Origin of the sequence: Aetokthonos hydrillicola CCALA 1050, from assembly GCF_017591665.1 — a bacterium.
Taxonomy (GTDB): domain Bacteria; phylum Cyanobacteriota; class Cyanobacteriia; order Cyanobacteriales; family Nostocaceae; genus Aetokthonos; species Aetokthonos hydrillicola.
In genome coordinates this window covers 1-57,671 of sequence record NZ_JAAKGC010000010.1, presented here as the reverse complement: position 1 = coordinate 57,671, position 57,671 = coordinate 1, and the positions used below count along the sequence as shown (strand labels likewise).

Annotated in this window: 45 protein-coding genes and 1 pseudogene (1 of these 46 running past the window's edge); 23 read left to right on the top strand and 23 right to left on the bottom strand. The window is 40.4% G+C overall.

All coding sequences use genetic code 11. The features are described from left to right. The 10 genes and pseudogenes from G4P69_RS07435 to G4P69_RS07390 form a co-directional block, all read right to left on the bottom strand. On the bottom strand, positions 1 to 965 hold the 5' portion of the coding sequence (locus G4P69_RS07435; protein ID WP_243902413.1) for a CHAT domain-containing protein. 1,672 nt of this gene lie to the left of the window's left edge; only the first 965 of its 2,637 coding nucleotides appear in the window; its start codon is at positions 963 to 965; its stop codon lies beyond the left edge, outside the window. Between the two features lie 330 nt (positions 966 to 1,295). Continuing rightward, positions 1,296 to 1,724 carry a type II toxin-antitoxin system VapC family toxin gene (locus G4P69_RS07430; RefSeq protein WP_208342036.1) on the bottom strand — a complete coding sequence of 143 codons (429 nt, stop codon included), beginning with the start codon at positions 1,722 to 1,724 and terminating at the stop codon, positions 1,296 to 1,298. Continuing rightward, positions 1,721 to 2,032 carry a type II toxin-antitoxin system HicB family antitoxin gene (locus tag G4P69_RS07425; RefSeq protein ID WP_208342037.1) on the bottom strand — a complete coding sequence of 104 codons (312 nt, stop codon included), beginning with the start codon at positions 2,030 to 2,032 and terminating at the stop codon, positions 1,721 to 1,723. The genes G4P69_RS07430 and G4P69_RS07425 overlap by 4 nt, the downstream gene beginning before the upstream one ends. 117 nt (positions 2,033 to 2,149) lie before the next feature. After that, positions 2,150 to 6,544: a beta strand repeat-containing protein gene (locus G4P69_RS07420; RefSeq protein ID WP_208342038.1), complete on the bottom strand. Its 4,395-nt coding sequence runs from the start codon at positions 6,542 to 6,544 to the stop codon at positions 2,150 to 2,152. Positions 6,545 to 7,320: 776 nt separating this feature from the next. Further along, positions 7,321 to 11,865: a beta strand repeat-containing protein gene (locus G4P69_RS07415; RefSeq protein WP_208348935.1), complete on the bottom strand. Its 4,545-nt coding sequence runs from the start codon at positions 11,863 to 11,865 to the stop codon at positions 7,321 to 7,323. A 715-nt stretch (positions 11,866 to 12,580) separates the two neighbouring features. Then, positions 12,581 to 12,877: pseudogene (locus G4P69_RS07410) on the bottom strand (DUF4351 domain-containing protein); the annotation flags it as partial. 30 nt (positions 12,878 to 12,907) lie between these two features. Continuing rightward, positions 12,908 to 13,267: a DUF5615 family PIN-like protein gene (locus G4P69_RS07405; protein ID WP_208342040.1), complete on the bottom strand. Its 360-nt coding sequence runs from the start codon at positions 13,265 to 13,267 to the stop codon at positions 12,908 to 12,910. After that, on the bottom strand, positions 13,245 to 13,781 hold the full coding sequence (locus G4P69_RS39050; protein WP_243902414.1) for a hypothetical protein: 537 nt from the start codon (positions 13,779 to 13,781) through the stop codon (positions 13,245 to 13,247). The genes G4P69_RS07405 and G4P69_RS39050 overlap by 23 nt, the downstream gene beginning before the upstream one ends. A 366-nt stretch (positions 13,782 to 14,147) precedes the next feature. After that, positions 14,148 to 14,984 carry a DUF4351 domain-containing protein gene (locus tag G4P69_RS07395; protein ID WP_208342043.1) on the bottom strand — a complete coding sequence of 279 codons (837 nt, stop codon included), beginning with the start codon at positions 14,982 to 14,984 and terminating at the stop codon, positions 14,148 to 14,150. Positions 14,985 to 15,704: 720 nt separating this feature from the next. Then, the gene (locus G4P69_RS07390; protein ID WP_208342045.1) at positions 15,705 to 15,920 is read right to left on the bottom strand and encodes a hypothetical protein; all 216 of its coding nucleotides are present in this window, start codon (positions 15,918 to 15,920) and stop codon (positions 15,705 to 15,707) included. A gap of 189 nt (positions 15,921 to 16,109) precedes the next feature. On the opposite strand from G4P69_RS07390, the gene G4P69_RS07385 reads away from it, so the two are divergent. After that, positions 16,110 to 16,364 carry a ribbon-helix-helix domain-containing protein gene (locus tag G4P69_RS07385; protein WP_243902415.1) on the top strand — a complete coding sequence of 85 codons (255 nt, stop codon included), beginning with the start codon at positions 16,110 to 16,112 and terminating at the stop codon, positions 16,362 to 16,364. Continuing rightward, positions 16,361 to 16,504 carry a hypothetical protein gene (locus G4P69_RS07380; RefSeq protein WP_243902416.1) on the top strand — a complete coding sequence of 48 codons (144 nt, stop codon included), beginning with the start codon at positions 16,361 to 16,363 and terminating at the stop codon, positions 16,502 to 16,504. The genes G4P69_RS07385 and G4P69_RS07380 overlap by 4 nt, the downstream gene beginning before the upstream one ends. 23 nt (positions 16,505 to 16,527) lie before the next feature. Here the strand turns inward: G4P69_RS07380 and G4P69_RS07375 are convergent, their stop codons facing one another. Next, positions 16,528 to 21,147 carry a beta strand repeat-containing protein gene (locus G4P69_RS07375; RefSeq protein ID WP_208342048.1) on the bottom strand — a complete coding sequence of 1,540 codons (4,620 nt, stop codon included), beginning with the start codon at positions 21,145 to 21,147 and terminating at the stop codon, positions 16,528 to 16,530. A 483-nt stretch (positions 21,148 to 21,630) separates the two neighbouring features. Between G4P69_RS07375 and G4P69_RS07370 the strand changes: the two genes are divergently transcribed. The 4 genes from G4P69_RS07370 to G4P69_RS39040 all read left to right on the top strand — a co-directional run bounded on the left by G4P69_RS07370 (position 21,631) and on the right by G4P69_RS39040 (position 22,953). Then, on the top strand, positions 21,631 to 21,873 hold the full coding sequence (locus G4P69_RS07370; RefSeq protein WP_208342049.1) for a hypothetical protein: 243 nt from the start codon (positions 21,631 to 21,633) through the stop codon (positions 21,871 to 21,873). A gap of 334 nt (positions 21,874 to 22,207) precedes the next feature. After that, positions 22,208 to 22,462 (top strand): UPF0175 family protein, encoded by a 255-nt coding sequence (locus G4P69_RS07365; RefSeq protein ID WP_208342050.1) that lies wholly within the window; start codon positions 22,208 to 22,210, stop codon positions 22,460 to 22,462. Next, positions 22,455 to 22,604 carry a hypothetical protein gene (locus G4P69_RS39045; protein WP_243902417.1) on the top strand — a complete coding sequence of 50 codons (150 nt, stop codon included), beginning with the start codon at positions 22,455 to 22,457 and terminating at the stop codon, positions 22,602 to 22,604. Before G4P69_RS07365 ends, G4P69_RS39045 begins: the two co-directional genes overlap by 8 nt. A 76-nt stretch (positions 22,605 to 22,680) precedes the next feature. Further along, positions 22,681 to 22,953 carry a DUF3368 domain-containing protein gene (locus tag G4P69_RS39040; protein WP_243902418.1) on the top strand — a complete coding sequence of 91 codons (273 nt, stop codon included), beginning with the start codon at positions 22,681 to 22,683 and terminating at the stop codon, positions 22,951 to 22,953. 282 nt (positions 22,954 to 23,235) lie between these two features. Here G4P69_RS39040 and G4P69_RS07355 read toward each other — a convergent pair whose 3' ends face one another. The 5 genes from G4P69_RS07355 to G4P69_RS07335 all read right to left on the bottom strand — a co-directional run bounded on the left by G4P69_RS07355 (position 23,236) and on the right by G4P69_RS07335 (position 30,044). After that, positions 23,236 to 24,000, bottom strand: a complete 765-nt coding sequence (locus tag G4P69_RS07355) for a hypothetical protein (protein ID WP_208342051.1) — start codon at positions 23,998 to 24,000, stop codon at positions 23,236 to 23,238. Continuing rightward, entirely contained in the window at positions 23,993 to 26,407 is a 2,415-nt protein-coding gene (locus G4P69_RS07350; protein ID WP_208342052.1) for a CHASE2 domain-containing protein, read from the bottom strand. The genes G4P69_RS07355 and G4P69_RS07350 overlap by 8 nt, the downstream gene beginning before the upstream one ends. Continuing rightward, the gene (locus G4P69_RS07345; protein WP_208342053.1) at positions 26,404 to 27,690 is read right to left on the bottom strand and encodes a DUF1822 family protein; all 1,287 of its coding nucleotides are present in this window, start codon (positions 27,688 to 27,690) and stop codon (positions 26,404 to 26,406) included. Before G4P69_RS07345 ends, G4P69_RS07350 begins: the two co-directional genes overlap by 4 nt. Beyond that, a complete protein-coding gene (locus tag G4P69_RS07340) occupies positions 27,684 to 29,072 on the bottom strand; it encodes a hypothetical protein (RefSeq protein WP_208342054.1) in 1,389 nt (462 codons plus the stop codon). The genes G4P69_RS07345 and G4P69_RS07340 overlap by 7 nt, the downstream gene beginning before the upstream one ends. 339 nt (positions 29,073 to 29,411) lie before the next feature. Further along, positions 29,412 to 30,044: a hypothetical protein gene (locus G4P69_RS07335; protein WP_208348933.1), complete on the bottom strand. Its 633-nt coding sequence runs from the start codon at positions 30,042 to 30,044 to the stop codon at positions 29,412 to 29,414. Between the two features lie 48 nt (positions 30,045 to 30,092). Between G4P69_RS07335 and G4P69_RS07330 the strand changes: the two genes are divergently transcribed. From G4P69_RS07330 to G4P69_RS07320, 3 genes are all read left to right on the top strand, one after another. Continuing rightward, positions 30,093 to 30,680, top strand: a complete 588-nt coding sequence (locus G4P69_RS07330; RefSeq protein WP_208344887.1) for an S-layer family protein — start codon at positions 30,093 to 30,095, stop codon at positions 30,678 to 30,680. Positions 30,681 to 30,820: 140 nt separating this feature from the next. Beyond that, positions 30,821 to 31,147: a DUF433 domain-containing protein gene (locus tag G4P69_RS07325; protein WP_208344888.1), complete on the top strand. Its 327-nt coding sequence runs from the start codon at positions 30,821 to 30,823 to the stop codon at positions 31,145 to 31,147. A 3-nt stretch (positions 31,148 to 31,150) separates the two neighbouring features. Further along, positions 31,151 to 31,492, top strand: coding sequence for a DUF5615 family PIN-like protein (locus tag G4P69_RS07320; RefSeq protein WP_208344889.1), 342 nt, complete (start codon positions 31,151 to 31,153; stop codon positions 31,490 to 31,492). Between the two features lie 283 nt (positions 31,493 to 31,775). Here G4P69_RS07320 and G4P69_RS07315 read toward each other — a convergent pair whose 3' ends face one another. Next, the gene (locus G4P69_RS07315) at positions 31,776 to 33,161 is read right to left on the bottom strand and encodes an NAD(P)/FAD-dependent oxidoreductase (protein ID WP_208344890.1); all 1,386 of its coding nucleotides are present in this window, start codon (positions 33,159 to 33,161) and stop codon (positions 31,776 to 31,778) included. A 260-nt stretch (positions 33,162 to 33,421) separates the two neighbouring features. Between G4P69_RS07315 and G4P69_RS07310 the strand changes: the two genes are divergently transcribed. The 5 genes from G4P69_RS07310 (at position 33,422) to G4P69_RS07290 (ending at position 36,324) form a co-directional block, all read left to right on the top strand. After that, entirely contained in the window at positions 33,422 to 33,676 is a 255-nt protein-coding gene (locus G4P69_RS07310) for a type II toxin-antitoxin system Phd/YefM family antitoxin (RefSeq protein WP_208344891.1), read from the top strand. Beyond that, on the top strand, positions 33,669 to 33,881 hold the full coding sequence (locus G4P69_RS07305) for a Txe/YoeB family addiction module toxin (RefSeq protein ID WP_208344892.1): 213 nt from the start codon (positions 33,669 to 33,671) through the stop codon (positions 33,879 to 33,881). The genes G4P69_RS07310 and G4P69_RS07305 overlap by 8 nt, the downstream gene beginning before the upstream one ends. Positions 33,882 to 34,159: 278 nt before the next feature. Further along, positions 34,160 to 34,372, top strand: coding sequence for a hypothetical protein (locus tag G4P69_RS07300; protein ID WP_208344893.1), 213 nt, complete (start codon positions 34,160 to 34,162; stop codon positions 34,370 to 34,372). A 44-nt stretch (positions 34,373 to 34,416) separates the two neighbouring features. Beyond that, complete coding sequence (locus G4P69_RS07295) at positions 34,417 to 34,857, top strand: nitrogen fixation protein (protein ID WP_243902646.1); 441 nt, start codon at positions 34,417 to 34,419, stop codon at positions 34,855 to 34,857. 903 nt (positions 34,858 to 35,760) lie between these two features. Then, positions 35,761 to 36,324: a pentapeptide repeat-containing protein gene (locus tag G4P69_RS07290; protein WP_208344894.1), complete on the top strand. Its 564-nt coding sequence runs from the start codon at positions 35,761 to 35,763 to the stop codon at positions 36,322 to 36,324. 91 nt (positions 36,325 to 36,415) lie between these two features. On the opposite strand, the gene G4P69_RS07285 is transcribed toward G4P69_RS07290, so the two are convergent. Continuing rightward, positions 36,416 to 37,843 (bottom strand): RNA-guided endonuclease InsQ/TnpB family protein, encoded by a 1,428-nt coding sequence (locus G4P69_RS07285; RefSeq protein WP_208344895.1) that lies wholly within the window; start codon positions 37,841 to 37,843, stop codon positions 36,416 to 36,418. A gap of 142 nt (positions 37,844 to 37,985) precedes the next feature. Between G4P69_RS07285 and tnpA the strand changes: the two genes are divergently transcribed. Both tnpA and G4P69_RS07275 read left to right on the top strand, forming a co-directional pair. Next, complete coding sequence (gene tnpA, locus G4P69_RS07280) at positions 37,986 to 38,399, top strand: IS200/IS605 family transposase (protein WP_208344896.1); 414 nt, start codon at positions 37,986 to 37,988, stop codon at positions 38,397 to 38,399. Between the two features lie 196 nt (positions 38,400 to 38,595). Next, positions 38,596 to 39,786: a M20 family metallopeptidase gene (locus G4P69_RS07275; RefSeq protein WP_208348931.1), complete on the top strand. Its 1,191-nt coding sequence runs from the start codon at positions 38,596 to 38,598 to the stop codon at positions 39,784 to 39,786. Between the two features lie 113 nt (positions 39,787 to 39,899). Here G4P69_RS07275 and G4P69_RS07270 read toward each other — a convergent pair whose 3' ends face one another. After that, positions 39,900 to 40,412: a hypothetical protein gene (locus G4P69_RS07270; protein ID WP_208348928.1), complete on the bottom strand. Its 513-nt coding sequence runs from the start codon at positions 40,410 to 40,412 to the stop codon at positions 39,900 to 39,902. A 438-nt stretch (positions 40,413 to 40,850) separates the two neighbouring features. On the opposite strand from G4P69_RS07270, the gene G4P69_RS07265 reads away from it, so the two are divergent. After that, complete coding sequence (locus tag G4P69_RS07265; RefSeq protein WP_208348926.1) at positions 40,851 to 42,074, top strand: LL-diaminopimelate aminotransferase; 1,224 nt, start codon at positions 40,851 to 40,853, stop codon at positions 42,072 to 42,074. Positions 42,075 to 42,130: 56 nt separating this feature from the next. Here G4P69_RS07265 and G4P69_RS07260 read toward each other — a convergent pair whose 3' ends face one another. Next, a complete protein-coding gene (locus G4P69_RS07260) occupies positions 42,131 to 42,799 on the bottom strand; it encodes a DUF4276 family protein (RefSeq protein ID WP_243902825.1) in 669 nt (222 codons plus the stop codon). A gap of 4 nt (positions 42,800 to 42,803) precedes the next feature. Beyond that, positions 42,804 to 44,171 carry an AAA family ATPase gene (locus tag G4P69_RS07255; protein ID WP_208348924.1) on the bottom strand — a complete coding sequence of 456 codons (1,368 nt, stop codon included), beginning with the start codon at positions 44,169 to 44,171 and terminating at the stop codon, positions 42,804 to 42,806. A 193-nt stretch (positions 44,172 to 44,364) separates the two neighbouring features. Between G4P69_RS07255 and rlmN the strand changes: the two genes are divergently transcribed. Further along, complete coding sequence (gene rlmN, locus G4P69_RS07250; RefSeq protein WP_208345727.1) at positions 44,365 to 45,459, top strand: 23S rRNA (adenine(2503)-C(2))-methyltransferase RlmN; 1,095 nt, start codon at positions 44,365 to 44,367, stop codon at positions 45,457 to 45,459. 55 nt (positions 45,460 to 45,514) lie between these two features. On the opposite strand, the gene G4P69_RS07245 is transcribed toward rlmN, so the two are convergent. Then, positions 45,515 to 45,724 (bottom strand): hypothetical protein, encoded by a 210-nt coding sequence (locus tag G4P69_RS07245; RefSeq protein ID WP_390691847.1) that lies wholly within the window; start codon positions 45,722 to 45,724, stop codon positions 45,515 to 45,517. A gap of 894 nt (positions 45,725 to 46,618) precedes the next feature. Here G4P69_RS07245 and G4P69_RS07240 point away from each other — a divergent pair. The 5 genes from G4P69_RS07240 (at position 46,619) to G4P69_RS07220 (ending at position 55,295) form a co-directional block, all read left to right on the top strand. Then, complete coding sequence (locus tag G4P69_RS07240; RefSeq protein ID WP_208348922.1) at positions 46,619 to 48,484, top strand: iron uptake porin; 1,866 nt, start codon at positions 46,619 to 46,621, stop codon at positions 48,482 to 48,484. A 1,437-nt stretch (positions 48,485 to 49,921) separates the two neighbouring features. Next, positions 49,922 to 51,364: an aspartate aminotransferase family protein gene (locus G4P69_RS07235; protein WP_208348916.1), complete on the top strand. Its 1,443-nt coding sequence runs from the start codon at positions 49,922 to 49,924 to the stop codon at positions 51,362 to 51,364. Positions 51,365 to 51,373: 9 nt separating this feature from the next. Continuing rightward, on the top strand, positions 51,374 to 52,834 hold the full coding sequence (gene eat / locus G4P69_RS07230) for an ethanolamine permease (protein WP_208348914.1): 1,461 nt from the start codon (positions 51,374 to 51,376) through the stop codon (positions 52,832 to 52,834). Between the two features lie 160 nt (positions 52,835 to 52,994). After that, positions 52,995 to 53,729: an HAD family hydrolase gene (locus tag G4P69_RS07225; protein ID WP_208348912.1), complete on the top strand. Its 735-nt coding sequence runs from the start codon at positions 52,995 to 52,997 to the stop codon at positions 53,727 to 53,729. Positions 53,730 to 53,843: 114 nt separating this feature from the next. Further along, positions 53,844 to 55,295: an amino acid permease gene (locus G4P69_RS07220; RefSeq protein ID WP_208348909.1), complete on the top strand. Its 1,452-nt coding sequence runs from the start codon at positions 53,844 to 53,846 to the stop codon at positions 55,293 to 55,295. A 436-nt stretch (positions 55,296 to 55,731) separates the two neighbouring features. Here the strand turns inward: G4P69_RS07220 and uvrC are convergent. After that, positions 55,732 to 57,671 (bottom strand): excinuclease ABC subunit UvrC (gene uvrC / locus G4P69_RS07215; protein ID WP_243902897.1); only part of this gene is annotated, 1,940 nt, incomplete at its 5' end.

Sequence of the window (57,671 nt, the reverse complement as noted above, 5' to 3'; positions counted from 1 at the left end):
CTCGCTTCAATCGCTGTTTGAGACGGCGGTAATGCCTCAATTTGCTCTTTTAACTGTGGCAGTAGTATTCTTGCTGCATCTTGTTGGTTTGTATCAACGAGCAAATAAAGTTCGTTGAGTTCTGCTTGTAGACGAATATTATTATTTGGAGATGATGCGCTAGCCTCTTTATAAAATTTGAGTGCTGTTGTAGGATCAGCTTGTGCGTTTGCGGTGTTACCAAGGCTGAGTTGTGATAGTGCAACTATATTAGGTAAACGTAGCTGCTTAGCAAAATCTAAACTGCGCTGTAAAGTCATCTGTGCTGAAGTTAAGTTACCAGCAACGCGCAGAGAATCTCCTAAGGTACGCAGTGCGATCGCTTTTTCTGGAGAAGCAGAAATGAGTTTGAGAGATAGTTGGAGTTTTTTAGGTTCATCGATATAATCTGCTGGTAACTTTAATGCAGTTGCAAGTAGTGATGCAGATCGTCTATAAAGACCCAAATTTTGTAAAGCTTGAGCTTGATTTATTTGGCTTGTGAGTACACGAGCTGGTTGCTTTTGTTGAGTATAAATATCCGCAACACGTTCCCACGATTTTAGCGCAGCTTCAGCTTGTCCGGTATTTAATTGTAATTCACCTTGGATATTGAGGGCTTGTGCAAGTGCTGATAATCTTTGTGGGGTTGTTTCTTTAGTGTTTAATATTGCAATACTTTTAGCGATTATATCGTTAGCGTCTTTCCATCGACCAAGTTGTTGATAACACAGCGACAAATTGCTGAGACTCAGTGCTTGATGGATAGGATCTGACGATGTTTTGTAAGCTTCTGCTGCTTGTGTAAATACCTGTGCAGCTTCAGAAAACTTACCTTCTTTATATAATTTGCGTGCTTGTCGTTCCAGCGATGCCCCTGATTGACTGCGGACGACATCGACCGACTGAAGACTACTAGATGCTAGAGTAAAGCCGGTCGATGTCATGCACAGCATAGCTGTCATAGTCATACGCAGACCAATACAAAGCAAACGCTTGTTACATCTGTTAAGACGTTTAGTTTTAGCGTTTCTCATTATTTTTCAGTGATTTTACTGGTGAAAATATTGTATTACGAAGTGTGTGCAATATTTTAGTCAAATAATTACTTTTAGTGTTTTTGATACAGAAATTAATGTAAAAAGGAGTCAGAATTCAGGAGTCAGGAGTCAGAATGTACTACTTAGGCGATCGCTGAGCACTTGAACACTGATAACTGGTAACTGATCACTGAATTTAACCTTGCTTTATCATCCAAACTAAAAAATTTACAATGGCTACACTGACCAATCTTGAATAGTTAACCCTGGTACTTTCTCAAAGTCTTTGATATTTCTACTTAATAAAATACCATCATGAGCAAGAGTAATTGCAGCGATTCGTAAATCTAAAGTGCCAATACGAATTCCATCTCTTCTCAATTCTCGAAAATATTCATCTGCCTTGAGATTATACTCTAAAATGTCCAAATCTGAAAACAAAGCGAAGATTTGCTTTAATTTCTCATATGCTCCAACCAATGCTTTAGCTGTAGTGGCTTTACGAATTTGAGCTATGCGCCCGGCATACTGTTCCTCAAGGCTTACCACTGTTGTAAATAGCTTGTCAGAAGAATGTTGGCGTATCCTAATAATTTGAGCGCATACTTTAGGATGAGCGCGTTCGTAAAGACTAAGATGGTCTGTGTCCATTATGTAGCAAGTCATTCAAAACCCTCTTCTTCTGAAACTTGCTGTCGATAAGCTGCAACTTCTGCTAAAAAATCGTCATACGTTGGGTCTGATGCAAAAATACCCATATGCTTGAGCCAAGGATCTGTTTGCTGCTGCGAGGATTCTTTACCCACCTCAATTGTAACTAATTCACCTGATGCCAGTTGGGTCTCTAAAGCAGCTTTGGCAAGCGCTATTGCTTCTTCCTTTGTACCACCTTCGACTGTGCTATTGGGAATACCAACAACGGAAGCAATAAATTTATTCTCTGGGTGACTTTGAACAAAAACTTGGTATTGCATAGTCAATTTTTTGGTCATCATAAGATTTTCACATTGATCTTACAACAAATGTATTAAGCGCTATACTCTATTGATTTTCACTTTTATTGCAACGCACAAACAAGAACCCTTTATTCCCTAATTCTGGCTAGGACAAACAGAAGCGGTAGGCTGAGAAGATGGAGTAGCATGGTTTGCATTCGCCACAAAATAGATTTGACCATCAGGTGTTTGTACTATACCTTGTGCTTCCACAATTGAAGGAAGTGTATTGTCTTTATTTTTCTTTCTGGCAACTTTACTGCTGTGTTCCTGTTCCTCTTTCTTTTTGTGCTCTTGCGCTTGTATAGTTTTAATCTCCTGCATATCTTCTGCAGTTGCAAGAGGAATATCAGGATTTCTACCGGGCAATAATTGTAGTGGGTTTGGTGGAATGTTACCCTTTCCTGTGATGACAAATTCTCCTAAAGGTTTCGCGTTTGGGCTATTGGGACAAAGTTGAGAAAATTTATTCGCTGCGTCAGATATTTGTATGGGTAGTTCCAGCAATCCTGAGACGAGTTCAATTTCGGGTTGGGCTATATTGATTTGCCCTTGTCTGCCAAACTGCGAACTTGCAGTAATATCATTTGTTTGGGGTGATTCTTTGGCACGCCTTTGAATCCCAAAAAGCTCAGCATTGATGATATCAATTTTACCACCGTTGCCAGAGAAGGCATTGGCTGTGATGTCACTGTTCTCATTGGGTAGGGCGACGATGAAGGGTGTAGTTATGGTGATGTTACCCCCATTACCTCCTGCATTTGCTGTGCCTACGCTGGTAGATATTAGGCTACCATTGCGCAGGAGTAAGTAGTCGGAAAGATTTAAAGTGATGTTACCACCATTACTTGAAGAATCTGTTTCAGCAAAGATTAGACCGCTATTAAGGCGAGCAGAATTAGCATTAATGGTAATATTACCTGCGCTCCCTTGACCTTTACGAACACTAACGCCTAGTTGTGCACCATTTGTCAAAGTAAATGACCTAGCAGTGATATCAATTGTTCCACTATTGCCTAAACCTTGGCCATTATCTGGCACATTACTAAATAAAGCACTGGGATTTCCATTACTATCTTCCCCATCCAAAGTAACTGCGTCTCTAGCAACAATCGTAATATTACCAGCATTACCTTGTCCCAAGGTGCTAGCACTGAATCTAGCACCATTGGTAAGTGAGAGTTGATCTGTTGTAATACTGATATTTCCACCATTTCCTTGCCCGGCATTGCTGGCTATGAGTTGAGCGCCATCAGAAAAAGAAATCGATGGTGCTGAGATTTGGATATCGCTACCATTGCCTACTGCTCCTGCTTCAACATCAGTGAATATCGCGCTGGGTTCTCCTGTACTGTTTGTGCCTGCAAAAGAAACTGAGTCTCTAGCCTTTACAGATACGAGTCCTGCTTTTCCCTGACCCCTAGAATAGAAACCTGCTTGCAGTTGTGCCCCATCAGCGAAAGAAATTGTTCTAGCCGAGATCTCAATATTACCAACATTGCCGAAAGCTGGTTGACGCTTTGTGGTGCCAATATTACTGACTATGAGACTATTATTAGCAAAAATGCTATCTATTACCTTTATCAGTATATTACCTGCATTTCCCTGTCCACCATTGCTAGTTGTTACTGTAGCGTTATCTGATAACGATAGCGATCTCGCTTGGATATTAATATCCCCACCACTTCCTACAGCACCAGTACTAACACTCCCGAAGATGCCACTATCTGAACCAGAAATTGTCAGTGCATCGCCCACGGTGATATTTACACTACCACCATTTCCTTGCCCTCCAGCAAGATTATTAGAGGCTCCTTGGACATTAACATTTATTTGTCCACCGTCTGTCAATGCTAATGAACCAGCAGTGATATTTATATTTCCCCCATTACCTACTCCACCTGCTAGAACATTACTAGATAAGCCACTATCTCCTTTAAAAGTGACTGCATTTTTTGCAGTAATTGTGATATTACCTGCATTTCCTCGTCCGCGAGTGAAAGAATTAATTTGACCACCATCTTTGACTAGAACATTTCCCGCCTGAATATTAATATTCCCGGCACGCCCCTTAGCATCACTACCAAGATTAGCAAAAATCCCGCGGCTATCTGTACCAGAAATTGTTAATGCATCGCGTACGTTGACGTCTATCGTACCACCATTACCTTGCCCAGGAACATCAGTATCATCAGTTTTTCCACGAACACTAGCTTCTAATTGACCACCATTAGTCAACGATAATGACCCAGCAGTGATATTAATATTACCCCCATTACCTACTGCACCAGGATTTACATTACTAAATAAAGCACTGGGAAGTCTATTACTATCTCTCCCATCAAAAGTGACTGCATCCCTCGCGATAATCGTTATATTTCCTGCATTTCCTGTTCCACGGGTGAAAGAATTAATTTGACCTCCATCTTTGACTAGAACATTTCCCGCCTGAATATTAATATTCCCGGCACGCCCCTTAGCATCAGTACCAAGATTAGCAAAAATTCCCTGGCTATCTGTACCAGAAATCGTCAATGCATCACGAACGTTGATATTTACAGTACCACCAATTCCTTGATTAGCAGCAAGGTTACCAAACGCGCTACTGACAGTAGTATTTATTTCCCCACCATTAGTCAAGTTTAATGACCCAGCAGTGATGTTAATATCACCTCCATTACCCACCGCACCAGCTTCTACACTGCTAGCTAAACCACTGTTATTTTTATTAAATACACCATCAAAAGTGACTGCATCCCTCGCGATAATCGTTATATTTCCTGCATTTCCTGTTCCACGGGTGAAGGAATTAATTTGACCACCATCTTTGACTAGAACATTTCCAGCTTGAATATTAATATTCCCGGCACGCCCCTTAGCATCAGTACCAAGATTAGCAAAAATCCCACTGCTATCTAGACCAGAAATTGTTAATGCATCGCGTACGTTGACGTCTATCGTACCACCATTACCTTGCCCACCTGCCAACGTATCAGTTTTTTCACGAACACTAGCTCCTAATTGACCACCATTAGTCAAGGATAATGACCCAGCAGAGATGTTAATATTACCTCCATTACCTACTGCACCAGCTAGCACATAACTAAATAAACCACTGTGATTTCTATTAGTGGCTACCCCATCAAAAGTAACTGTATCCTTCGCCTGAATTGTGATATTTCCCGCACGTCCTCGTCCGAGAATAGAGGAATTAATTTGAGCGCCATTAGTTGCAGTAAGTGAACCAGTTTTGATATCAATGTTTCCTGAATTACCTTCGGTCTCGGCAGTAGAAGCGATTGCTCCTCTATTTTCTAGCAAAATGTTTCCAGCTTGAACCTCAATATTACCAGCGTTACCTACGGCATTATTCAGGACAAAGTTGGCAATGAATCCACTATCTACAGAAATAGTATCACGGGCTGTAATAAAAATGTTTCCCGCGTCCCCTTTTCCCTGAGTAAAAGCACCGATTTGAGCCCCATTGGACAAAGAAACTGAATCAGCATTGACATTAACATTACCACCTTTAGTACTACCATTACCCAATCCTGTCCCAATTCCTGCAAAAAGACCTGAGTTAGACATATCTAACTTAGCTGCATTAACTGCAATATCTCCTCCACCTGCACCAGATACATCAACATTAGCCTGGTTTTTCAGGGAAACATTACCACGCTGGACATTACTCGGGACACTTAAGCTCAAAGTGTCCCGAGTAACATTTAACCCAATAGTTCCTGGTGCAGCTAATCCTGCTAATTCGACCCTTCCACTGTTAGCTGTCAGCCTACCCCCATCTAAGACTACATCTCCACCTACTAACAGGAGACTTTTTCCATCTGGGACTCGTAAACCAGTCACACGAGAATTTGTGAGATCAACGCCTGCATCTGCAATGGATTTATTGGTAATTGCTGCTCCTTGGTTCAACTGATTAAACAACAATCCTGATGGATCTATCGTCAACAATGGTGGTGCTTGCGGATTCGTCGCACTAAACAATCCTTGATTTCCAAACTGCACTCCGTTCGCAGTCGTCCCTACAAACGAACCCCGTAAATCTAAAGCTGCACCACTCCCAAACACAATACCGTTGGGATTAATCAAAAACAAATTTGCCGCACCATCAACTCCCAATGTCCCCAAAATATTTGACCGATTCCCACCTGTGACACGAGTCAATATGTTGGTAACGTCAGATGGATTAGCAAAATAGACTCTTTTCCCTTCACCAACGTTAAACTCACCAAAACTGTGAAAAAGATTACGACCCCGTTGCGCACCACCAGTGATTAAGTCAGCATTTATATTCTTACTCTGAATCGGAGTATTTGGTGTGATAACAGAACGCTCTGCACCAAGAGTTCCGTCAGGGGTGATTTGAGCTTTAGCTGGTGTAGCGCTAACTAGTAAAAGGGTGAAGATGAAAAATTTTGGTAATAGATTCTGTACCTTGAGCAACATCGATAGATAGGGTATACGCAGCATAAAAATATAGTCTTGTTAACAGAATTTACATAAGGTCAAAAATGAGAAATAGATACTCTGGTGTGAGTTTCTACTCTAAAGAGATCGTGGATAAATGTAACAATGCAAATTTAATCGCTACAATAGAAGAAACGTTGACAACAACTTGGTTGATCAATTGTCTCCCTACATAACTGAGGATTCTAGGAAATTAGTTTTGCTTACTTAGTCAGGTAGGCAAAGCAGCTAAGCAGAACTTTCAAAGAGCGATCGCCCTTTGAACATGAGCAAGCTGATCCTACTACTAGGTCTTTTTGATAGAGAGTATTGCAATAAGATTGATACAGTTCACCCTTGAGTCAACTGTATTAATCACAAGTTAGATATACCATACTTTCTGGCAAAATTAAATACATCCAGCTAGTTGACTATTTACAAAATATGACTTGCCTGGATGAAATCTTCTAAAATTTTGTTAATTAATGTTTTCAAAAAATGAGAAACTCGAAGATTGAAGTACACAGCTACACTGATTTACACGAGTATTGTATTAGACGAAAACGGCAAATTATTACAGTGTGGCTATCTACAAGGCTGCTGAGAGTTTTTTACTAATCAAATAGGATTGCTGTATATTCTTAGTTTTCATCACTCAAAGCTCCTTACCGGGAAATTTGAACGACGAAGTGCAACGCGATCGCCATCATTACTAACTAATTGAACCCACACAACATTTGCCGCTGCAACAAGCTGAATCATCATGACTAAGGATTAAGTCCTTACCTACCTTTTATTCCCTAATTCTGGCTAGGACAAACAGAAGCGGTAGGCTGAGAAGATGGAGTAGCATGGTTTGCATTCGCCACAAAGTAAATTTGACCATCAGGTGTTTGTACTATACCTTGTGCTTCCACAATTGAAGGAAGTGTATTGTCTTTATTTTTCTTTCTGGCAACTTTAGTGCTGTGTTGCTGTTCCTCTTTCTTTTTCTGTTCTTGCGCTTGTATAGATCTAATCTCCTGCATATCTTCTGCAGTTGCTAGAGGAATATCAGGATTTCTACCGGGTAATAATTGTAGTGGGTTTGGTGGGATATTACCCTTTCCTGTAATGACAAATTCCCCTAAAGGTTTCCCGTTCGGGCTATTGGGACAGAGTTGAGAAAATTTATTCGCTGCGTCAGATACTTGTATGGGCAGTTCTATCAATCCTTGGATGAGTTCTACTTGCGGTTGCGCAATCACTATTTGTCCCTGTACACCTTTTTGAGAAAATGCTGTAATACTGTTTGCTGGGGGTAATAGTTGCTGGCGTGGTTGGATACCAAACAGTTGAGCATTGATTTTGATCTTACCAGGAGAGCCAGAGCCAGCATTGGCCGTGATATCGTTGTTTTCGTTGGGTACAGCAACTATGAAGGGTGTATTGATTGTAATTTTACCACCATCTCCTGCTGTAGTTGCGTTCGTAGAGATTTTACTAGTATTGCGTAGGAGTATGTAGTCATCCACTGTTAGTTTAATATCGCCGCCAATACCTGAGTTGGTTTGACCAGTCAGTATTCCCTTATCTAGCTGAATGGAGCGAGCCCTGATATCTAGATTTCCAGCATTTCCCTTCCCCAAATTTTGTACGTACACGCCTGATCCATTTTGAACTAGGATCTGTCGGGTATTAATTGTCAGGTTGCCTGCATTCCCTGTTGAACCAGAATTAGCTTCATTAAACAAGCCACTAGAACTTCCAGTCAGTAGTATAGTGTCAGCTTTGACCGTCAAATTGCCACTATTACCTGCACCAAAAGTACTAGTACTAACTAGTGCACCATTCTGCACCTGCAACTGTTGCGTGTTAATTGTTAATTTTCCTGCATTTCCTCTTGCACCTAAGGTAGCTTGTTGCGCAAATAAACCACTGGCAGTTTTTCCATCAGGGGAAGTTCCACTCAGTAATATGGTGTTTGCGTTAACAGTTAAATTACCCCCGTTTCCTGCGCCAAAGGTGCTGGCACTAACTTGTGCTTCATTTTGTACAAACAACTGACCTGCGTTAATTGTCAAGCTTCCTGCATTCCCTGTTGCACTCGAATTAGATCGAGCATAAACACCACTAGAAGTTCCGCTCAGTTTTATGGTGTCCGCTGTAATAGTCAAATCGCCACTATTACCTGCACCAAAAGTACTAGCACTAACTAGTGCACCATTCTGCACCTGCAACTGTTGCGTGTTAATTGTTAATTTTCCTGCATTTCCTCTTGCACCTGAGGTACCTTGTTGCGCAAATAAACCACTGGCAGTTTTTCCATCAGCAGAAATTCCATTCAGTTGTATGGTTTTTGCGTTAACAGTTAAATTACCCCCGTTTCCTGCGCCAAAGGTGCTGGCACTAACTTGTGCTTCATTTTGTACAAGCAACTGACCTGTGTTAATTGTCAAGCTTCCTGCATTCCCTGTTGCACTCGAATTAGATCGAGCAGAAACACGACTAGAAGTTCCGCTCAGTTGTATGGTGTCCGCTGTAATAGTCAAATCGCCACTATTACCTGCACCAAAAGTACTAGCACTAACTTGTGCACCATTCTGCACCTGCAACTGTTGCGTGCTAATTGTTAATTTTCCTGCATTTCCTCTTGCACCTGAGGTACCTTGTTGCGCAAATAAACCACTGGCAGTTTTTCCATCAGCAGAAATTCCATTCAGTTGTATGGTTTTTGCGTTAACAGTTAAATTACCCCCGTTTCCTGCGCCAAAGGTGCTGGCACTAACTTGTGCTTCATTTTGTACAAGCAACTGACCTGTGTTAATTGTCAAGCTTCCTGCATTCCCTGTTGCACTCGAATTAGATTGAGCAAAAACACGACTAGAAGTTCCGCTCAGTTGTATGGTGTCCGCTGTAATAGTCAAATCGCCACTATTACCTGCACCAAAAGTACTAGAATTAATTGTTCCACCATCTGTTACAGAAATATTTCCAGCTTGAACCTTAATATTTCCACCACGTCCTACTGCACCGCTATCCAAAAATGCATTGATTTGTCCGCCATTAGTTAAGGATAATGAACCTGCAGAGAGATTAATATTGCCACCATTACCTACTGCACCAGAGTAAACATTGCTCTGTAAAGCGCTGTAAAACCCATCACTACCTATTCGGTCAAAAGTAACTGCATTTTTTGCAGTAATGGTGATATTTCCTGAATTTCCTCGTCCAAGAGTAAAAGAATTAATTTGACTACCACTTTGGACGGAAAGTGAAGCAGTGTTAATGTCAATATTCCCTGCATTACCTACAGCATCACTACTCTGAACATTGCTGACAATAAAGCTATTTCTAGACAATGAAATACCATCATTAGCTGTAATAGAGATATTACCTGCATTACCTTGTCCTAAGGTGCTAGAGCTAATTGTTCCACCATCTGTTACAGAAATATTTCCAGCTTGAACTTTAATATTTCCACCACGTCCTACTGCACCGCTATCCAAAAATGCATTGATTTGTCCGCCATTAGTTAAGGATAATGAACCTGCAGAGAGATTAATATTGCCACCATTACCTACTGCACCAGAGTAAACATTGCTCTGTAAAGCGCTGTAAAACCCATCACTACCTATTTGGTCAAAAGTAACTGCATTTTTTGCAGTAATGGTGATATTTCCTGCATTGCCGTGTCCACGAGTAAACGAGTTAATTTGACTACCATCTTTGACAGAAAGTGAACCAGTTTTGATGTCGATATTTCCAGCATTACCTGCAGCATCACTACTCTGAACATTGCTGACAATAAAGCTATTTCTAGACAATGAAATACCATCATTAGCTGTGATAGAAATATTACCTGCATCACCTTTTCCAAGAGTGCTAGAACTAATTGTTCCACCATCTGTCACAGAAATATTTCCTGCTTGAACCTTGATGTCTCCACCACGTCCTACTGCACCACTACCAAGCTCTCCAGAGATTGCACTACCTGAGCCAGAAATTGTCAACTTATCACCCACATTAACATTTATAATACCTCCCTTCCCTTTACCGCCATCAAGATTTTCAAAAGCTCCATAGACATCAACGTTTAATTCTGCGCCGTTAGTCAAAGATAAGGAACCAGCACTAATACTGGTATTTCCACCATTGCCTATTGCACCACTATACACATTACTATAGGAGCCGCTATGTATCCCATTACTACTATTTATACCATCAAAAGTAACTGCATCCTTGGCAACAATCGTAATATTCCCCCCATTCCCTATTCCACGAGTAAAAGAGTCAATTTGAGCGCCATGAGTTGCTGATAGTGAGCCAGTCGTAATATTTATATTTCCAGCATTTCCTTTAGAGGTACTACTAACAACTACGTTGTCAATGTATGCACTATCTAAAGAAACTAAATCAGCATTAATATTAATATTACCTGCTTTACTACTCTCATTACCCATTCCCGTACCGATTCCTGCAAACAGGGTGGAGGAATTAGACATATCTAACTTACCAGCATTAACTGCAATATCTCCTCCACCTGCGCCAGATACATCCACAAATGCCTGATTTCTCAGAGAAACATTACCTCGCTGCACATTGGTAGGTAAACTTAAACTCAAAGCGTCCCCTGCAACATTTAACCCAATAGTCCCTGGTGCAGCTAAAGAAGCTAACTCCACTCTTCCACCACTAGCTATCAATCCACCCCCATCTAAGGTTACATTTCCACCAACTAACAATAGACTTTTTCCATTTGGTACTCCCATGAATTCATTATTAACTGTGATTCCTTGTTGATTTAACTGATTAAACAACAATCCTGATGGATCTATTGTCAACAATGGTGGTGCTTGCGGATTCGTCGCACTAAACAGTCCTTGAGTTCCAAACTGCACTCCATTCGCAGTTGTCCCTACAAATGAACCCCGTAAATCTAGAGTTGCACCGCTCCCAAACAAAATCCCAGCAGGATTAATCAAAAACAAATTTGCCGCACCGTCAACTCCTAAAGTCCCGAAAATCTTTGACTGATTCCCACCTGTGACACGGGTCAAAATATTAGTTACATCAGACGGATTGGCAAAATAGACTCTTTGCCCTTCACCAACGTTAAACTCACCAAAACTGTGAAAAAGATTACGACCGCGTTGGGCACCACCAGTGATTAAGTCAGCATTTATATTCTTACTCTGAATCAGAGTATTTGGTGTGATAACAGAACGATCTGCACCAAGAGTTCCGTCAGGGGTGATTTGAGCTTTAGCTGGTGTAGCGCTAACTAGTAAAAGGGTGAAGATAAAAAATTTTGGTAATAGATTCTGTACCTTGAGCAAGATCGATAGATGAGGAATATGCATCATAAAAATATAGTCTTGTTAACAGAATTTACATAATGTCAAAAATAGGAAATAGATACTCTGGTGTGAGTTTCTACTCCAAATCGTGGATCAATGTAACCACACAAATTTAGTCGCTATAATAGAAGAGGCCTTGACAACGACTTGGTTGATCAATTGTCTCCCTACATAACTGAGGATTCTAGGAAATTAGTTTTGCTTACGTAGTGGGGTAGGCAAAGCAGCAATGCGGAACTTCCAAAGAGCGATCGCCCTCTGAACAGCAGCAAGCTGATCCTACTAGTAGGTCTTTTTGATAGAGAGTCTTGAAATAAGATTGCTACACTTCACTCAGGGTGAACTGTATCGGTCACAAGTTAGATATACCATAATTTTTTGCAAAACTGAATACATCCAGCTAGTTGAGTATTTACGAAATATGACTTTCTGGGATGAAATCTTCTAAAATTTTGTTAATTAATGTTTTCAAAAAATGAGAAACTTGAAGGGCATGGGGCATAGGGCATGGGGCATAGGGCATAGGTTTGTCCGACTATGCAACTTAAATGTGGAAAAGCTTACATTGAAACCGTTACAAGAAAGTTTGCAGTGATTGAGTGCAACGCGATCGCTATCATTACTAATTGAACCGACATGACACGGGCGCATTCCAAGTGTGTGAATTTATTTTATTTTTTAGTGTGGTCATATTGCCCACGTTCTATATGAAAATAACAGCTTATTTTCCTTCTTGCTGATTTAGCCATGCTTCTAAATCAGCTGCTTTAGAAAAATCAAATAAAGCTTCTCCCAAAGTTTCTAATTCTTCTTTAGATAAAACTCTGATACGCTCAATGATTGATAAATCTATTTTACCAAAGCGCCGATTTAACAAACGATTAAGAAACTGAAAAGCCTCTGTTTGTTCTCCTTGTTGTTCGCCCTTCTGCAAAATATCCTGATAAATGACTGACTCCTGCATAATATCCTCGCTTAGTAATTGACGAATAAAGTCTTTTTCAAATCGCAACCCTGTGCTACCATCTGAGACCAGAGATGAGTTCAACTAGAAATTCCATTGGTTGAGGGGAATAAATTGATTAGTTATCATATAATTCAATGCCTCCAGATTGGAGATTGACTTAACAATACTGAGGTAGCTCATAAACTTGGATGCTTCAGAATTCTGGTATACTGCTAAAATACCAGGATGATTTGGATTTACTGTGTGGAGGTTTAGAAAGTCTTCACAATTACGCGTCAATAATATACGCCCGTGGCTAATAGCATATTTAAGGACAATTGAATCAGACTTCCCCATTAGATCTGCTTCGTTGACTGTTATCACGTCGTGACCAGCATTGCGTAGCAAATTAACTAGATATTTCGCTTGTGAGTCTTCATCAATTAATAGTCTGAGGGTCAAGAGAAACTCCTTGTTCTTCAAGACGGTAGCGTTCCTCTTGTGCTTCTAGTGAGAGAAGTTCTTGATGAGTTTCACAATACAGAATAGCTTCCTGAATAACAGCAAGGGGAAGATCCCAATTGTCTGCTGCTTCTTCCTGTGACATCTGGTTCACAACAATATCCTGCCATATAGTCGAAGCGAGTAGTTTTCGTCCTTTAATATAAAGTTGTCTTCGCCAAGGGTGAGGACGTTCTACTAAATACTGCCAATCATCTACTTGAGGAGATTCAAGTTCTGGGATAAGCAAGCGTACTTGTCCTTCTTGGGTATGAAGAAACAATTGACTACCTGGACGTATATGACGCTTGAGTGTAACCATCAGGTCAATTGAACGCAGGATTGTTTCTTTAATGTTAAGAGCACCAATAGCCTGACGCAACCAATTAAGCTTTGCTTCTTCTTCTGGTGTAATATTAAAGTTTGCTTGCCTAGTTTGTTTTACTTCTGAATCAGATGTATTCATGGTAGACATGATAGATATTCCAAGTTTAGTCGTCAAGTACAGTTTACAAAATATGACTGGAGCGAAGCGACTCGACTGAGAGTTTTTTCTCGTCAAGTGGGATCACTAGGGAGAGCAATATCATTTTGTGAGGCGATCGCAATTTCGAGCGATCGCACATGATTAATACGGGATTAGAGCCTTGAAAATTACAATATCAAATTATACTAAAATATTACATTGAACCCCTTGCAAGAAAATTTGCAGCGATTGAGTGCAACGCGATCGCTATCATTACTAATTGAACCGACATGACACGGGCTTATTCCCAGTGTGTGAATTTATTTTATTTTGTAGTGTGGGCAAGATGCCCACGTTCTGTATGAAAATAACAGCTTATTCTCCTTCTTGCTGATTTAGCCATGCTTCTAAATCAGCTGCTTTAGAAAAATCAAATAAAGCTTCTCCCAAAGTTTCTAATTCTTCTTTAGATAAAACTCTGATACGCTCAATGATTGATAAATCTATTTTACCAAAGCGCCGATTTAACAAACGATTAAGAAACTGAAAAGCCTCTCTTTGTTCTCCTTGTTGTTCGCCCTTCTGCAAAATATCCTGATAAATGACTGACTCCTGCATAATATCCTCGCTTAGTAATTGACGAATAAAGTCTTTTTCAAATCGCAACCCTGCTAAAATCTCTGTGTAGGCTGCGATGTTCTGCCTTGTCTCCCTATCCGAAATTTTAGCAACACTCACGGCAACCTGGGATAGTAATCCTTGGGGTGAATCTGTCTGTGTTAAAGGTGCTAATGGTAATAATGCTGGGTTATCTAGAAATAAAGCTGAATCTTGCTCCCACATTCGTACGACACGATAACGGTGATACGTCATCTCATTTACATATTCTTCGGTAAAAGCGATTTCGTGGTTCGTCTGTTTCAAGAAAATCACTACCTGTGTTACTGGAAGATCATACTGTCGCACTAACCTGACAAAATAATCTAACATTCGTAAGGGTATAGGAGTTTCAGAGTTTACTGTTGTTTGAAATTCTAAATGTAAAATACGATTCTCTGTTTGTAATAATGTAACAGAATCTGCTCGAATTGGTTCAATGCTTAATTCAGTCTTTAATACTTTGATGTTTCGTGGCTCATCAGTCAGCAACCAACGCGCAAAATCTGTTGGATATTTTTCTGCTAATATTTTACAAACGTTGTCAAAAGACACTAATCACACCTCAATAATTTTAACGGTTTGTTATCTAATGTTTAAAAGGGGATCGCGCTTTGCGCAGTTTCGTCCTTTAACATTAAAAGTTGTATTGTACACCTAGAAGTTCCATTGGTTATACTCTGAGGGTCAAGAGAAACTCCTTGTTCTTCAAGACGGTAGCGTTCCTCTCGTACTTCTAGCGTGATAAGTTCTTGATGAGTTTCACAATACAGAATAGCTTCCTGAATAACAGCAAGGGGAAAATCGCAATTTCGAGCGATCGCACATGATTAATACAGGATTAGAACCTTGAAAAGCGAAGTGTAGAGTTATACTAAATTCTTATATTGAACCCTTTACAAGAAAATTTGAAGGGATTGAGTGCAACGCGATCGCCTGAATTACTGATTCATCATAGGACTTACGCACTATACAAATTGAACATTGTATGTATAAGGGATCATGGTTGTTCCGGGCTTGTAGGGGCGAACGGCGTTCGCCCTGACACTGTCGGCATTTAAAATCAGCCAGGGATTATAAATCCCTGTCTAAGAGCTAAATTCCTCTAGAAGAGGAATGGAAACGAATGTTTTATGCTTCAATCTTTGATACTTTTGTGGCGTTAATTCAGTATTTATATTTAAAGGTGCAAGATCTGAGTTCCTCAACCCAACCTACGCAAATTAAAAGTTTTTGGTGCTAACGATGCTTAAGATTTACTGTATAAATGGGCTCTTAGAAGAGGAAAATCAAATTTGTAATTAATTGCGTCGAGGTACCGTCCCAATCTGTAGTCGCTCGACCTTCAACTTTGTATTGACTGTCAAACATTAATAATCTAGCTTGAGCGCCTATCAATAACATGGGCACTTCTAATGCATCGATAATAGCTTTGAGATCACTGAGAAATCGTTTTGTCTCTGAGTTGAGTTGGTCCTGTGGTTCATTCATGATATTTCATCTCAGTGATTTTTTCCTTTTTCGAGATATATTGGTTGTTCGGTTGCATAGGGAATGAGAGTTTTGATTTTCCTGATATATTTAATTCAACCTCAAATAAAGTTTTTAGTGACATTAAATTTCCTTCATCCCATACCGTAGTATACTTGTCATAAGCGCGATACAAGTATGACGTTTACCATGCTCACAGTCAGATTAGACGAAGAAACAGAACGCCAGCTAGCCGATATCTTGGCTCACGAAAAAACGGACAAGAGTGAGTTGATCCGACGCTTGATCGCTGAACGCTGGCTTAACCTGCAAGCAGATAGAACTTTGGTTGATAGGCGAGGTGGACACCCTCAACACCTCCTGCAAGATGCACCTAGCGATTTATCTGAACGATCAAACCGCAAGAAGGCGATAAACCAATATCTCAAACAGCGCCATTCATGACTTACTATCCGCTTATACTCGCAGACAGCTGGTTTTTGTTTGCCTACTACAGCGCCAGAGATAAATATCACGAACAAGCTTATTCTCCTTCTTGCTCATTTAGCCATGCTTCTGAGTTGAGTTGGTTAGATGTCTATTGAGCCTTATCTACCTCCTCAATTTCCTAATTCTGGCTAGGACAAACAGAAGCGGTAGGCTGAGAAGATGGAGTAGCATGGTTTGCATTCGCCACAAAGTAGATTTGACCATCAGGTGTTTGTACTATACCTTGTGCTTCCACGATGGCAGGAAGTGTATTGTCTTTATTTTTCTTTCTGCCAACTTTACTGGTGTATTCCTGTTCCTCTTTCTTTTTTTGCTCCTGCGCTTGTATAGATCTAATCTCCTGCATATCTTCTGCAGTTGCTAGAGGAATATCAGGATTTCTACCGGGTAATAATTGTAGTGGGTTTGGTGGGATGTTACCCTTTCCTGTGATGACAAATTCTCCTAAAGGTTTCGCGTTCGGGCTATTGGGACAGAGTTGAGAAAATTTAGTCGCAGCGTCAGATACTTGTATTGGTAGTTCGATAAGTCCTTGGATAAGTTCAACTTGCGGTTGGGCGACATTGACTTGTCCCTGTACGCCTAATTGTGAACTTGCACTAATCACATTTGTTGGATCTTGGTCAGAGCTTTTTGAACGAGCTTCAATACCAAAGAGTTGAGCATTGATGTTAATCTTACCACCAGAACCAGAGAAGGCATTTGCTGTGATGTTGCTGTTTTCCTTAGGTACAGCAATTACGAATGGTGTATTAATTGTGATGTTGCCGCCATTGCCTGGTGCTAGATTTGTACCGGCACTGGTCGAGATTTTACCACCATTCCGTAGGAGTAAGTAGTCGTCAATATCCAAAACAATATTGCCAGCATTACCTGTACCATCACTGCTAACTGATATTGCTGCCCCATCTTTAATTGTGACTTGACGGGGGTCTATAAAGATACTACCACCTGCTCCTGTCGAACCAAAGGCGGTATTAGCAAAAATTCCACTGGCAGCACCTTGATTAGCTACAACATCACTGACAATATCAGTAGAACCAGATGATTTCAATTGTTCTTCAATTAGTGCTAGCCTTTGAGCATAATGAGGGTCAATTCCTGCAAGCGTAATACTATCTTTAACATACAGCCTAATATTTCCTGCACTACCAGTGCTACGAGTCAATGCTACGATTTGTCCACCGTTGAATGCTTCTAATGTATTAGCATTAATTGTAATATCGCCTGCCTTACCACTGTTGTAAGTTGCCGCAGATACAATTGCACCATCTGTAACGCGAAAGTCACCAGTAGTCACGTAGATACTTCCTGCATCACCTGATGCTCCTCTGTCACTCAGGGTTAATAGTCCACTAGAAAAACCAGTGGAACCAATACCTGAGAGATTAACAGAGTCAGAGGCATTAATGCGAATGTTTCCTCCTGTTCCTCTACCACCAGGAAGATTTCCAGATTGTCGAAAAACAACAGCACCAATTTGTGAACCACTACTCAATGTTAAAGCTTTTGTATTGATATCAATATCACCGCTGTTACCTATACCTCCTGAATAGATACTGCTGGTAATAAAGCTAGAGTTTGTTAAGGAAACTGATTTTGACGCTTGGACAAGAATGTTACCAGCGTTACCTTGTCCAAATGTGCCGGAGTTAAGTACCGCACCATCTTGAAGAGAGAAAGAGCCTGTAGTCAAACTGAGGTTTCCTGCTTTACCTACACCTCCAGTCCCTACTTCACTAAAAACACCACTAGAACGCCCATTACTTCCTCTACCATTGAGGGTAATACTGTCACGAGCATTAATGCTAATATCGCCTCCATTACCCTGCCCGACAGTAGTGGCGCTGATTTGAGCACCATTGTTTAAAGACAGTGACCCAGTTGTCACATTAATATTACCTGCGTTACCCACGCCACCAGATTCTACTGTACTGTAAGCACCAGTAGGATTTTGACTGTTGCCTGCGCCATCAAACTTCACACTATCACCAGCATCAATAGTTATATTACCAGCATTACCTTGCCCAGAAGTACTAGCGCTGATTTGCGCACCATTGTTTAAAGACAGTGATCTAGTCGTCACATTAATATTACCTGCGTTGCCCGCACCACGAGATTCTACTGTACTGTACGCACCAGTAGAATTTTGACTATTACCTGCGCCATCAAACCTAACACTATCACGAGCATTGATAGTAATATTACCTCCATTACCTCGCCCAGCAGTACCCGATAGCAGTTTAGAACCGTTAGTTAAAGAAAACGACCCTGTAGTCACGTTAATATTACCAGCGTTACCCCGTCCAGAAGTAAAGGATAGCAGTTGACCACCATCGCTTACTGTAAGAGAATTAGTTGTGAGTTGAATATCTCCTCCTTTACCTCCTGCTCCTCCGGATTGTAAAGACGAGGCTATCCAACTAGGGCGTCGATTGCTGCCTATCCCATCAATGGTAATAGCATCACGGGCATTGACGGTAATATTACCTGCATTTGCGCTTGAGAAACTAGATAGTTTCCCACCATTAGTCAATGAGAGAGTTCCTGTGGAGAGTTGAATATCTCCTCCATTGCCATTACCAAAGGTGCCCACTCCACTGTCAAGTCCATTAATACCCACACCATCAATAGCGACGGTATCAGCAGTATTAATGGTGATATTACCAGCATTACCTTGCCCAAAGCTTTCGGCATTAAGTTGACCACCATTTTTTAAGAACAATGCTCTAGCATTCACGCTAATATTTCCAGCATTGCCTATGCCATTACTTCCCACAGTACTACTTGCGCGGCCACCAGGCAGATTTTTATCTCCGACACTGTCAAAGGTAATGGTTTCACGGGCATTAAGAATAATATTACCTGCATTCCCTCGCCCATATGTGTCACTACTTATTGCCGCACCATTAGTCAAGGAAAGAGATCCAGTTGTTATCTGGATGTTTCCTGCTTTCCCAACACCTCCACTTAACAAATCGCTTTGTACGCCACCAATTGAATTACCAACTACACCATCTAAATTAACCGTATCACGCGCATCAATGGTAATATTACCTGCATTACCTTGACCTGAAACGCTGGTATACAATTGAGAGCCATTTGTCAACGAGAGTGACCCAGTTGTTATTTTTATGTCTCCTCCCTTACCAACAGCATCCTTAAATACAGCACTCTCAGCAGAGCTACTACCCTCAAAGGTAACGGCATTACTGGCATTAATTGTAATATTCCCACCAGTCCCGTTCCCTAATATGTCACTACTCAAGAAGGCACCATTAGTCAAGGAAAGAGATCCAGTTGTTATCTCAATATCTCCTGCTTTGCCTACTCCCCCAGATTGTACGCTAGTTTGGAGACGAGTATAGTAGTTATCACTACTTTTCCCATCTAAGCTGATCGTATCGCGGGCATTAATGATAATGTTTCCCCCATTACCTTGCCCAAATACTGGGGTTGAAAGTTGAGAGCCGTCCTGTACTGCTAGGGAAGCAGTGTTGATGTTAATGTTACCCCCATTACCTTGCCCAAATACTGGGGTTGAAAGTTGAGAGCCATCCTGTACTGCTAGGGAAGCAGTGTTGATGTTAATGTTACCCCCATTACCTTGCCCAAATACTGGGGTTGAGAGTTGAGAGCCATCCTGTAGTGTTAGGGAACCAGTGTTGATGTTAATATTACCGCCATTTCCTTGAGTGTTTGAATATACACGGTTGTCTACTTGACTCCCTTGTGCCAAGACAATTTTCTCTGTAGCATTTAGATTAATATCTCCTGCTGTATTAGCATTTCCCGACCCCATTCCAGTAATCCCGGCAAATAGGAATGAATTAGAAAGTTGTAAATTTCGGGCATTAATCGCAATATTTCCACCACCATTTGCAAAAACACTAATTGCAGCGTTACTTATAGAGACATCTGCTCTTTGCACACCACTAGGGACGCTTAGACTCAAAGTATTACCTGCAATATTTAAACCCACACTCCCTGATGCTGCTAAACCTGCTAATTCGACACGACCACCATAAGCTCTGAGGCTACCACCATCTAAGTTAACGTTACCACCTACTAAGATTAAACTGTTCCCATCTGCAACTCTCAAACCAGTTGTATTATTGCCGAGTGGATTGACTCCTGCATCTGCGGTGGATTGATTGGTAATTGTTGCTCCCTGATTCAACTGGTTAAACAACAACGCCGATGGATCTATCGTCAACAATGGGGGTGCTTGGGGATTTGTCGCACTAAACAATCCTTGAGTTCCAAACTGCACTCCATTCGCTGTCGTCCCTACAAATGAACCTTTTAAATCTAACGATGCATTCTTCCCAAACAAAATCCCAGCAGGATTAATCAAAAACAAATTCGCTCCACCGTCAACTCCCAATGTCCCCAAAATACTCGACTGATTCCCACCTGTGACACGGGTCAAAATATTGGTCACGTCAGACGGGTTGGCAAAATACACCTTTTGCCCAGCAATAACATTAAAGTCACTAAAACTGTGAAAAAGATTACGACCGCGTTGTGCACCACCAGTGATTGAATCAGCGTTTATACCCTTACCCTGAATCAGAGTATTTGTTGTGAAAACAGAACGCTCTGCACCAAGGGTGTTGTCAGGGGTAATTTGAGCTTTAGCTGGTGTGGCGCTAAGTAGTAAAAAGGTAAAGATGAAAAATTTTGGTAATAGATTCTGTACCTTGAGCATCATTAATAGATAGGGTATACGCAGCATAAGAATATAGTTTTTTCTAGAGAATTTACATAATGTCAAAAATAGGAAATAGATACTCCGGTGTGAGTTTCTACTCCAAAGAACTCGTCGAGAAATATAACCATGCGGAATTAGTCGCTACAACGGGAGAAATGTTGACAACGACTTAGTTGATTAATTGTCTCTTTACACAGGTGAGGATTCTAAGAAATTAGTTTTGCTTACGTACTCAGGTTGGCAAAGCAGCAAAGCGGAAATTCCAAAGAGCGATCGCCCTTTGAGCAGCAGCAAATACAGAGTATTGAAGTAAGATTGCTACACTTCACTCAGAGGTGAACTGTATCGGTGACAAGTTAGATATACCATATTTGCTGGCAAAACTAAATACATCCAGCTAGTTAAGTATTTACAAAATATGACCGTTCTCAATGAAATTTTCTAAAATTTTGTTAAGTAATATTTTCAAAAAAGGAGAAACTAGGACATAGGGCATAGGTTTTGAAAATGCAACTTAAATGTGGAAAAGCTTACATTGAAACCGTTACAAGAAAGTTTGCAGTGATTGAGTGCAACGCGATCGCCGGAATTACTGGTTCATCAATTGAAGTCCTGCAACCTTTACAGGATGATCAAAAACTAAGATGGTCTCTCAAACCTAAGATCATGCTGGTGGGAGCATTTGTATCAATCATTTTTAGTGATTTAAAGTTTTTAGTGATATTAAATTTCCTTCATCCCATACCGTAGTATAGTTATGTTCATTTACACCGACTTATTAAATTCTCTAAAACTTTGTTAAGTATAGGACTTACGCACTATACAAATCTAACATTATGTGTATTAACGGATAATGGTTGTTTCAGACCTGTAGGGGCGCAATGCCTTGCGCCCTTACAATGGACGGGAACACCTTCATTTGTGGAAAAATCTTTGGTTGAGGCGCTATTAATTCATACCCCATATCTGATGATTTCTGTCAATGCGTAAGTCCTAAAGTAATATTTTGCGAAAGTCCCCCTTCTCCCAATTTTGGTAGAAAGGGCTTGTACAACCAAGCAGTCGTCAATAGAACGAAAAAAATATGTCGTTACAACTCAAAATCGATTATCCAGAAACTTTACCAGATGCCTTACAACAGACGAGAGAACAGTTTGAGCAAGAAGCAAAAATGGCAATGGCAGTTAAGTTGTTTGAAATGAAACGCATTTCTTCAGGCTTAGCAGCACAGTTAGCAGGTATGGATAGAGTTTCTTTTTTACTCAATTTACATCGTTATGGGGTTTCAATGATTGATTTAACAGAAGAGGAACTTTTATCTGATTTAGAAAATGCCTAATACCGATAAAATAGTTATTAACACAGCACCACTTATTTCCTTAGTAGCTGCTACGTCTGATTTAAAAATTCTCCAATCTCTGTACCATCAGGTTTTAGTACCCTTGGAAGTTTGTCAGGAAATACTGACTCTTTGGTACTAGCAGGTTTGGAGTACCTGAATTTGAAGCGGCTTCTTGGCTACAAAAAAGGTCAACTCCTGTAAATATTTCTCCTTTTTTGCTCAACTCCCTTGATTCCGGTGAAGCAGCGGTTATTCAACTCGCAAAGAATGAAAACATCCAAACAGTCTGTATTGATGAAGCAACTGGTAGACGAGTAGCGAGATTAAGTGGTCTTTCAGTAACAGGTACTATTGGCATTTTATTGCGTGCTAAAAGGGAAGGGTACTCAATATCTATACAGCAATCGATTCAACGGATGCTTGCTCGCAATATCCGTCTAAGCCAAACAGTCATTAATTTTGCATTGGAGCAAGCTGGTGAAACTTAGAATATAATCTGACGTAAGTTCCAGCAACCGAAATTCTAGTGATTTTAGGCTTTAAGCTTTAACTGAACCGTATTGACCTAGAACTTCCGTTGGTTATAGTCAAAATTTAAGGTGCGTTACGGCTTGGCGTAACGCACCGTATGAATTTATTTCCACAAGAGAATTTTGTTTAAATTTAAGTCGGTGAGAGTAATAGAAACTATGTAAAGTTTGATAAAACGACTTAAAGGGTTTGTAGTTGGGATTGAATGCGCTAAAGCGCAACTACAAACAAGGGATATTTTACTTGCAAAAACTTTCAGCTTTTGCTTGGCGTTTTGCAAGGAAATCTGGGGATGGTTTGTCTACTGTGTACAGAACTGCTAAAGCATCAGACCAGGGGTGAAAAACGCCTTGTTCTGTTTCATGAGAGACATTGTAGTTAGCAAAGAAATCAGCTTTTTGGAGTGCAATTTCCTCCGGAGAAGCTTTAGCTACTTTTAACTTTTGCTCTAATCCATCTAAAGCAGTTTGAATTTTCTTATGATCCTCAGGTTTCATAATTTGGAATGTTGTTGGTAGGGTCACGTTTAAGTTATCGTTTCCTACTAACTGCCATTGGTAACGTTTACCAAGTTCAAGAGCTTTTTCGCCCTGATAAAAAGCTTTTTGGTCTTCTAGTTTGACGTTCTTCGTCCATACTTCTTTACCGGTTGCTTCTTCACGAACGATCAATTTGGCGATTTGTGTTTTCCCTTGACTGTTCCATAAGAACAGAGGATGCTCACTCCAAACTAAGTAGGTATCGATTAACCCTGGTGAGATCGGACATACACCAGTGGTACGGGAGACTAACCGTCTTCTGTGTGGGTTGCGTTGCCAAAATGACGATATTGCACCAATCCAAGTGGTTTGAGCAATACGTTGTCCAGATTCTAGTCGGTCAACGTTTTGACCTGGTGGTGGAGCCGAGATTGCGCTGCTGATCCCACTGGCAGCTACAATAAACGACACAAGCACTAGGCTCGGTAAAGGTCGACGATAGATGCGATATATCAAATCACGCATGACTTTTTCTCCTGGTAGCACTTAAAATGTAAGATAAGAAAACTGACGAAGGCAACAACCAAGGAAGCAGAATAGCAGCAGTTATATAAAGCTGGAAAGCTATCAAAGCGTATGACATAACCATACATACACATATTACCATGATTTGCAAGCGGAGTTTCGGATTTAATTGTGACTGTTTCTTAAGCGCAAATACCACGGTTTTACCGAGGATCATGGCAACTACTATCATCCAAAGATCTGGAATAGGAGTAACTAAATGGCGTCTTAGAAAATGATGCGTCATGTACGCTAAAGACTCACCACCTGTTAGTACAGACTGGTGTGTCCAATAGTTCATTGCGGAAGGTGCAGGGGAATAATCAGGTTGTCCTGGTGCAATTCCTAAACGTTCGTCGTTTCCGGCTGCTATTAGAACTACCTGTTTGGGAATTAAAGGAAAGTTATTTGTTTGTGAGTCTTCTAAAAACTTCCAAGCTGGGATTTTATGATAAACCTGTTCTGGAGGGAGGGAAAAATCAATGACAGGTTGCAATGCAAAGGCGGAACGAGTCCTCCACAAAGCTCCTAGATTACCAGTTTTTGGTGGATTTTTTTCAAGTGTTTTTAGTAATTGTGTTCGTAAATTGATTATCCGGGAAGTGTGCGGTACTGGTAATCCGCTCATTTCCTGATTTGCTGTTTGTACCAGTGACATTAAATAACTGATTGGACAAGCTGTATAGCAATCATCGGGTAATTCAACACGATAAGGATCTGCGTCGGTATAGCCTTGTAATGTCCAGTTGCGGTGCGCGATCGCTGTTAAGTTATTCACACCCATTTCGTGATCAGATGTCAGGATTGCACCAAAGATGATCCACATCTTATCATCTACAGCCCGACGTACAGCTCTACCTAAGTCTCGATCGCCAAATCGCGGATCTTTTTGCGGTGCATCCAATATAAAATCGATCCCCACAACCCCAGCATTTAATTCCCTTGCTCGCTCAATCAATTTACCAAGATAAGTGCGACTGAGTGGATGTATCTGCGAATTAGGAAGATAAGCCTTCGTAATTGATTCTGTATCAATTTCTACTAACGCTACTGGAGGTGCTTCATCTGATGAAATTTGCCCGGTTACTTGGCGATAAAAAGCCTGGCTCAGCATCCGCCCATCTACAAACAAGTCTTTTACAGGCGGTATAAAACTTAAAATAATACTTGCTGTCAGTGCGATCGCTTCCAAAGAAGTTGGTAAAAACTTCTTGATCTCCTTTTGCCATCCAACGTTGGGGATACGAAACAATTTACTCCCTGGATGGCAAAATAGAGAAGGCACTAAGTATGCAGAAGGATAGGTATGACTGCGCAAAGATTGCCGTGCTGCGGTCATCGCCTCGTAAATATCAAGATATTTGCCTAATCCTTGCAAGAATAGCACCAAAAATTCCTGAGCGACACGGTTATGAATTGGCTCACGCATCACCACGACTTGACTAAAACCCAAGTCAATCAGCGAATCTGCGATTTTCAACCCACTGCACGAATTAAAAATTGCTACCTGAAGCCCGCGTCTTTTCGCGGCAGCTAGTTGAGGTGCAATTTCTTTAATGGAAATCGACACCCCAGGTGCAACACTCAATTCACCACCTGTCATGTCCGTTTCATTACTGTGTCCAGCAAAAAACAGAACATCCCATCCTTCTTCGTCGGCGATCGCGTTAGCAATTTCCTGGATAACTTGACGAGGTTTTTCATCTGGTTGCCAACCAGTAAATTTAACATCGGCAATCTTCATCAAGGATTCTAGCGCTAATTTTTCTTTCTGAAAATTCAACCCAGTATCATCACCCAAAATCGCCAGAATACGTGCACGCCGATTTTTTAACCTACCAAAATTTCTTGTATTCGCTCCAATATTTAACGGAGAACGGATCACTTGAATCGATTTAGTTGTGCCAAATTCCGTTCCAATTTCCCAAGCTTCCCAAGGGAAACGATCTAACTCAATTGGTGCACAGGTGAGAAAAATCTTTATAGGCTCACTTGTTCCTATATTTCCTATAGGGGGTTTTGTTAGTTCCTGATTTCCTTGAGCAATCCTTGCGCGAATCTCATACAATTCAGCACTACGTAACCAACGATGAAACTCGTACATCAACTTGGTTTCTGCTTTTACAAGTTCTGCGTGCCAGTCTACAGCAACAGCTGCAACACCACCACCAACAGCTCTCCCGCGCAGATGTTCAGACTGATAAAAACCAAGATAAGCCCGTTGCCACTCTTGATAGAGTTGCGTTAAGATATTTGAGTAATCAATTTGTGTGGTCAATCTCTGACCTTCTCCCCAAGACAACTCAAATAAACAGAATTGCTCTATTTTTTGAACCTTTAAGTGAAAAATATTAGGGTTAGACTTCATATTCCTCCTTCCAACTCCAAGCCAAACGGCGGAATCTCAAATACAGAACCATCTGCAGTGACAGTTACCCAAAACAGCTCTCCCAAATCCCCAATCAGTTGGGCATAGAGTATACCCTGTTTTGTGTTTTTTAGCAACTCATCAAATAAAACCTCTGTTTTATCCCGTACCTGCAATCTCAATGTTTTTGGCATTTCAACGTCTGGCTGAACACCCAAAGCAACTAACAACATCCATTCACGAATTTGTGTTGATTCAGATAGCACCCAGGTAATTACATACAACCGCAAGCCAATTCGTCCTGCGTTCAAGTTACGGAACGCACCCCTTGCTATTTTGGGAATGTAAATTCCTTGTTGTTCTAGTCCAGAGCGAATATAGCCAAACTCATCTTGTTGCGATCGCATAGCCGACACTAATGGGGATGGCATAAAAACCCACCCCAATTCTTGCGCCAGTTCATCAAGACGATTGTTCAACGAAAACCCGACGTTAATCAGACGTTTTGCGGTAGAAGGAACAATATTCTTGTACGCTAAGTTAACCAAGTCACTATTACTTAATAATATTGCACCTTCTCTTACCGTTAACAAGTCCCAAGGAGATTGGCTTTTTAATTGAGATGCAAGGGTTGTTAACTTTTTTTGCATCAATTCAACCATATTATTGTCTACTCTTGGGATAGCTTTAGGCAATCGAATTGCATCAGGTTGCAGACAACGGAGATTCAGTAATAGGTTCTCCGGATCTGGGTTAAACCAAGTTGAAGGTAACGAATATGTCCAATCTGGATTTATCTGTAGTTGTTTTGCACGTTGAGAGTATTGCTCATAATTCATAAACCCAAATACCCCAACCTGCTGCTGCTCCTCTTCAACCTGCATCAGCACATAGAAATGAGCAGTCAAATCGGGGATATCCAAAGCTGCGAAGGGAATGCTCTGTTCATCTGCGAAATCGTCGGAAGTTATGAGACAGATTTTGAAATTTCCAACCCTTATATTAGATGCTGCTGCCATCAAGTTAGCGTATGCAGGTTTCCAAATAGAAGCAGAATCAATTTCAACAACCAAATCAGGCGCACGTTCTTTGAGCCATTCCTTAAAACCCAAAACTGCTAAACTACAAAGATAAACTTGCCAGCGTTGTTGTGGGGTGTAGATCAATTTGCTTAGACGAGCAGCTTGTTTAAAATGCTGTGGTAATAGCTCTGTGCGGGACTCGTTGAGCGATCGCCAATCTATTAAATCACTAAAATCTGTGGGAGGAGGTTGACTTAACATAGTTTGGTGTTCCTAGCATTGAGATAATGACAAAGACGGCGGGCTAGTAAATTACGCAGTGGTTGATTCCGAATAGGATTTTTTGCTTCTGATTCTGCTTGTTGGATGACGCCGGAAATCTGTTCCTCTAAGATCGATTCAACCTGCTTGTCTAAATCTTCAAGCCGTTCCGAGTTAGCAAAGTATTTGGCAATATCGAGAACGCGATCGCGCAAAATCACCAATAATTTTTGGCGAATATCAGCACGTAATTCGTTAAGCTTTAATAACCGTGTAACTTCGTATTGTTTTCTTAAACCAATTTGGGGTGCAATTTGGGACATCGATTCACCTTGACAATGAAATAGATGTAAAGCCGTGAGAAAACTTTCCTCAACACCGGATTTTTTGCGTCGCAATTGCTCAAGAAAATCATTAATAACGAGCGAAATAGCTTGGTCTAAACTCTCCAAAAATTGATTTTGATATAAATTAAGAAATTCTTTTTCTTCTTCCGCATCCGGAGCAACTTGTTGCTGTTCCACAATTGCTTGAATTGCAGGTTCATCAAACGAAACCGACAACACCGAACCTCCTTGTACTGTAATCCGATATTCTCTGATTTTTGATGCAAGCCCATTCAGTTGATTCAACACAACTTCTCTCGTATACTTTCTGCCAGTTCGTTTTTGCAGATCATCAGCAATCCGAATTAACTGCTCAGCTGTTGGTGGTTGACAGGGTAAAGTTGCTCCTGTTAGCCGTTGTTCTATACGCTCTTCTCGATAAACTGCGTGGTAACTTATCAACAAATCACATGCTTGTGTAGCTTCAACATTTGTTGAACGGTACATATCAACAAGGATTCGTTTTACATGTTTGGGGTTAGCATCATTCAAAAGCGCCCAATCACTCACCAAAAAAACACCATGCTGCAGCAGAAACTGTTTCAGATCTGGATGCTGTTTAACATAGCGATTGACCCATGTACTGAGCGATCCTTTGTTAGGATGGAATGTTGTTAAAATGGTCGTTGCTAAGGACTGATAAGCAGAAGAGGGTCTATTTTGTTGGACTTCCAGTGCTAAAAGCACTTCATCATCCAATACATACGGTAATAAATCTTGATAATTAAAACCGTTACGACTACCAAACTTACTTCCTAAATCAAAGCAAACTTGATATATTTTATGAGAGATGTAGCAGCGAAGACCAACTTCAGCTAATTTTTCACCTAACCGCATTTTTTGCCAAAATTGCTGCTGAATCGCTGTATCAGCAACGTCAAATCTGCTTGGAAATGATGATTCAACATAAGTTCTAACAGCAGCAATCATTTCAACTCTATACTTATTGTTAGAGGTTAACTTGACAAATTTCCAATATTTTGATACATCAGCCACAGAATTTTTACTTATGAGCTATTTATTGATAATTTTTTCACCTCCTTCAAACAAAAGCAATTGATTCAGCAGTCTGATTACTACAAGAATGTTTGCATAAAAGCTTAATTCCTGCTTAGACTACCTCATTTACTTACTATTTCTGGGCAGGGAGAACTCATGCAGGTGATTTTGTCCTACATTATTTTTTCATCTCTATTCTCTGTAAAAAAGTCTGGAAGCTAGACGGAGTAAGCTTTATTCCCTACCCTATCTCACCTTGCTACTTTGACTAAGATTTTTACCCAAGTACATTTTGAGCTTTTAGCTCCTTGCTAGCTAAAGCGCCCGAACTTTAGCTCAGGGCGAATTTTCTTTCAAAGCTGCCACTAAAATGCGCATAACTTGCTCCAAATCTTCAGGAACCCGATAGCTATTAATCCCCTGTTCAAAATGCCTTGCCTTGCGGTCGAGTCTACCAAATTGCCATATTGTACCTGTAGAAACAACGCCAATTAAAATAGGCTGTTGGTCAACTGTTGTGGCATTCTCCCACTGATCAAGCGCCACCAATTCCGCAACTAACTGCGTAAAACCTCGCGTCAAATCCTCGTATTTTGCTTCTATTACTAATAGTTGATTAACAGAATTTACTCGCAGTAAATAATCTAGATTGCCCTGAAGCCAATTAGAAACCTTCAAACTATATTCAATTCGTAATTCTGCCTGCGTGTAATGGATTAACTCTGTTACCACCCGCGAGATGAGAATTTCTCGTCTTGCCAGTTCGTTAGTCAAGGGTACAAATGGTAGTACTTCCTCAATGCGATCGCGCAATTCTCCCAAACGGTCAAGTTCATCAGGGAACTGGGGTAAATTGAGCGGTTTTCGAGTTAAACTATAGCCAAATTCTTGAGCCAGTTCGCTAGCTTCAAAGCCGAGCTCAAAGTATCGGCTAAAAGTATAACTTTGATTGGAGTCAAGAATTGACATAGTCAAAGCTGCACATAACATTTTTCTTATATCACGGATACTGGATTTTTGACAAATCTCAATTTAATGCTAAAAATCCATCTCCCATATCTGATGCTTTGTGCCAATGATACTCTCTCACCCCGAGAAACCCAAACAAATGATATTACTGCAAGTTCACAATTAGGCTTACAGGGACAAATCACTGTCGCCCAACCTCAAGTCGATCTCGTTTCTGGACTACTAGAACTACCAACACAAATATCTGACGCAGCCACTAAATTTTCCCCACTTTGTCCCAGTAGCCCAACAGCGAAACCCTTGGGTTCATTCGTCATCACAGGAAAAGGTAGCATCCCACCAAACCCACTACAATTATTGCCAGGTAGAAATCCTGATATTCCTCTAGCGACTGCGGAAGACATGCAGGAAATTAAAAATATACAAGCCGCTGAACAAAGGAACAAGGAAGAGCATGAGCAGGAATACAGCAATAAAGATAGAAGGAACAAGAATAAAAACAAGATAATTCCTTCAATTGTGGAAGCGCAAGGTATAGTGCAAACTCCTGATGGTCAAATTTATTTTGTGGCTCATGCACCTGTTGCTACCCCATCATCTCAACCTACTGCTTCGCCTTGTCCTAATCAGAATTAACGGGATGTTCTCTGGGAGATCCACAATCATGTTGTTCCCTAGCACAGTAAAGCATTAATTTCTCTCAGTCTTGAGAATCGCGAGCGAATGACAATGATAAAATTATATTGAAAGCCACCTGCTTCCAAGGATTTACATTTGTGACACTCAAAGAGTTAGAACCACAACTTCTTGCGCTTAGTGCTGAGGAAAAAGTGCAGGCTATACAGTTACTTGCTCAAAGTCTTACAAGTAACTGGCAAGGAATTGAAAAAACTCCCGGAGTTTGTGGTGGAGAAGCGCGCATTGCTAAAACTCGTATTCCCGTGTGGGTACTTGTGGAAGCTCGCCGTAGCGGATATAGTGATGCTGACCTTTTAACAAGCTATCCAAGCATTACAGCAAAAGATTTAGCTAATGCTTGGGCATATGCTGAAGTTCACCCCGATGAAATCGAATTGGCAATTGAACGTAATGAAGTAGCTTAGTTGATGGCACGGTTGTACGCAGACGAACAGTTTCCCTTTCCAGTTGTTGAATTGTTACGGGCTTTGGGACACGATGTTTTGACAGTTCAGGAAGCAGGAAATGCAGACAAAAGTATACCTGATGATCAAGTGCTGGCATTTGCTACAAGTCAACAACGCGCGATATTAACTATCAATAGAGATGATTTTATCCGTTTGCATCGTCGTGATTGTAATCACTTCGGCATTATTGTTTGTACCAACAATCGTAACTGGGAGCAGTTTGCAGCACGAATAAATGAAGCTGTGATATCAGAAGAATCTTTACTAGGAAAACTAATTCGTGTGGTACGTCCAGCAAGTTGAAACTATATGGTGTATAAAGACAAATAGCGATCGCTCAACCTCCAGTCGATCTCGTTTCTGGACTACTGGAACTACCTATACAAATATTTGGGAGTGCGAGCAAGATGCTCGCTGGGTATGACACGTACACATCCTAACCGCACTACATATGACACCTGCGCATCCTGTTCGCACGAAAATTGAAGCGGTGCGTTACGGACTTCGTCTATAGCGCACCCTACGTATCTACATATTTTTTCCCAAATCAAAATTCGTATAATTTTTAACTAAAGTATCTATCTTTTTATACTCCTACCTTGTAAGGTTCTTTCGCTTTTGTAGTTGTCGAAGGAGCATCATTGGTAACAGTTTTTGTCTCTATAAAAACTTGGGGTTGGACAAAAGCTTCTTTACCTGTAATCAATCTAGAGCGACGACTACGAGTGAGATAATTCCATGCCCACTGAAAGACTACTAGTAATTTAGTGTCGAACTCAATTAAGAAGTAGATGTGAACTACTAACCAAAATACCCAAGCAATGAAACCTTGGAGTTTGATGAAGCTTAAATCTACAACAGCTAAATTTTGCCCAATCATCGCCAAACTACCTACATCGTTGTAGCGGAATTGTGGTAGTGTTTGACCTTTAAGGCGTTTTTGAATGAGTTTAGCTACATACTCTCCTTCTTGTTTGGCTACAGGTGCTACACCAGGTAAGGGTTTTCCATCTTGATGAGAGAAGTTGCCTAAATCTCCGATTACAAAAATGTTTTTATAACCCTTGACGCTCAAATCCGGTTCTACAATCACACGTCCGGAGCGATCGCACTCTACACCTGTACGGTTCGCTAAAATTTGCCCCATAGCGGAACCTTTCACACCCGCTGCCCATAAGATAGTTTTTGAAGCAATTTCTTGAACTTTATCACCTTGCTTAAAAGTAACGACGTCATCTTCAATATTTGTCACTCTAGTATTAGTTTGGGTAACAACACCTAACTTTTGTAAAGATGCTTCTGCTACTTTGGATAACTTGGGAGCCATATGAGGGAGAACGCGATCGCCTCCTTGCAATAACAAAATCTTAGTTTCTGAGGTGTCGATGTTACGGAAATCTTCTTTGAGAGTTTTGTAAGCCAATTCTGAGATCGCACCTGCTAATTCTACACCAGTAGGACCAGCACCGACAATTACAAAAGTCAACCAAGCACGACGTACTTCAGGATCAGTTTCTTTTTCCGCTGCTTCAAATGCTGAAAATATCCGGCGACGTATTTCTATGGCGTCTTCAACAGTTTTTAAGCCAGGAGCCATTGGTTTCCAGTGATTGTTACCATAATAGGAATGGTTAGCACCTGTGGCAACAACTAATGTATCGTAGGGGATTGTTCTATCACCCAAAATAACTACTTGGGATTCTGGATCAATATCGTTTACTTCTCCTAACAACACTTTTGTATTTTTGCTTTTCCTAAATACAGCCCGTAATGGTGAGGAGATATCAGCCGGTGATAGTGTACCTGTTGCAACTTGATATAAAAGTGGTTGAAATAAATGAAAGTTCCGTTTATCGATGAGAGTAACATTTACATTCGCGTTGGCAAGAGTCTTTGCTGTATACAGTCCACCAAAGCCACCACCAATAATTACAACGTGATGTAGTGTATTATTTTCATGTACAACTACCATAAGGACTATTTCCTAGTGTTAAGAGGGATGTAAAGTTTCTTAACAAAGATCTAGCAAAATTAGAATAGATGTTGCTGTCTATTTAGAACATTTGAAGAAATACTAAAAGTAGTCTAACTCACAGAAATTGAAGTAAAAAGCTAATGATCGTGCGAGAGTCAAAAGTCACGCATTCAAAAGTCAATATGACAGAGATATTGATTGCAGAATTTTCAGTAAACGGCTAGACTTGTACAAGAAACAGTACAGGTTTGAGCAAAATGAAAGTTATCTCTTTTAGGGAGGCTAGAAATAACCTGAAGACAGTTTTAGATCGAGTAACAGAAGATGCTGACTATACGATCATTACCAGACGGGACGCAGATGATGCGATTGTGATGTCGCTAGAGTTTTTCAACAGTTTGATGGAGACGGTGTATTTATTAAAATCTCCAGCAAATGCAGCCCATTTGGAACGCTCTATTGCTCAATTTAAGCAGGGAAAAGTGGTGGAACGCGATCTGCTTAATGACTAGAATGCTAGCATGGACGGAAGAGGCTTGGGCTGATTATCTTTATTGGCAACCGCAAGATAAGAAGACACTGAAAAGAATTAATAAACTGATCGAGGAGACGATGCGGACGCCGTTTGAAGGTATAGGTAAGCCAGAACCTCTACGCGAAAATTTAGCTGGATTTTGGTCGCGGAGAATTGATGATACTAATCTAAAGACGAAATAGGAACTAGTGCATAAGGTATACTTGGTTGCTTCAGAAATCGTTTAAGGTTGATATATATCTTTAATTATGCACGCCTGTGAGGAAACTTCCCAAGAAACGGGGAAAAGTCCAGGAAGAAACTTAAAACCTATAGCCAACTACGATAGATCAAGGCTTTTACTTGTTTGAAATAGTTGTTTTATTTACGCGCCCGCTATAGTAGAGTGTTATATTAAATTCAGTAATTATGATGACTCCTTGGTAAAGGATAACAGTCGTCAATTAAGAGGAAAGTGGAAATGGATAACAACCAAAGAAACTCTAAAAATCTAGTTGACATCAACGATCTAATTGGTGATGCTGTGAACAATGCTATAGCACGGCGGAACCAGGCTGATTTTTTCTCAGCTTTATCTGATGAAGAAGCAATAAGTGTTGCAGGTGGTACAAGAGCACTAGTACCAATCGTAGTTGGGTTAGTTGTCCCACCAGATAGTCCGAGTTTTTCTTAATTATTAGCCTCAAGTCTAACAAATACTCTTCGCTGGAGGCTTGATTGATAGAAGAAATTACTGCTAGTGAAATAATACTTTGCCCGAGTGCTAGACCAGAATCAGTGGACAGCGTTGTTTTTGGTGTAGTTGGTGGGACTGTAGAGAAACCTCATGTTGCTTACCTTAAGCAACCACAACCTGTAACAGATGAATTAATAGCAAAGGCTACACCTATTACACCATCTGAAATTTTTCGCACAGCAGCAGCTTGTGCTACTAAGGCTTGCCAGCATTTTGATGGTGGAGATTGTCGTCTGGCAATCCGGATTGTTAAGAATTTGCCCGAGGTAGTGGAAGAATTACCCGCTTGTTCTATACGCCGAGATTGTCGGTGGTGGAAACAAGAAGGTAAAGCAGCTTGTACACGTTGCCCACAAGTGATCACAGATAACTACAACCCATCTGATCTGATCCGTGAGATTGCAACACCTTTGGTTAGTTAACTCAAATAACTCACTGAGGTTCTAGAAAAATTCGCGTTGAAGACGGAAGAATAAATGGGTGCATTTGCCGACATCCCTGTGATTTGAACTAAGCGATTTTTTGAAGCAGTTTTATACATACACGATTATTAATTTATTACTCATTTTTTGGTCTTTTTTAAGTTTTAATGCGTTTGCCCTGAAATCCTCACCAAGACTATCCAGCAGTATGAAACGCGATACAGAACCTTAATTTTGCGATAACATCCATGTCTGAAATCCTAAAATGGGCATTTTATTTTCACGCCCAGAGCCTAACCTTAATCGCTAATCCCCAGCCTCCTTTTGAAATAAGAACCCCCCTGATCAATTTTTGATTTGATAAGGGGGGTTCTGAGTTTCCTTGTCTATATAGTTTCAGTATAGGTATGCTGGCAATTTTCAGGTTAGACCTACAGAGGGAGTTTAGAAGGTGTAAATTAACCTACCAAACGACAATCACTCGTAAATTTTTCGGCAACCTGTAGTCTGCCAACTTCCTCTTGCTCCTCTTCGGGGCTTGAGTGCTTTGTGTTGATAGTCCTATTCTAGGAGCTATTTATAGCTTTGCCTAGCCCTATATACCAGAATTTACGTATTTTTTATCACTGTTTTATTATTTCTTCATATCGCTATGCCCAATGCCCAATTCTCATTACTCCGTGCCCATTGTATTTGTATTTTTGTTGACAAAAAACGTTACTTGTAGTATGTTTGCCAGAATAGTAACAAAGACCAATACAACAAGTAAACCCTTGGCAGTGGTCAATCGTCGTACTGTTGGGTCATTCAACAGTATGTTTTAGGGAAGTAGGGTTTCTGGGTGATACTGTAACAATAGCAATATATCGATGCTTAATCTCTCAACTTTTATCTGTAGAAAATATGAAACTTAAAATTGCCGTCACCGTTACCCTATTTATTTGTCTTGGGTTTACAAAGCACGCTTTTGCAGCTAATCAGCGCGACTTGGAACAATTGAAGGCAACAAATTCTTGTGTCCGGTGTGATTTGAGTGGAGCCGACTTAACAAAAGTTAACTTAAGTGGAGCAAATTTGCGAGAGGTCAATTTAACTGGGGCTAATTTGTCTCAGGCTAATCTATCAGATGCTGACCTTACAAACGGAAATTTGACATCAGCTGTATTAAATGGGGCAAATTTAACCAATGCTTCCCTCACAGGAGCGAATCTCAAAGCAGCTTCAATGGAAAATGCTGATTTAAGTTTTGCTGGTATGCTCGGCACTAATTTAGAAGCGGCTAACCTCAAAGGAGCTAAATTGCTGCTGACTAATTTCCGAGGTGCAAACTTCCAGCTCACGACTTTACCTACTGGAATTGTTAGTTCTAACAAACCCTATGGTTGGTCATTACAGCGTCCAACGCCTACAGGTTGCGACGTTTTTAAATCAGGACCTGTTGGTGGGACAACTTGCTATGGACAATAAATAAACTAGGGATTGGGTACTGGGTACTGGGTATTGGCGACTGGGAGAGCCTCATGAACCACCCCACCGCATGGCGGATGGGGTTTCTAATTTACTGAGCAGGTTCAGTTACTCCTATAGTCGTACAGCAAGACAAGCTTGCTGCCGTACCTTTACGTGATGGTAATTTTTTACCTATCCAAATGTTGATTTTAGCTACGGCTTGGCATACCCGCAAAGTGATTTGAGATATGTCAATTTGTGCTTTTCTCAAGATATTTGATGCACCATTTGCATCCGCATTTATAATTGTTCCGTTAGCTGTTCTATATTCCCCGCGTCTTGTTCTTCTCCCAGAAGGTTTGTGTTCCTTGTGAGCTTCGGTTTCTTTGCCGAATACAGGTAATTCATCACCATCAAAAAAAGACATTTTTGAGGTGTAGGATTCCTCAACAACTATAAATTCTATGCCGTGTCTTTCACACAAATACTTAAGCGTATCTCGTAATGCGGTGAACGGCACTTGCACAAAGTTTTGATTATTAACCCTTCCGTTATTTATCTCATTTTTGATTCCTTCATTCCAGCCAAATACAATTTTACCTATCCCTGTTTCTAAACACTTGTTAATTATAATACGTGATGATTTCTTGATAAAATCGCGTACTTGATTATTTCTAGTTTGTGTTGCCCTAGCTAAACTCCCACTCCAAAAATTTACATCCTTACCTTTTTTTAGCTTGGATACAGTTTTGTTATAAAACCGATTTATTGATTTTAGTGGTCGCCCATTTATAATAAAGCCTTGTTCTCCAGTATTAGGAATACAGGTCACAAAGTTATTCAGACCAATATCTACTCCTAAAACATGTGATTTATCTAATGTAGTTATTACTACATGAGTTTTTCTGCATACCCAATGTAAATAAATCTCACCATGTTTTGAAGTAATAGTTAATTCAACAATTGTTAATACATCGACTGCATCAGGCACTCTAATCTTTATACACTCGTTAAGATGAGTCCCTGTTACATCTTCTTTATGCCGCTTTTTGAATAACAAGCCCGTTGAAACAGATGCAAATTTTATCCCATGTTCAACCGCAATTTTAACAGATTGACCAGGGTAAGTAACCTCGAACATGCCTCCGGGAATACGATAACCAGGGAGTTTGGGTTTCTTAGAACCATCAATATAATGCTTATCCAAAAGCTGTTTAAATGATTTGAAATTTTCGGCTACTTTATGACATACAGATTGTGCTGCTTGAGAATGCAGCATTTTGTAATGATAATTTTCCTTAAAATCAGTCTGCAAATCATAAGCTATAGACTGAAAATTTAACGTGTTGTATACAAAAAATCCTTGTCTGAGGTTGTAAGTCAAAGTATTGTATAAACTGTTCGCATGTTCCAAAATATCCGATATTACAGCATACCCAAGACTTGATAGTTTTAGATGCTGCACAACAGTTGAAATATATGTATCTTTGTTTTTTTCTTTATCTTGTTTTTTTTGCTCTTTACTTTTAAAAGTCATCGAAAAACTCCTAGCTGATACTAAACACACGAAACAGCTAGATTGAGTTTCTATCAACGAATAACAGTAACTAACTTGCTTGACTCGATATATTTAACTACAATCAATATAGCAGAATTTCCAGACATGACAAGAAATCTTTATGATTAAGTTGCGAAGCGGTTCACACGTTGTTTTTTCTATTCACCTGCATGTGGTGTTTGTGACTAAGTATAGGCGTAAGGTATTTACACAGCAAATGATTCATGATATGAAGGAAGTATTTGTACGCGTATTAGAGTCAAATAACTCTAAATTAGAGGATTGCAATGGCGAACCAGACCATGTACATTTACTAATTGACTTACATCCAGATAATAATATTTCTGATTTGATAGCATCTCTAAAATCAGCAAGCAGTAGAATATTGAGAGAAAGATATAAATCTACCATTGATAAATACTCTTGGGGTAAGGCTAAACTTTGGCACGATTCAAAGTGTATTGTATCTTGTGGTGGTGCGCCACTAGAAACTGTCAAGCAATACATTCAAAACCAGTCCGGTGGTAGGTTGTAAAAGAATGGGGCATCGTTAGCGAAGAACGAGCGTCACCCCATTCTTTTCCCGCTATCCATCCCCACCGCACTGCGGACTCTTGAATTCCGCGAATTTGTTAAAAATTAGACAGGTCAAACCCCCTTCAACACTTTTTCCGCCCAATACCCAATACCTAATCCCCAATACCCAATCCCCAATACCCAATTATTCCTCAATGCTTACCCGTATTAAAGACTTAGCTACAAAACTAGCCCCCCGGTTAATCGAGATTCGTCGTCACATTCACGCTCACCCAGAACTTAGTGGTCAAGAATACCAAACGGCTGCTTTTGTTGCTGGGGTATTGTCTTCCAGTGGTCTTCATGTGCAAGAAGGGGTAGGGAGAACCGGAGTTGTTGGAGAATTACTAACCACTGGGAAAGATCAGCGAACTTTGGCAATTCGTACTGATATGGATGCTTTGCCAATTCAGGAGCGTACTCGTTTAGACTTCGTCTCTCGCGCCGAAGGTAAAATGCACGCTTGTGGTCATGATGTCCACACGACGGTGGGACTAGGAACAGCTATGGTCTTGTCTCAAATCGCAGAGGAGTTACCTGGTAAGGTAAGGTTTTTATTTCAACCAGCAGAGGAAATTGCCCAAGGTGCGAGTTGGATGGTGCAAGACAAGGCAATGGAAAATGTCTCTGGTATATTAGGTGTTCATGTTTTCCCTTCAATACCGGCAGGTTCAATTGGCGTACGTTACGGAGCGTTGACAGCAGCAGCTGATGATTTAGAGATTATTATTATCGGAGAATCTGGGCATGGCGCTCGTCCTCATGAAGCCGTTGATGCAATCTGGATTGCTTCACAAGTTATTACCACATTACAACAAGCTATTAGCCGAACGCAAAACCCCTTGCGCCCGGTAGTGGTAAGTATAGGACAAATTAACGGTGGTAGAGCACCAAATGTAATTGCAGATCAAGTTAAGTTATTGGGAACAGTGCGATCGCTCCATCCAGAAACTCGCGCCAATCTACCAAACTGGATTGAACAAATTGTCGCCAACGTCTGCAACTCCTACGGTGCAAAATATGAAGTCAATTATCGTCGCGGTGTACCAAGCGTCCAGAATGATTATTCCTTAACGCAGTTGTTACAGGTATCAGCAGAAGAAGCTTGGGGTAGCGATCGCGTCCAAGTCTTACCTGAACCTTCTCTTGGTGCTGAAGATTTCTCTGTGTATTTAGAACACGCTCCCGGTTCTATGTTTCGTTTGGGTGTAGGTTTTAAAGACAGAACCACAAATTATCCCTTGCATCATCCTCAATTTGAAATCGATGAGTCTGCTATTGTCACCGGGGTTGTGACACTTGCCTACACCGCTTATAGATATTTTTTTATGGGGAATGGGGCGTAGGGAACAGTTATCAGTAAACAGTTATCAGTGATCAAGGTATATGGTAGGGGGCTTAACCCTGCTTTCTCACAAGATTCTTGGCTGATAACTGATAACTGATAACTGATAACTGTTTACTTGTCTTCTTCTACACTTTTACGCAGTTCAATAAATTGCTTACCTGCATCAGTTATTTTTAAGTATGCTGAAAGATTATCGGCTTCGTATGGGATGCTGCGAACCCTTTCTATATTATCTATATAACCTAGATCTAAAAGGTGATAAACCTCTCTTTCTAAATTTTCAGTCATTTTGTAACTACCAAAGTTACCAGAGCCAATTTTTTTAAGATGGTCATACGTTGATTTAGTCATTGATAGCAATATCATCTTGTCTGCTCTTGCTTTAGCTGTGGTCACTTTCTTGTTCATTGAATTTATTTTATTGTCAAAGCTTCCTCTATCAAAGGTAAATGAAATTACATCATCAAGACGAGGGCTTAAAAACAACAGCATTGCTATCACAACAATTGCTAATATAAGCTGTATAGAAGTTTGACCAGATAGTAGCATTATAAGCAATATTGCTTCTAGAAAAGCGATGCATGTAAAAGCAGCCCACCATTTTGTTGAATAATTTTGATTCACACGTCTTCTCCTACTAACTGGGTTCAGAAAAAGTTATTTTCTTAAAATTGAAGAAGAACGCAGTTGGGCTAAACTTAAAACACAGTACGTAATCCCTTGTCTTCCTCAATAATTTATAACTTGACTAAGTTAAGTCCAATTTTAGAAGTACGTTGAGATAACAATTGTAGTAAAAAATGCTGATTCTTAAACAAAAAATCATTATTTCATAACATTTTTATAAAGAAGAATTCAGGACTCAGGAGGCAGGAGTCATAATGATAAATACTGGTTAAAACCTCGTCTACTCCTTACCGAGATAGGGGTTAAAATTTTTCCTAAAACACCATCTCTTTATGGGTGGTGTATTCTGACTCCTGAATTCTGTCTCCTGACTCCTTTTTATGAATTGAACATAGTATGCGGTAAACTTTCTAACGGAGTTATTCGCAATTAATCGTGACAACCATTAACGACAATTATCTAAAGCTTAAAGCAGGGTATCTGTTTCCAGAAATTGCCCGACGGGTGAATGCATTCGCACACGCAAATCCTGATGCTAAACTTATTCGGCTAGGGATTGGGGATGTAACTGAGCCATTGCCAGAAGCTTGCAGGACAGCAATGATCAAAGCTGTAGAAGAAATGGGCGATCGCGCTACATTTAAAGGATATGGTCCTGAGCAAGGGTATGAGTGGCTACGGGAAAAGATTGCTGCTCATGATTTCCAAGCTCGTGGCTGTGAAATTGAGGAGAGCGAAATCTTTATTTCTGATGGCTCAAAGTGTGACACAGGGAACATTCTGGATATTTTTGGCTCGGATAACACTATTGCAGTGACAGATCCAGTATATCCTGTGTACGTGGACACTAACGTTATGGCAGGACATACAGGTCCAGCAAACGAGGCTGGTGAATTTGGTGGCTTAGTGTATTTACCAATCACAGCTGCTAATAACTTCACGGCAGAGATTCCCTCGCAGAAAGTCGATCTGATTTATCTGTGTTTCCCAAATAACCCTACAGGTGCAGTTGCAACAAAGGAACACCTAAAAGCTTGGGTGAATTACGCTAAAGCACATGGCTCGATCATCTTCTTTGATGCAGCTTACGAAGCGTTTATTTCTGATCCAGAAATTCCTCATTCGATTTACGAAATTGAAGGAGCACGAGATTGCGCGATCGAGTTTCGCTCATTCTCTAAGAATGCAGGCTTTACAGGAACCCGCTGTGCGCTCACAGTAGTACCCAAAACACTAACAGCTAAAGCATCTGATAATTCAGACGTGGAGTTGTGGAAGCTTTGGAACCGCCGCCAGTCTACAAAGTTTAACGGTGTATCTTATATTGTTCAAAGAGGAGCTGAGGCGGTTTATTCACCAGAGGGTCAAGCACAAACCAAGGCATTAGTCAGTTTTTACATGGAAAATGCCAAAATTATTCGTGAGAAGCTAGAATCTGCTGGTTTACAGGTGTTTGGTGGTGTGAATGCACCCTATGTGTGGGTAAAAACCCCCGAGGGTTTATCTAGCTGGGATTTCTTTGATCAACTGCTGCAAAAAGTGAATGTTGTCGGTACACCTGGTTCTGGATTTGGGGCATCGGGTGAAGGATACTTCCGCATTTCTGCATTTAATAGTCGTGAGAATGTAGAAGAAGCAATGCGGCGAATTACCAGTTAGCAAGAGTGTTCATCTCACGCTCCCCCTTTGGGTTGGAACGTGGGATGAATGTTCCATTAACTGAAATACCCAAGTTCGATAAGAGCGGTCTGAAGTTCCTTTTCAAAGTCCTGATAAGCTGGTACTTCTCGTAAACGTTCTAGCCGCACCCGTTCTCCGATAGCGTCAAAAAAATCTGCTACCTTGCGTTTAGAACGCCGCCTACTGCCAACAACCTTACCATAAGCCTGCTCAAGAACTTGCTTTGGATCAAAAATGCCTTCGACGTCACGTGTTCTTTTTGGTATACCCAACGCTTCATCATTGAGAACTGTGCCGAATGCACCACGCAAAGCTTCTCCATCCACTAACGTCCAAGCTTCCATCTCACGAACCGGGACAACACCCACTATTCGCTCCTGCTGTTTACCTAAGTCTGTCAGAATGCGATCGCGTGCAGGTTTAACCCTCTCCTCGTAAGCTGCTAACGAATCGCCTGCTCCATCAGTATGAATAAATAGTATATTGAAAGCACCTAGAGCTTCACGAGAAGCTGATAAAATTTGAGTGGTAAGGTCACTATCGCGGTAATCTTTAGGTGTATAAAGCCTTAAAACCTCAGATATCTCTACACTAAAGCGAGCGTTGCGCAAACACAATTCTTCTGTTACACGACGTAAAACAGGAGGAAAAAATTGATAGTCGGTTGAACCTTCAGCGAACAAAGCTAATCCCAAATAGCGCATCACTCTATCTCTCGCTGTCAACACTATGGAGATAACGTTCCACCTCTAAGCGGCTTACAGATTCACCAGCTATTGAATTTACCATAAGTCGCTGGTGTGGAATGCCTACAGATCGGATACGAGTTTTCCTCGTTACGGTACCAGCTTCGGGGTTAACAACGCTAACAATGTCAGCAAACATTGCTTCTCCTTCTTCTAGACTTGAAAGAACTACTGGTGAGTGACTATTAAGCAACATCTGAGATAATGGTTCGGTTTCCTCTACTTCTTCACTAGCAAGATCTGTTACCCCTTGTCGCAGCCGTTGTATCAGCGTTTTCAACCTTTCTGGATGAATCCCGTTTTCTGGTTCTTCAAAACAGATTAAACCGTGATGTTGTGGATCATGCAACACAGTTAGAAGCGCGAGAACTCGTAGAGTACCGTCGGAGATAACACGAGAGCTAAAGGTAACACCATCTCTCATACTAATTTCAATTTGGTACTCTTTATTTTTAGTGTCTAGAGAGATGTTCAAATCTACTACCCCAGGAATTAAAGCAGTCAAATCTGCTGCAATATCTGCTATTACTCCTTTTGGTTGACTTTCTGTCGCTGTCTGTGCTTGAATTCTAGCTAAGACTGTTGCAAAATTTGACCCATCTGGTTCTAATACCAAAGCAGCAGTCGTAGGACTAGGGCGTCTCAGTTGGATTGGGTCAAGCTGGAGAAAGCGATAGGATCGCATTTCCTCATGAATGGCGTAAAGATGAGGAAACTCGGCACTGGTGATGCTGGAAAGGACTGTTGCTTCAGCATTCGTAGCTGAGTGGGTACGACTTACTTGACCATTTACTAAGATTTGGAAACGACGCTTATCGTCTGTTTCGACTGTCGTTAGCCAAGGCGAGGAATGTCGATATTTAAGAAATGCTTGGCGGAATTCAGGTGAGATTTCTTGTTCTGCTGACCACAGATCATTTTCAATTAGGATAGGGTATGCTACTTCTCTGACTACGACGAGCTGTTCTAGTCCTGGGGAAATTTGGCGCAGCTCTATTTCTACCTCATAACGTGCGCGAGAATGAGAAATTTTTACTGTGTCACCCCAAAAATCAGTGACTTGCGGAGCGAGCATTAACTCAACGGCAAAATTCATACGAGTGCTGGGTTTACCATCAGCTTGAAAGCGAAATAGCTCAACAGGTTCACCACGCAACTCTTCAGTTGCCGTTCGCAAGTCAGTTTGAGCTATACGGGAAAGAAACCGAATCGCGTCAAATAGGTTGGATTTACCAGAAGCATTAGCTCCAAGAATCACTTGCAACGAACCAATATCTAGACCAAATTTTTCAAACGTCTTGAAGCCATCAATTTCTATTCGCGTTAACATTATTCCAGCCCTGCTCAAGAACAGCTTGCTTCTTCAACAATTGGGTTAGTAACGAAGAACTACAGCAAGCTTGAAACAATAGAAGTTTCAAGAAAAAGAAAACTACCGCTAATTTTACCAAAAAGCGAACTTCTGCAATCTTTGGGTAGTAAGCGTTAGCATAGAGGTCATAGCATCCTCTCGTATTCCTTCTATGTCTCAGGTTGACTCTCTTATTCAAAAAAAATTAGAAAAAGCATCGACAGAATTAGTAACTCCTCCTTTACTGGGTGCTTCTGTTACCGAGTTAACGACTTGGGTACAGCAGCAAGGACAACCAGCTTATAGAGGGAAGCAACTACACGAGTGGATCTATCAAAAGAAAGTGCGATCGCTCGCTGATATTTCTGTATTTCCCAAACAATGGCGCGCTGAAGTTGAAGAAATTCCTATCGGGCGCTCAACTTTACATTACCGCTCTGTTGCTCGTGATGGTACTGTTAAATATCTTTTACAGCTAGCTGATAACCAAATTATTGAAACCGTTGGTATTCCTACTTTTGAGGGAGGGGGAAATTCAAAACCCCGTCTGACGGTTTGCGTCTCTACTCAAGTCGGCTGTCCAATGGCTTGTGATTTTTGCGCTACTGGTAAGGGTGGTTACAAGCGTAATTTGGCTCGTCACGAAATTGTTGATCAAGTTTTGACGGTTGAGGAAGATTTTCAACAACGAGTCAGCCATGTTGTGTTTATGGGTATGGGCGAACCGTTATTGAATATAGATAACGTTCTAGGATCTATTAGATCTCTCAATCAAGACGTGGGGATAGGACAGCGATCGCTAACTGTCTCTACTGTTGGTATTCGCGATCGCATCCGAGAGTTTGCTGAAAACAGATTGCAAGTTACTCTCGCTGTGAGTCTTCACGCACCGAATCAAGCTCTAAGAGAACAGCTTATCCCTAGTGCTCGTTCTTATCCTATCAAAGATCTTTTGACGGAATGTCGAGAGTATGTTGAAATGACAGGACGTCGTGTCAGTTTTGAATACATTCTCCTTGCTGGTGTCAACGATTTACCAGAACACGCTTTAGAATTGGCGCAACACTTGCGGGGATTTCAGAGTCATGTCAATTTAATTCCTTACAATCCCATCCAAGAAGCAGACTACAAACGACCGAGTGGCGATCGCATTAATTCGTTCATGAAAATTCTTAAGCAACAACGAATTGCTGTGAGCGTTCGCTACTCTCGTGGTTTAGAAGCTGATGCTGCTTGTGGACAACTTAGACGCGGGATCAGAGACTGAGAGAGACAAGGAGGACAAGAAGCATTAATCTTGCTTATCTCCCTTGTTTTAAGTCCTATCCCCTACCTCCAACATAAATACCAGGAGCATAAGCCTCTATAACTTTGCCGGTACGAGTGCAATTCACCATGAAATAGTCACAGCTAGGGCATTGCGTTCGGGTTAACTCATCTTCAGTAAGATAATGCCTTTCTCCTTCGCTACCGCAGTTCGGGCAGCGAATTTTTTGTAATTTTTGGATTTCACAATTTCTTAATGTCATCATAACTGTTTTTAAAAAAGGTAAATTAAACTTGTAAACCTAAAAAAAGGTTTATAGATTTGGACAAGTAATGGGGTCATATTGTATAAATTAAAGGGAGTGCCGAGCCTATACTTGTCTTTATTTTATTATGTTAGCCTTGAATTTGCTTGTTCTCTCACTTTAGATACATAAGTTATTTTTTTAGTGCATATTCTTTATAGATAGAGGTTTTTCTTTATAAATTCACTGATCCCTAATATTTTAGCGTCTAAATTCCCGTATTTCCTTTGATCCCAAAAACACAAGAATATTTAACATATCCCCAAAAATTTACATATAACAACCCAGCAAGTTAGCGAACGATAGCGGTAAACACTCAAATATTTAAGTTGTTGTCTGTTCTGGAAAGACCACATTATCTAACGCAAGTAAGACGCTTCCAGGCATATATTCTTTTTAAACAAATGCTCGCTGATAATCTCGTAAGTAGGACTGTATATCCGATTGAATGAAAATTTTTAACGATATATAGGGTTCCTGTTTGATATTTACAAGATAAATAGAATTGTAGGTTTGTAGAGCGATAGCGAAACCCAACAAACCCCTATAAATGTTGGGTTACCCTAATTTTGGCATTTCTATTACGGCGAAGTTTGTAACAAATCATTCTAAGTTTTCGTTTACGTAAGATAAGGAACTTTGTGATCATAATACAAAATATGTAAAGTTTTGTAAAAATGTTTTAAAAGTTTGTAGTTAGGCTTAAGTACGCTTAGGCACAAGTAAGAAGTAATCATGATCTAGTTGTACCAATTTGCTTAAGGCGGTATAACATAATAATCCAAATTAATACTTATACAGTTCATAAAGTTCTGATTCAAAAATCAAAGGATAATAGTGTTGATGAAGAAACTCATGAAGTTAAAAAGCAGGCAATTATGCAGCAAGTACAAACTTAATTTCCGAAAACATAGAGGAGAAAAAATCAATTTATCTGTTTCGCGCTATCTGCTATCTTCTTCCGTGATGTTTGGAATAATTTCATTCCTTTGTAATACAACAGTGTTTGGAGTTAAAGCTCCACCCACTACAGGGATTAGACTATTCCAGAACAGCAAATTTCAATTAGCTCCTGGGCAAACCGAGGCTGTATTAACAGAGGTTCCACAAACAAAAATTCTCGCTCAAATACCAGAAGATTCTTTAAACTCTGTGGAAACTTCTGAGCAACCTAGCGATTTTTCAGCAGAGCAGCTAAGTACAATCCCTATAAGCCAATTAACTTCTGTATCTGCTCTTTCAGACGTTCAGCCTACTGATTGGGCATTCCAGGCGCTGCAATCTTTGGTTGAGCGGTATGGTTGTATTGCAGGATATCCAGATAACACGTTTCGCGGTAAACGAGCAGTTAGTCGCTATGAATTTGCTGCTGGGTTGAATACGTGCTTGAAAAGCATCAACGACTTGACAAAGTCTGCAACAACTGATTTATTGCGTCGGGAAGATTTAGCTACCATACAAAAATTACAACAAGACTTTGCAAGTGAACTGTCTATTCTGCGGGGTAGGATCGATAATCTTGAAGCTAAAACAGCTGAGCTAGAGGCGCGTCAATTTTCTGCAACTACTAAGCTAGTGGGAGAAGCTGTGTTTACAGTTGCTGCTGCGTCTAATCAATCTGGGACTAATAATCAAGCTGTCTTCCAAAACCGGGTAAGGTTAGACTTACAAACCAGCTTTACAGGGAAAGATACATTGCATACCCGTATTGGTGCTGGGAATACTCCTAACTTCTCCTTTCCGGGAAACCCCGCCGCTCCTGGTGGTGTACCCACTGCTACAGGTATTCTGACGACCCAAGAAGGCTATGCTAATGATAGTGCAGGTATTGACTGGTTAGCTTACTACTTCACAATTGGAGAAAAAGCTCAGTTTTATCTTGCTCCTTTGTTGGGCGCTCATACCGACTACTTACCTCCTACCAATCCTTATATTGATAACTCAGATGGTGGTAGTGGTGCTTTAACTCTGTATGGAAAGAATAACTCTATCTATAACATTGGTGGAGGAACAGGTTTAGGAGTTAGTTATAAGTTTAACAACGCTTTTCAACTTAGTGCTGGGTACTTAGCTGGAGGAGGAGACTCTCCAGCTAACCCATCCAAGGGAAATGGCTTATTTAATGGGAGTTATTCGGCATTAGGACAACTCAGGGTTAGCCCAAACAAAAAACTGTCTTTTGCCTTAACTTACATGAACAGTTATCATACTCCAGGCACTCCTATTTTTAGTCTTGGATTCAGTTCTCTGCAAGGTGCTTCGACAATTTCGGGTGTCGTGGGAACAAGCCTAGCTAATTTTCCTGGTGGTGTTAATACAGGAGTCTCAGCAAACTCGTATGGAGCTGAAGCATCTTACCAATTGAATCCCAAATTTTTTGTTGGTGCTTGGGGTCATTATAGTAATACCAACATTAAATCAAGATCTAGCCCTAATGGGGAAATCTGGAACTATGCTGTGACATTTGCCTTCCCAGACTTATTTAATAAAGGGAATGTGGGCGGTCTAATTGTTGGGGTTGAGCCATATTTAGGCAATGCAAAAGCTCTATTTGGTTCGAGAGCAACCAATAAAGTCCCACTACACGTAGAAGCTTTCTACAAGTATCAACTCAACAATAATATCTCGATAACGCCAGGTGTTATTTATTTGAACGCTCCAGATCAGAATAAAGATGCAGATGCATTGATTGGTGTTTTAAGAACCACGTTTACTTTCTAGCTGATATTTTTTATCATCATTCATTAAAAAGTACGTCAGCTAGCTCTAATGCTACCCTGTTAAGTTTTCTACTCACCAAGGTGTATCAACCCATGTGTAAATGAAAAATGCTTCCTAAGAAACACTTCCTGAACAGATACTGTTTAAATATTCTTCTTGGCTCGCAATGTGAGTAGCAAATTTTATGTAGTATTTATATTTCATAATTTGATTCATTATTTTTTTAGAATTCGTTAAAAACGATACGCTTATTACACTGCAAATACTCATCAAAAATGTAGCTTTTTTAACTTTATTTTTTAGATACGAAAACTAATATTTTATCTAAGATGTGATAATGAATACTAAAATTATGGTATAATATGACCAATTAAGGAGTTCTTAAGAAGATATTTAACATTGCTGTATAAGTCTGAAACTAAAGATTTCTAATTTTTTCAGGAACAAATTTTGTGATTATTTTGAACTTATTGTCTTTTAAGAGACTAAAAATTTTTAGTATTTTTTATCACAAAAAAAACATGTTATTACGCATTATGTACTAAATTTGGCATACAAATAGTTAGTAGCATTTTAAGCATAATGAATACGGTTTACAAAGTATATATTTTTTTATAAAAAGAAAAAGTAGCTGAATTAGCAGAATCTACTTAGTTTATCGGGGTACGCTAGCTTTTTTACTAGAAGTAGTGTTAACCAATGATTATTTATATGTTAATTAATTTAGGAGAACCAGAATTGTCTTTGGGAACATACCCTAAATAGTAATATGTAGTCCGAACATCTCGCTCGCTTTTATTTTATTATGCCAGTGTCTTGTTCGCTCTACAAAGTAAATATACAAAATCAGGTCTACCTAATTCTTCTTTGCTTAAATTAGCAGTTCTAAATCATTGGTAAGAAAACTAACTCTGTCTGTATATTCCCATTCTTGGGTATTGACTTCACAACTTCTACACAGATTGCTATTTCGTCAGTAAACTAAGTGAAATTTCAAAGACCAAAACAAAAACGAGCTTAATAAATAGCTTGTTTTAAGGAGGAAAGATTGTGCATCAATCACTTTTACACGTATTTGGATGTACTAGCGAGGGCTAGAAACTTGACCGAAGTAACGTGTAACGTTCTGCTTCAGCAAATATTTTTGAGACTAATATTTCTCATAATATAGGGTTATTGTTTGATTTTTGAGTAACTAGAATTACACTTGTTCTCTTTATTGTTCCCTGTTAAAAAATTGATCTTAAGAATCAAAGAAGACGGCTATAGAACCCTTGATTTGAGAATATAAAAAATAAGTTCATCCATGCACGCTCATTTCTAGCGTGTCTTCCTTTGTGCAATCTTCAATTCTATCCGAGCAATAGTTTTTCCAAATTCAAGATCTACACACTCAAGCTTTCTGTAAATTTTTGAGACTTATTAATCTATCTAACCATGTCTAATCCAGTTATTATCAAGTATTTGGCAACATTTATCGAACAGTACAATCAAAGAACAAAAAGGTCAAAGTTGCTCAAAAAAAACCATCATTTTGCACTAGCTGATACCGAAAATTCGGTAAGAAGAAAATTTTCTTTAGCTTTAAAGGAGATGTACTACCCCATCGTTATAAACCGTTCTCAAGGTTCTAGAGTATGGGATGTTGATGACAATGAATATGTAGATATTAGGATGGGAATGGGTAGCCATCTATTTGGCTATAATCCGCCTTTTATCCAAGAAGCGGTTGAAAAGCAACTTGAAAAAGGAATACAAGTTGGACTCCAACCCGAATGTGTTGGTGAGGTCGCCGAGTTAATTTGTGAACTCACAGGAATGGAGCGCGTAACATTCAGTAATACAGGCACGGAAGCCGTGATGACAGCGATTCGTTTAGCAAGAACAGTCAGGGGTCGCGATAAAATAGTTATCTTTTCCAATTCTTATCATGGACATTTCGATGCAGGACTAGTAAAAGCAGAGTTTATAAACGGTAATTTATCTACAGTACCCATCGCTCCTGGAATAACACCAAATAGTGTTAAAGATGTTTTGGTTTTAGATTATGGAAATTTTCAATCACTAGAAGTGATAAAAGCTCATGAGCAAGAATTAGCAGCTGTTTTAGTTGTACCTGTGCAAAATTACAAACCTGCTTTTCAACCGAAAGCCTTTCTCCAACAATTACGGCAATTAACACAGGAATTAGGAATAGCATTAATCATCGATGAAATGGCTACTGGGTTTCGCATTCATCTTGGTGGTGCACAGGCATATTTTGGCATTAAGGCTGATATAGCGACATATGGAAAAGTTATCGGCGGTGGGATGCCGATAGGAGTAATTGCTGGCAAAGCTGTATATATGGATGCAGTAGATGGGGGTATGTGGGATTATGAGGATGATTCTTATCCAAGTGCAAAAACAACTTTTGTTGCTGGAACTTTCTGTAAACATTCGTTAGCGATGGCTGCAGCGCAAGCAGTCCTCAAACATCTTAAAGTCGAGGGTCCAACCCTTCAAGAACAACTAAACCAACGTACAACGCAATTTGTTGAGGATTTAAACAGTTACTTGCAAGAACATGAATTTCCAATTAAGCTGGAGCATTTTGGTTCAGGATTTGTTTTTGCTCATTCTAGTAACTCTAATACTATAGAAGATCCTGCTAGTGATCTAGGTAAAGAATTGTTCCGTTATTCTTTACTTAGCAAGGGGGTTCATCTTGCAGGAACGTGTAGTTACTTATCAACAGCCCATACAGATGAAGATATCAGTCACATAAGTCGGGCTGTCAAGGATAGCCTAGCAGAACTTCGAGAAGCAGGCTTTGTTCCTTTTTATTCCTATTCTCAATCGTCGCAAAAGCAGAGTAAAGAATACTCGGTACAAATTTAATATTTTAGTATGTCTAAATATTCCAAATCTAAAGGTATTCAACGTTCTGATAATATAGACAATGGATACCTCGAACAGCGACAACTACGGCGTAGTGCCAACTGGATTCTACTTTGGGCTTTAGGCGTTGGCTCTGTTATTTCTGGTGATTTCTCGGGTTGGAATTTTGGGTTAGGAGCAGGTGGTTTTGGCGGGTTAGCGATCGCCACATTGCTAATGGCAGTCATGTATATCTGTATGGTCTACAGTATTGCCGAACTATCAGCAGCACTACCTCATGCTGGAGGGTTCTACTCATTTACCCGCACAGCTTTTGGTAAGCTTGGAGGCTTTGTCTGCGGTATAAGTATCGTTGTTGAATACGTATTGGGACCTGCTGTTGTCGTGTTCTTTATCGGTAGCTACCTCAATACGATATTTCCCAGCATACCTGTTCCAATTTGGTGGTTCCTATTTTATACCGTTTTTGTTTACATTAACATTCGCGGTGTAGGAGTCATGCTAAAAGCAGGGTTAGTCATTACTGCAATAGCTGTAGCAGTGTTGACTATTTTCTTCATTGCTGTAGTTTTTTCAGGTAAATTTCAGCATGAATTGTTGTTCAATATTCCCCCACAACAAGGAAGTTCGATCTGGCTCCCTAAAGGATGGGTAGGTGTTTTTCAAGCTTTACCTTATGCTATGTGGTTTTATTTGGCGATCGAACATTTGCCACTAGCCGCTGAAGAAGCGCATGATACTGCCCGAGATATTCCCAAAGCGCTGATTTGGAGCATGGTCACTCTTGTAACACTCTCACTGTTTGTTTTAGTTCTAAACACTGGAGTTGGAGGTGGTGCTGCTGCGATTAGTGGATCAGCGGCACCCTTAGCAGATGGATTCAAAGCAATTTTTGGTGATAGCAAGGTTACTACAATACTGACCATACTCACACTATTTGGTTTAATTGCTAGCTTCCATAGCACCATTTATTCTTATGGGAGGATACTTTTTTCCTTGTCGCGCTCTGGATATATTCCACGCTGGATTTCTATAACTAGCAAGACTCATACCCCAGCGATCGCCTTAATTTTAGGTGCTGTTGTAGGACTTGCCTCCACTGCAACTATTCAATTTGCAGGCAAAACAATTGGAGCAATGTTACTCAACATGACTGTGTTTGGTGCAGTGATTTCCTACATCATAGTAATGAGCAGCTATATCAAACTCAAGTTGACTTGCCCAAATCTACGCCGTCCTTATCAAAGTCCTTTAGGAATTTGGGGTGCAGCATTAGGGATAGTGCTATCCTTTCTAGCTCTCTTTTCTTGCTTCTCGAATCCAGGATATAGACCAGGAGTTTTGGGAGTGGCAATTTTTCTTGGTGTTATGACTTTGTATTTTTTGTTTTACTCTCGGAAGAAACTAGTTGCTAAAGCACCTGAAGAGGAAAACGCGCTGCTAATAAGAGCGCTGCAAGACATTGAATAATTGTAGACTATATAGACTTTACACTACAGGTACAATGTATCTTTTCAAGTTGAAAGCTTGAGTTACCGATAACATCCGAAAATGACTTAACTCATTACTCCTTGCCAGTTATTTTCTTTCAATCTTTTACCTACTTCTTAATTAGTGGAGATGTTATTTCTTGGCAACTATAAAATGTAGAAACTTGATATTTTCAAACATCCAAGCAATTTTGTTTGATAAAGATGGGACATTGGAAGATTCAAAAGAGTATTTGCGTAAACAAGGACAAAAAGTAGCGCAGATTATAGACGAGCAAGTTTCTGGAGTTGGCAAACCACTGTTATTGGCTTTTGGCATTCATGAAGAGAATTTAGATCCTGCTGGGTTACTAGCAGTTGGCAGTAGCCGAGAAACAGAAATTGCAGCAGCAGCATATATTGCTGAAACTGGACTAAGGTGGTTTGATTCATTAATAATGGCGCGCCGAGCTTTCAAGGAAGCTGAAAGATTCGTCAGTAAAACTCCTTCACCAATGTTTGTCGGTAGTCGAGAAGTACTGAAGAACCTCTCGGAAGCAGGACTAAAACTAGGAATTCTCTCAGCAGCTACGTTTGAGGAGGTACATGCTTTTGTACGACATCATCAGTTGAATGATTACATACAGGTACAAATAGGCGTTGATGATGGTCCGAGTAAACCAGATCCAGTGTTATTTTGGCAAGCTTGTCAATCTTTAGGAGTTGAACCATTATCTACACTTATGGTAGGAGATTCTGTTGGTGATATGCAGATGGCTCGTAATGCCAACGCAGCAGGATGTATTGGCATTAGTTGGCTAGGAGAGTTAGAAAATCTAGAAGGTGCAAATGTACTGATCAGCCAGTTGAATGAGATTGAAGTGATAACAATCTAGGTAAATCATTTCTTTACAGTTAAACTACTAAAGAAACACAAACATTTTTGTGATATTTCCTACACCCTAACGTCATAATGAATGACATTAGTTTAGTAGCGCTGAGAATCTCACATGTTCCTAAAAAAGAGTAATAACTTTGCTTCTTACGAGAACGTCTCCATAAATTATTTGAAGCGACGGCAACTCCAAGGAAGTACTGGTGCCTTTCTTTTGTGGAGTCTAGGTGTTGGAGCTGTTATCTCTGGAAACTTCTACGGATGGAACTACGGTTTAATCGTTGGCGGTTTTTGGGGTTTAACTATTGCTACCTTTCTGATGGCGATCATGTATATATGCATGGTCTATACTTTGGCTGAACTGTCCTCCGCTTTACCGCATGCTGGTGGGTTTTACTCGTTCACTCGTAATGCTTTTGGACCTTTTTGGGGCTTTCTTTGTGGTGTGATTGTCACCGTTGAGTATGTGCTAGGAACTTCTGCACTCGTCTTTGCTATGAGTAACTACCTTAAGCCTGTAATTCCCTCTGTTCCCAGCTACGTTGTGTGGGTAATTATATATGCTCTTTTTACAGGGGTTTGTATCCTAAGTCTAGAATTTTCGTTACAAGTAAGTCTTTTCATGACTTTAGTAGCGATCATGATATTAGGCATATTCTATTTCAGCATGTCACAATCAGGAGTGTTTAAACTAGAATTGCTCTTTAACATTCCTCCGGATCCAGGACAATCAGCTAAGTGGTTACCTAAAGGTTGGAAGGGTGTTTTTGCTGCAATGCCTTATGCTATCTGGTTCTACCAGGCAATCGAGTTACTCCCCATGGCAAGCGAAGAAACTGAGGATGTGCCAAGGAATATGCCTAAAGGACTTATATCGGGTATTCTTACCCTAATTCTTGTCTCAATTTTTACTTTAGTGCTGAATACGGGTGTAGGCGGTGGAGCTGCTGCAATTGGTAAATCAAATATTCCTCTAGCAGAAGGATTACAGGCTTATTTTGGTAAGGGTTCCACAAGTGATTTCCTGACAACACTCTCCTTAACTCTTGGTTTGGGTGCTAGTTTGTGTTCAATTGTCTACGGTTATGGTCGCATCCTATTTTCTATTTCCCGTGCCGGATACTTGCCACGATGGATTTCTGTGACCAGCAAAAACAATATCCCTTACAGGGCATTAATTCTTTGTACAATACTGGGACTTATTTGCGTTGTAATAGTTGAACAGGGCAAAGTAGTTGCAGTCGATGCGGTAATTTTGAACATGACCGTTTTTGCAGCAGTCATATCCTACATTCTGGTTATGCTTAGCTACATTAAGCTTAAGCTTACTAGTCCAGATCTACCAAGACCTTACCAGAGCCCATTTGGAATTCAAGGTGCATTTGTTGCTACCGCTTTAGCAGTTCTTGCCCTAATCGCTTGTTTCTATACGCGAGACTATCAACCTGGGATTTGGGGGACTGTGATCGCTATTGTCTTAGCTGTTTTGTACTACTTTGTCTATGGTAGGCACAGACTAGTTGCCCAAGCCCCAGAAGAAGCAGCAGCCCTAAACAAGCGAACATAATCTATATTGCTTGTCTGTTTGCGTGAAACTAACCGAACGATTCCCTTGTTTGCACGTAGGAAAGTTTAGATGAAAAGTTACCAAGGATGATAAGGTAATAGAGCGCTGATGTAAATTCAACGCTATTTTGCTATACAATCAACCTCTGTATTAGATAGGCAAACTACATAGTTAGTAGTTTGGAAAACCTGATACTCGGTTTGTTAGGATTAGCACTGTGATCAAAAGCTGTATCACGCTCAGACTTTCAAATCGTTCAACAAGGAAGTTGTTGTTTATTTCGGGTCAAGGCTACTTGAGCCTGCTTATGTGGGCTCAGGTACTCTTTGCTTATTCAAGCCGTCAATTTCATTGACATATTGAATTTATGGTCCAATTATTACACAAATAAATAGCAAATATCAACCTGTTTCGTGAGAAATTTCAGAAAAAACATTTAATTCGGGTGAAAATAATCGTAAATTTCTTGAGCCAAGTGGGGACCAATTCCTGAAACCTCCGTCAATTGTGCGACTGTAGCTTGCCGAATATAATCAACTGAGCGAAAATGTCCCAACAGCAGCTTTTGCCGATGATGTCCCAAGCCAGGAATTTCGTCTAAACGAGATCGCCTTAACTTATCACTCCTCTGCTGTCTATGAAAACTCACCGCAAACCGATGAGCTTCATCTCTCAACCGTCGCAACAGTTGAACCCCCGGTTGTTCTGCGTCAGTTTCTAAAGGTTGAGACTCCCCTGGTAAAAAAATCTCTTCTTGTCTCTTTGCTAAACTGACAACTCGCAAATCTTCTAGCAAGTTCATTTCCTGCAAAACGGCAACTACAGATGATAGCTGACCTTTACCACCATCGATCATAACCAAATCTGGCCAATCAGGATTACCTGCTCGCGACAACTGCGGATCTTCAACATATTTCCGAAAGCGACGCTGGATCACTTCAGCCAAACTAGCAAAATCATCAGAGTGTCCTGCTGTCACTGTAGGATTTTTAATCTTGTAATGGCGATAGTGCTGTTTTGCTGGTAACCCGTCAATAAACACAACTTGAGAAGCAACAGCATTTGAACCTTGAATATGGGAAATATCGTAACCTTCTATACGGTGGGGTAAATCCGGTAAGTCAAGAATGGCGGCTAAATCCTGCATCGCCTGCTGGTTGCGATCGCCTAACTTTTGCATTCTTTGCAATTCGTACTCAGCATTTCGCTCTACCATCTCAATCAATTCTGCCTTAGTTTGCCGCAAAGGAGCCAAAATCGTCACCTTTCTCCCTTTACGTTCACTCAAAACATCTGCCAATAAATCCCCATCTGGCAATTCGTGCTGTACTAAAATTTCTGTAGGAATTTCGACTGAGTCAGCAGTTTGGTAATGTTCCTCCAAAACGCGTTGTAAAATAGCTCCTGGTTCTAGCTGAGTTTCAGGTGAGTGGGAGAGCGAAACTTCTGCGACAAATGCTAATCTTCCAACTAATTGACCAGATCGAATCTGAAACAGTTGGATACAAGCGTGTTGATCATCAGATGCAAGAGCGATCGCATCCCGTGAAACGGTATCATCTGGTAAGGATACTTTTTGATCCGCATTCAGCGACTTTAACCCCGCAATTTGATCGCGAATCCGTGCCGCCGATTCAAAATTTAACGCCTCGGCTGCTTTCTCCATTTGTTCTGTTAGAATCTCAACCAGTTCTGTTTGGCGACCTTGAAAAACCATCGCCACTTTTTGTACAGTTTTACGGTATTCTTCTGGTGAAATCATCTGTTGACACACACCAGGACAGCGCCCTAGATCATAGTTTAAGCAAGGACGATCCTTAAACAGAGGTTGAGGTCGTTGTCGTAGAGGAAAAATCCGCTTACACAAACGCAAGATCTCTCGCAGTAAGTGAGAATCGGTATACGGACCATAAAATTTATCTTTCTCTTTACCGATTTGGCGTTTACGAGTGATAAAAATACGAGGATAATCTTCAGACCATGTGATACAAACGTATGGATATTTTTTGTCATCCTTGAGCAGCACATTAAAATATGGTTGCTGCTGCTTGATCAGATTGGCTTCTAACGCCAATGCTTCTGCTTCCGTATCAGTGACGATGAATTCAATTTCTGTCACCTGTTTTACCATTGTAGCGATGCGATCGCTCAATTTTTGTGAGTTTCGGAAATAAGAACGAACACGCGATCGCAACTTCCGCGATTTACCGATATAAATAATGCGGTCGCTCCCATCCCGCATAAAATATACTCCTGGTTCCGCTGGAATTTCTAGGAGACGATTTTCTAAGCGTTCTGGATCTTTAGTTAATGGGGCGTGGGGCCTAGAGCACGGGGGATGGGGCGAGGGGGCATCGGCAGTGCGCGAGGGAACAG

Bases quoted from the DNA above. Each gene is read 5' to 3' on its own strand.
- G4P69_RS07430 (WP_208342036.1), bottom strand. From the start codon at position 1,724: ATGACTTGCTACATAATGGACACAGACCATCTTAGTCTTTACGAACGC.
- G4P69_RS07425 (WP_208342037.1), bottom strand. From the start codon at position 2,032: ATGCAATACCAAGTTTTTGTTCAAAGTCACCCAGAGAATAAATTTATT.
- G4P69_RS07420 (WP_208342038.1), bottom strand. From the start codon at position 6,544: ATGCTGCGTATACCCTATCTATCGATGTTGCTCAAGGTACAGAATCTA.
- G4P69_RS07415 (WP_208348935.1), bottom strand. From the start codon at position 11,865: ATGATGCATATTCCTCATCTATCGATCTTGCTCAAGGTACAGAATCTA.
- G4P69_RS39050 (WP_243902414.1), bottom strand. From the start codon at position 13,781: ATGTCTACCATGAATACATCTGATTCAGAAGTAAAACAAACTAGGCAA.
- G4P69_RS07390 (WP_208342045.1), bottom strand. From the start codon at position 15,920: ATGAATGAACCACAGGACCAACTCAACTCAGAGACAAAACGATTTCTC.
- G4P69_RS07385 (WP_243902415.1), top strand. From the start codon at position 16,110: ATGCTCACAGTCAGATTAGACGAAGAAACAGAACGCCAGCTAGCCGAT.
- G4P69_RS07380 (WP_243902416.1), top strand. From the start codon at position 16,361: ATGACTTACTATCCGCTTATACTCGCAGACAGCTGGTTTTTGTTTGCC.
- G4P69_RS07375 (WP_208342048.1), bottom strand. From the start codon at position 21,147: ATGCTGCGTATACCCTATCTATTAATGATGCTCAAGGTACAGAATCTA.
- G4P69_RS07370 (WP_208342049.1), top strand. From the start codon at position 21,631: ATGCAACTTAAATGTGGAAAAGCTTACATTGAAACCGTTACAAGAAAG.
- G4P69_RS07365 (WP_208342050.1), top strand. From the start codon at position 22,208: ATGTCGTTACAACTCAAAATCGATTATCCAGAAACTTTACCAGATGCC.
- G4P69_RS39045 (WP_243902417.1), top strand. From the start codon at position 22,455: ATGCCTAATACCGATAAAATAGTTATTAACACAGCACCACTTATTTCC.
- G4P69_RS07355 (WP_208342051.1), bottom strand. From the start codon at position 24,000: ATGCGTGATTTGATATATCGCATCTATCGTCGACCTTTACCGAGCCTA.
- G4P69_RS07350 (WP_208342052.1), bottom strand. From the start codon at position 26,407: ATGAAGTCTAACCCTAATATTTTTCACTTAAAGGTTCAAAAAATAGAG.
- G4P69_RS07345 (WP_208342053.1), bottom strand. From the start codon at position 27,690: ATGTTAAGTCAACCTCCTCCCACAGATTTTAGTGATTTAATAGATTGG.
- G4P69_RS07335 (WP_208348933.1), bottom strand. From the start codon at position 30,044: ATGTCAATTCTTGACTCCAATCAAAGTTATACTTTTAGCCGATACTTT.
- G4P69_RS07320 (WP_208344889.1), top strand. From the start codon at position 31,151: ATGGCACGGTTGTACGCAGACGAACAGTTTCCCTTTCCAGTTGTTGAA.
- G4P69_RS07315 (WP_208344890.1), bottom strand. From the start codon at position 33,161: ATGGTAGTTGTACATGAAAATAATACACTACATCACGTTGTAATTATT.
- G4P69_RS07310 (WP_208344891.1), top strand. From the start codon at position 33,422: ATGAAAGTTATCTCTTTTAGGGAGGCTAGAAATAACCTGAAGACAGTT.
- G4P69_RS07305 (WP_208344892.1), top strand. From the start codon at position 33,669: ATGACTAGAATGCTAGCATGGACGGAAGAGGCTTGGGCTGATTATCTT.
- G4P69_RS07300 (WP_208344893.1), top strand. From the start codon at position 34,160: ATGGATAACAACCAAAGAAACTCTAAAAATCTAGTTGACATCAACGAT.
- G4P69_RS07290 (WP_208344894.1), top strand. From the start codon at position 35,761: ATGAAACTTAAAATTGCCGTCACCGTTACCCTATTTATTTGTCTTGGG.
- G4P69_RS07285 (WP_208344895.1), bottom strand. From the start codon at position 37,843: ATGACTTTTAAAAGTAAAGAGCAAAAAAAACAAGATAAAGAAAAAAAC.
- tnpA (WP_208344896.1), top strand. From the start codon at position 37,986: ATGATTAAGTTGCGAAGCGGTTCACACGTTGTTTTTTCTATTCACCTG.
- G4P69_RS07275 (WP_208348931.1), top strand. From the start codon at position 38,596: ATGCTTACCCGTATTAAAGACTTAGCTACAAAACTAGCCCCCCGGTTA.
- G4P69_RS07260 (WP_243902825.1), bottom strand. From the start codon at position 42,799: ATGCGCTATTTGGGATTAGCTTTGTTCGCTGAAGGTTCAACCGACTAT.
- G4P69_RS07255 (WP_208348924.1), bottom strand. From the start codon at position 44,171: ATGTTAACGCGAATAGAAATTGATGGCTTCAAGACGTTTGAAAAATTT.
- rlmN (WP_208345727.1), top strand. From the start codon at position 44,365: ATGTCTCAGGTTGACTCTCTTATTCAAAAAAAATTAGAAAAAGCATCG.
- G4P69_RS07245 (WP_390691847.1), bottom strand. From the start codon at position 45,724: ATGATGACATTAAGAAATTGTGAAATCCAAAAATTACAAAAAATTCGC.
- G4P69_RS07240 (WP_208348922.1), top strand. From the start codon at position 46,619: ATGAAGTTAAAAAGCAGGCAATTATGCAGCAAGTACAAACTTAATTTC.
- G4P69_RS07235 (WP_208348916.1), top strand. From the start codon at position 49,922: ATGTCTAATCCAGTTATTATCAAGTATTTGGCAACATTTATCGAACAG.
- eat (WP_208348914.1), top strand. From the start codon at position 51,374: ATGTCTAAATATTCCAAATCTAAAGGTATTCAACGTTCTGATAATATA.
- G4P69_RS07220 (WP_208348909.1), top strand. From the start codon at position 53,844: ATGTTCCTAAAAAAGAGTAATAACTTTGCTTCTTACGAGAACGTCTCC.